Below are 57,671 nucleotides of genomic sequence, written 5' to 3' on the forward strand. Positions count from 1 at the left end.
TTACCGGTTAATTTACCATCAATGATTTCTAATTGGTTTGATTGAGCAAAATCGAGATCTAAAGTATCTTGAAGGTAATCGGAAAAATAGGTAAAACCACCGGATGCAATTGCCGTTTTCCAGCCCAGTGATTTAAGCGTATTAACCAATTCTTCTAGGTCCGGCATAAAAGGCAGTCCTGAACGAACTTGCTCTAATATGCTCGCATCTGCACCTTTTAAAGCGCCAACTCTTTGACGTAAACTCTGTTCAAAATCGAGCTCACCTTGCATCGCTTTTTCAGTAATATTAGCAACCATTTCACCGACGCCTGCTAATTTTGCGATTTCATCAATACACTCAATTTGTATGGCCGTTGAGTCCATATCCATAACAATAAGGCCAGGTCTTGATAAATCAGGAACCTCTGATAAGCTCGCATAATCTAACTTGATTGACTGCAAAAACTGCTCATGTGCTGCAGTTAACTCACCGGCCATTAAAGCCACTTCATAATACCCGACTTTCCATACATCTAAAATCTGGCTATTCTTGTTTACAGATAAATCCATTTGATCAAAATATTGAGGATCTAAGTATTCAGAAAAAACAATCCAACTACCTTTTGATCTTACCAATGGGCTTACCGCTATCACTTCTGGCAAACGTTTTTGTAATGAAGTATGCTTTTTTATGGGTAAAGCTTGTAAAACATCCATGATTCTAATTCCTTATTAACCTAACAAGACGTTAACCTATTGCAATTTAAAAACGCAAGTCTCAATATGTATAAAATGCTAATTTCTTCAATTTTTCCTCTTAATTGGACACACGTATATGATAGATGACTCTCTATTCTCAATTCGAAATGCACTTCGTGTGATCACACTTATAGTAATTGGCGGGTTATTTTTCTTCACCATAAAAAATAGCGCAATGATCAGTAAGGGAAATGAGCAAATCCAAGCTAGGCAGCTAGAAACATTAACCAAGGTATTAAGCTCACAAGCTGCATTATCAGCTAGTACGATGATCGCAGAGCAAGATCAAGAGCGCTTACTGCTACTCACCAATCAACTCGCACAAGATCGACTGGTATTTGATGCAACAATTTATGATGCAGAAGGCATTCGACTTGCATCGAGTGACGGGGCTATGTCGGCAAGAGAAGTGCTAGGGCTAGATACACCTTTATCAACCGCAAGTATTGGTCGCCAGCAATTAGTGGAACCGGTATTTAGTAACCATGCCATTATTGGCTTTGTGCGACTTACCTTTGAAACAGGTAAGGTCACAGCCATATCCGATCACCATTACCGAAAAAGTGATCGCAATATGTATATCATGCTCTTAATGAGCTTTCTGACAGGTATTATGCTCATATTAGTTGCTTACAATAAGCCAAGAAGACCTCAAGAAAATTTACTTCTTAGAAGTCACACATAGATAAAAGGCCTCGATATGACTATCGAGGCCTCATTTTTAGCTTAACAACTATCTGTAAAATACTAGCTGAGATTAGTATTATAGAAAATTCGTTCCATAATCCATCGCGGATACACCAAAGTAGTGCGCTAAACTTTGTCCAATGTCGGCGAAAGTATCGCGACGACCTAGAGAGCCTGCTGGCACGTTATGACCATAAACAATCACTGGGATATGTTCACGAGTATGGTCACTACCAGGCCAAGTTGGGTCACAACCATGATCTGCAGTAAGAATTAGCACATCGTCTTCTTCCATCATATCAATGATTTCATTAATACGACTATCAAAATACTCTAGTGCGGCTGCATAACCTGCAACATCACGACGGTGTCCATAGGCCGAATCAAAGTCAACAAAGTTAGTAAATACAATCGTGTTATCACCAGCGGCTTTGATCGCTTCTTTCGTTGCATCAAACAGCGCAGGAATCCCGGTTGCTTTTGTTTTCTGAGTAATACCACAACCGGCATAAATATCAGAAATTTTACCAATAGAGTGAACGTCACCACCCTTCTCGTCGACTAGCTTTTGCAGTACGGTTGCTGCAGGTGGCTCAACCGATAAATCACGACGATTACCTGTTCGTTCAAACTGACCTTTACCAGAACCAATAAACGGACGAGCAATAACACGACCGATATTATAACTTTCCAATTCTTCACGAGCGATTTGGCACAGATCCAGTAAATTTTGTAGACCAAACGTTTCTTCATGACAAGCAATTTGGAAAACAGAATCAGCAGAGGTATAGAAAATTGGCAAGCCCGTTTTCATATGCTCCTCGCCTAATTCATCCAGAACCTGTGTTCCTGATGCATGGCAGTTACCTAAGTAGCCTGATAAACCAGCACGCTTTAAAATGCTATCTGTCAGCGCTTTAGGGAAGCTATTTTCCTTCTCTGTAAAGTAGCCCCAATCAAATAAAACGGGAACACCTGCAATTTCCCAGTGACCTGATGGTGTATCTTTGCCAGATGACAGTTCAGCGGCATGCCCATAAGCACCGATAACTTCAACGTGTGTATCCATACCTGGAGCAAAGTGACCTGTCGACTCTTTATGAGCCATCGCCAAACCGAGCTTAGAAAGGTTTGGCAATGTTAGTGGCCCTTTACGGTCGGCGTTGTCAGCTAATCCCTTTTCACAATGTTCAGCAATATGACCCATAGTATCTGAGCCAACATCACCAAACTTAACTGCATCCGCAGACTCGCCAATACCAAATGAATCTAAAACTAAAATAAATGCTCTTTTCATCGTATTCACCAACTAATTGCTATGACGGTGCTTATTTGTGCACGCTTTATCTACACGTCTTCAGAACGGATCTGGCGATAAACATCTGGCGTTGCCTGATACTCTCCACCCACTGTAATCGCGCTTTGTAATGCTTTGGCTGCTTCTTGCCACTGCTCTTCATTGCGAGCGTGGATCACCGCTAGCGGCTTATCTGCACTTGCGATCTCACCTAAGCGAATGAAGTTATCGAAACCAACGGCATAGTCAATGCTATCTGCAGCAACACGACGACCACCACCCATACCAACAACAGCCATGCCAATAGCACGTGTATCCATCGCTGATACTACGCCACTTTGTTGTGCAAATACTGGCTTAATAATATCTGCTTTTTCTAGGTAGCTATCGTAGTTTTCAACAAAGTCCGCAGGGCCACCAAGACCAGCAACCATCTTGCCAAAACACTCGGCTGCTTTACCGTTATCTAGCACTGTCATTAGCTTCTCACGCGCTTCAACAGAGTCTTTAGCTAGATTGGCCAGCACTAACATTTCTGCACATGAAGCCAGTGTTATTTCCAGCAAGCGAGGATTACGGTATTGACCCGTTAGAAAGTCAACCGCCTCTCTAACTTCTAATGCATTACCTGCTGATGAAGCCAACACTTGGTTCATATCCGTAAGAATCGCTGTCGTCTTTGTACCTGCGCCATTAGCAACAGCCACAATCGATTTAGCTAGCTCTTCTGAAGTTTCATAGGTAGGCATAAATGCACCAGAACCAACCTTAACATCCATCACAAGAGAGCCAAGACCTGCTGCTAGTTTTTTAGAAAGAATTGAAGCTGTGATCAGTGAAATATTATCCACTGTTGCTGTGATATCACGTGTGGCATAAACACGCTTATCAGCCGGAGCAAGATCACCTGTTTGACCAATAATAGCCACACCAGCATCCTTGGTTACTTGACCAAAGACATCGTTCGTTGGAGTAATGTTATAACCTGGAATCGACTCTAACTTATCCAGTGTTCCGCCAGTATGGCCTAAACCACGACCAGAAATCATTGGAACAAAACCGCCACATGCTGCGACCATAGGACCAAGCATTAAAGACGTTACATCCCCAACACCACCGGTTGAATGCTTATCAACAATTGGACCACCAAAGTTCATGTGTTCCCAATCAATAACCATGCCTGAATCACGCATTGCACAAGTTAATGCAATACGTTCAGGCATCGTCATTTCATTAAAAAAGATAGCCATTGCAAATGCGGCAATTTGACCTTCTGAAACGGTCTCATCGGCTACACCTTGAATAAAGAAGTTAATTTCTTCTGTGCTAAGTACTTCATTGTCGCGTTTTTTACGGATAATTTCTTGAGGTAGATACATTAGATCCTCCCAAACTCATTTGAGCATAATGATAAAGTAAAGAGGTAATGTGGAGTGGCAATACACCACTCCATTAAACAGACTAATTGTAATTAGTACGCTGCAGGATCTGCAGTTTGATCTGTTACTTCTAATGTATTAAGTAGGTTTGTTAGTAAGCTGGAAGCACCAAAACGGTAGTGCATGTTATCAGCCCACTCAGCGCCTAGTAGCTCATCAGCCATTGCTAGGTAAAGCGCTGCATCTTCTGCTGTACGTACGCCACCAGCTGGTTTGAAACCAACCGTTTTTGCTACACCCATATCACGGATAACTTCAAGCATCATACGTGCAAACTCAGGCGTTGCGTTAACAGGAACTTTACCTGTTGAAGTTTTGATAAAGTCAGCACCAGCTTCGATACAAATTTGAGAGGCTTTTTTGATCAACCCTTCTTCTTTTAATTCGCCAGTTTCGATGATCACTTTAAGTGTAATATCACCACAAGCTGCCTTACACTGCTTGACAAGCTCAAAGCCAACTTCTTCGTTACCAGACATTAGCGCTCGGTATGGGAATACAACATCAACTTCATCTGCACCGTAAGCAACTGCTGCTTTAGTTTCCGCAACAGCGATAGCAACATCGTCATTACCGTGTGGGAAGTTAGTTACAGTAGCAATACGTACTTCTGGCGTACCTTGCTCACATAGTGTCTTTTTCGCAATAGGGATAAAGCGAGGGTAGATACAGATCGCTGCTGTATTACCTACTGCTGTCTTAGCATCGTGACAAAGTGCGATAACCTTTTCGTTAGTATCATCGTCATTTAATGTCGTTAAATCCATAAGTTTAAGTGCACGTAAAGCTGCTGCTTTTAAATCGCTCATTTCTATCTCCGATCAATATATTCAATAGTTAGCTACTTTGCCTTTCACCATCTAAGTAAGTGAAATAAGCACAGTAACAACAAATGAACGGACTTGGTTCCTTGAAGACTTAACTCCCCTAGAAAAAGAGTTAATTGCTATCCTTGTCACCGCACAGTTAGTCTGTTTGGTTTTATGCACCACTGTAAATTGCTGGGTGTCTAACTTGTATAGAAATAACTTAACTCCTTTAAGTCATTTTAACTACATCTATACATTATAGGTCTTTCTTCATAAACGGTAGTGCTGATACAAAACGCAAACGGTTTACATCTAAAAAAACAAAAAAACCCCGCAGCAATTTCTTGCTACGGGGTTCTATTCAGTGACGTCTATATAATCTAACTCAGCTTTCGATTAGAAAGATAAGAAGAAGCCAGCGATAGTCGCTGCCATCAAGTTAGATAAAGTACCAGCGATAACCGCTTTAACACCCATGCGAGCGATGTCAGAACGACGGTTAGGAGCAAGACCACCTAAACCACCAAGTAGAATCGCAACAGAAGAAAGGTTAGCGAAACCACAAAGTGCGAATGCAATGATTGCTTGAGTTTTCTCAGTCATTACTTGACCAGTTGCCGCTACAACTTGAGCGTTCTCACCAACGTAAGGAACAAAGTTTAGGTAAGCAACGAATTCGTTAACAACCGTCTTTTGACCTAGGAAAGTACCCGCAATTGTTGCCTCTTCCCAAGGAACACCAATGATGAATGCAAGTGGCGCAAATACCCAACCAAGAATCAATTCTAATGTTAAGTTTTCCATACCAACCCAACCACCGATACCGCTTAGGATACCGTTGATTAGAGCAATCAAACCGATGAATGCTAGTAGCATTGCACCTACGTTTAGAGCAAGTTGTAGGCCAACTGAAGCGCCACCAGCTGCAGCGTCAATTACGTTCGCTGGTTTTTCATCTTCAGCGATATCGTTATCATTGAAGTCTTGAAGAGGCTCATCAGTTTCTGGTTTGATGATTTTAGCAAAAAGTAGACCACCAGGAGCTGCCATGAAAGAAGCCGCTACTAGGTACTCTAGTGGTACACCCATTGATGCATAACCTGCTAGTACACCACCAGCAACAGATGCTAGACCACCACACATTACAGCAAACAGCTCAGATTGAGTCATTTTTGGTACAAACGGACGAACCACTAGTGGTGCTTCAGTTTGACCAACGAAAATGTTCGCTGCTGCTGACATTGATTCCGCACGAGAAGTACCTAGTGCTTTTTGAAGACCGCCACCAAGAATCTTGATAACCCACTGCATTACACCAATGTAGTAAAGTACAGAGATAAGTGCAGAGAAGAAGATTAGTGTAGGTAGAACTTGGAAAGCAAAAATGAAACCAATACCGTCAACTGAGAAGTTAACTAAGCTTCCGAATAGGAAACCTGTTCCATCTTTACCGTAATCGATAACATTACCAACACCAGCAGAGAAGCCAGCAAGTAAATCGCGACCCCAAGGGATGTAAAGTACAAACGCACCTAGTGCGAATTGGATAGCAAAAGCGCCACCCACAGTTCTTAAATTAATTGCTTTGCGGTTGTCTGATAGTAGGACAGCGATAGCGATTAACGCTACCATGCCGACTAGGCTCATAAACATGCTCATGGTTTATGACTTCCTTATTAAGTTATTTATTGGCGAGTAACAAAGTGTGGTGCTGATAAAGCGTGGCAATTATACGCATGCCCCCATCAATAAAGTAATGGGGCTCTCACACTTTATGACCTCATCCGACAGACATTGAGTCATAAATGCGATCCAGATCACACAAGCAAACGAGTGCATTCATCATTTATACATTTAGATTGGAGTGATTTCACATATTTTTAATGCTTGGTGACTATTTTTCCACAAGGCTAAAGAAACCGTTTGCGCTGACTCCATACGCAACAACACGAGTTCTTTAAGCACTAATGGGAGATATTTAGGGTGATTGTTTAACCCTTGATAACCACAAATTGGCATATCAGGAGCATCCGTTTCAAGTACTAAAGCCGATAGCGGTAGTTGCGCTATTGCCTTTCTTGTTTTTGCTGCTCTAGGGTAAGTAATGCTTCCTCCCACTCCGATGAAAAAGCCCATTTTCACCCACTCCATTGCTTGCTCAAAACTGCCAGTAAAGCCATGCAAAATCCCCCCACATGAAAATTTATGCCGCTTAATTATCTGTATAAGTCGGTTGTGTGACTTACGGCAATGCAGAATTAAAGGTAGCTTATAGTCAATGGCGAGTAAAATTTGCGTACTTAATATCTCTTCTTGAACACTTTGGCTAACCTCAGAAGAAAAATCTAAGCCACACTCCCCAATGGCAACACATCGTGGATCTCTCTTCACTAATTGGCGCTGCAATGACGATATTTGTTGGTGATAATTCGAATCAATAAAGCGTGGATGGATGCCCAATGCATAATAAATGCCTACATACCTGCTCGATAAATCCATCACTCGCTGCCAATTTGAGCTATCAACACTCGGCAAAACGATTTTCTGTACCCCTGCTAGCTGAGAACTTTGATATTCACGTTCAAAATCAGGTGCAAAAACATCAAAATCAAAATGGCAATGTGTATCAAACAACACAGCAATAATCCTTATACTTTCAATAGCTTCAGAAACGTAAAAAGCGTCTACTGTATAAACAATAGACGCTTTATGTCCTGCTGCCAATCATCCTCTGCTAAAATTAGTCAAACGATGAAAAACTCCAGCTTTTATCACATTAATTAGTGCTCGCGTGTCGCACGGAATTCAACTTCAGGGAATCTTTCTGAGGCTAAGTTCAAGTTCACCATTGTTGGAGCTATGTACGATAAGTTATCACCACCATCGAGTGCTAGGTTAGCTTGGCTCTTACGCTTAAACTCTTCAAGCTTCTTCGCATCCCCACACTCAACCCAACGAGCGGTTGCGACATTAACGCCTTCATAAATCGCTTCTACGTTGTATTCTGCTTTTAAACGCGCAACAACAACATCAAACTGAAGAACACCAACCGCACCAACGATCAAGTCGTTATTTTGCAGAGGACGAAAAACTTGTACAGCACCTTCTTCTGATAACTGAACAAGACCTTTTAGCAACTGCTTTTGCTTTAGCGGATCACGTAAGCGAATACGGCGGAATAATTCAGGAGCAAAGTTAGGGATACCAGCAAATTTCAAGTTCTCACCTTGTGTAAAGGTGTCACCAATTTGAATCGTACCATGGTTATGCAAACCGATAATATCACCAGCATACGCTTTCTCAGCACGCGTACGGTCACCCGCCATAAACGTAACAGCATCAGAGATACTAACGTTTTTGCCAGTGCGCACATGGTTCATTTTCATGCCTTGTGTGTAAGTACCAGAAACGATACGCATAAAGGCAATACGGTCACGGTGCTTTGGATCCATGTTTGCTTGGATTTTAAATACAAAACCAGAAAACTTCTCTTCCGTTGCTTCAACTTCACGCTCATTAGCTTTACGTGTTTGAGGTGCTGGAGCCCACTTAGTCAGACCATCAAGCATATGATCAACACCAAAGTTACCCAGTGCCGTACCAAAGTATACTGGCGTTAATTCACCGGCTAGGAATAGCTCTAGATCAAACTCAGGGCAAGCACCCATAACTAACTCAAGTTCATCACGCACGCTCGCTGCCAGGTCTTCACCAACAGCAACGTCTAATTCTGGGTTATCAAGACCTTTAATGATGCGAACATCTTGGATCTCATGACCATGACCAGATTCATATAAAATCGTCTCATCACGGTGAATATGATAAACACCCTTAAATTCTTTACCACAACCAATAGGCCATGAAATTGGCGCACAAGCCATGCCGAGTTCACTTTCTACTTCATCCAATACTTCCATTGGATCACGAACATCACGGTCAAGTTTGTTCATAAAGGTAACGATAGGCGTATCACGTAAACGGGTAACTTCCATCAATTTGCGCGTACGGTCTTCGACACCTTTTGCCGCATCAATAACCATTAGACATGAGTCAACAGCCGTTAACGTACGGTAAGTATCTTCTGAGAAGTCTTCGTGCCCAGGAGTATCTAGTAGGTTAACCAAGCAATCATTATAAGGAAACTGCATTACCGAAGTGGTTACCGAGATACCACGTTCTTTTTCCATTTCCATCCAGTCTGATTTTGCATGCTGGTTAGAACCACGGCCTTTTACTGTGCCCGCTTTTTGAATTGCGTTGCCGAATAAAAGAACTTTTTCAGTAATCGTTGTTTTACCCGCATCAGGGTGCGAGATAATAGCGAAAGTTCTACGTTTAGATACTTCACCAATAAAAGGGGTATTTGACATTAATCTGGTCTTCTTTAGGTGTGACTTCGATGAAACGAATCAAGTTGGGCATATTTTCGCTTATATTTACCTCAGGAGCAAATTTACCTGCTTTGAGAAATAAGATTAATCAGAAGAAAATATAGCTCATAATAATCGCATCTTCTTGCCCACGCTCTGTTGGGTAATAATTTCTGCGGCGATCAACCTCATTAAATCCTTGAGATTCATATAGATTGAATGCTGGTAAATTACTCTCTCGTACCTCTAGCCAAGCACTATCGGCATCCGCTTGTTGGCAAGTTTCTAAAAAGAACTCTGTTAATGCTAAACCAAGCCCTTGCCTGTGCTTTGCTGGATCGATCGCAATATTAAGCAGTGTCACCTCACCAATGATGTTCTGCGCATAAAAGTAGCCGACTAACTGCTCATTTTGAAACATGCCGTAATGGCAAGCGCCACGACTCGCTAAGTCATTAATCATATTTTGCGACCAAGGGTGACTATGAGCACTCTGCTCAATTCTCCACACCTCTGGTAAGTGTTCCGCTTCTAATTTTTTAAACGTATTAATCATAAGCACAAATCTGCTGCCACAAGGCGCGGCGTTGTTGGTTATTACCCTCAATGTCAGATAATAACGGTGTATTAAGGCATTGGTGAGAAGTCTCTATCGAATTTTCACAACCAGCAAACCATAGCCATTTAACTTCACTCAATTGACAATTTGCTAGCTGCTCTGGCGTAATGTATAAAGCCTGTTCGAGCGTCAGTTTCATACTTTTCAATACTCGCTCAAACATGAGAGCAAGTTCTCCTTCTGGAGACACTGGCGAAATAAATAGAAGTTGGCAACTTGCTGGTAACTCTATCGGCTTCGTTACATAGCCCGATAAACGCTCAGGATGAATTAGATCCCAACGCGCGATTCCCATTTCTTGTAGGTATTGCTCTGTCGTAGAAGGCATGCTGTTGAACCCATCGAAACTAAAAAAAGAGGCCGAATAAAGCCTCTCATTTATCTCTATTATTGATATGTTGTTGACTAAACTAAATCTGAAAACTCAGAGCGATAGTTGATCAAGCCTTGATGCTCATCGAGTGAATAATTATCAACACCAAGAATTAAAAATGCTTCGCTTGGCACTTCCCATTCGCAACGTAAGTTATACTCACTCGCGGGTTTAAAGCCAAATCGAGTATAGAAGTCAGGATCACCTAATACAACACAAGCTGGATAGCTAAAGTCTTGCAACATGATCAATGCTTCTTGGATCAATTTAGACGCAACACCTTGCTGGCGATATTCTTTTTTGACAGAGAGTGGAGCAAGTCCTTGCCAGTTAATGTCCTGTCCCTCTACGGTAACAGGGCTAAACATCACATGACCAATAACTTCACCATCATCAGAGCAAGCAACAAGAGATAACGTTAATTGAGAGTTCTCTCTTAACTTCATTACCAAGTTTGCCTCTGCTTCTGTATCAAAAGCGGCTTTTACTAAGCGGTCAATCGCAAGAATATCAACGGGTGCTTCAGTTCGAATAAGCATTAATTACCTCATTTTGTGTCTGAGAGGATTGTACTCCTTTCTGCACAAAATCAGCTAGTTGATTTATCAATATTTGCAACGGCTTTGGCAAAAGTTCGAGATCAACGCTATCCATTAAGTTTTTCACTTCTAAACCAAGCTCAGTATCCCCTTCGATTTTTAAGCGACGTTGAAAAAACAGCGTATCAGGATCTTCTTTACGACCAACGATCAAAACTAAGTCATTTAAAGCACCACTGAAGCTCACATCTTCTTTCACCGGTTGCTCTGCGACAATTAAGCTTTCATTGCTATAACTTATATACCAGCTTAAATCGATATCAGTTACGGACACTTTTAGCCACTTATCTTCTAAGAACTCAAAGTCACCATCGTCTAATGCTTCTTTAAATACCGTCTCCAAGCCATCAAGCAATACCCTTCTTTGTACCGTTTGTGGTAGCAAGTGAAGTGGTGTTTTTAATAGAGAAGCTGCATTATTAACCAGTTGGTGCCGAACTTTGTTTATCACGCGAGATATCCATTATTTAATACTTTGTAGATTACCAGTATAATGCCCGCCTCTTTCTTGAGCAATACGTCTCTTTCTCTGTTGTTTAGAAAGTAGTGCCCAAAAAGTACGATTAAAAACACATTATCTATGCAACAAAGTGTAAGGCTGCATAGTATCAAACTACAATGACATAAGATGATCTTCATCTATGACAAAAGCCCTTTCTTACTCTTCTACTTAGGTATTAATTGTGAATAGCTTATTCTCCACCAGTAGCTTTAAACAACTGCGCTATCAGCACTTCCTTGAAGTAGAAGTTTATCGACCATATTCACGATTCATGTTTTTTGCGATTTTTATTTTCGCTTGTTTTGCTATCCCTGACTGGGTAACGCTCGAGTCTGATGCTATCCCCATCATTACCGCACGATTGATTTACTCTTTGATTGCCTCATGCATACTTTATCGTGCGACGGTTGTCCGATGGCGTTACTTGCAGTTATCGGAGATATTGTTATTTATTGCTTCTGGATGGATAATTCATTGGGCTGGATATACAGCTTTAATGCAAAACAATAATCACTATCAGGATGGTATACTTTTACTGTTAATATATATTGGCACCTTATCTCGACTATCATTTATTTCATCTTGCATTGCATCCTTCTTTGTTTTTATCCCTTACATGCTATTTTTACACCCTCAGTTGCTCCTAATTGATCCTGCTGATGAAATGAATAAACGCTTTATATTAATCGGCACGACTTTTCTTTGTTTAATCGCTAGTTATCGACGCGAGTTAGAGACTAAGTACCGTTTTGAACAAAAACAGATTCTGCGTAAGCAAACTATCCGCCTTGCTGCAACATCAAAGAAATTAAAAGTAATGAGTGAAACGGATGCATTAACTCAGGCATATAACCGGCACTTTTTAACGACCTGGCTTGATATATATATCACTTTACCAACTCAAAAATATAATACCGTTGCCATGTTAGATATTGACCATTTTAAGCAAATTAATGATCGCTATGGTCATGATGTCGGTGATAAAGTGATCACAGCCATTGCAGCTAAGATTAAACAACACATCCCTAAAAACAGTCTATTTATTCGCTATGGTGGCGAGGAATTCCTACTTTTTTTACAGTTTAATGATAGGTCCGAGGCCTATCAGGTCATTGAAAAATTACGTAATGATATATCTCAATTTGAAATAGCATCTAACCTCAACACCACTATTTCCACTGGTATTTATTACACACAAAACACGACTGTTTTAACACTTGATGCGATAAGTTTTGCCGACAAAGCCCTCTATAAAGCAAAAGATGCTGGGAGAAATTGCACTCACTTTTCTCTTCTATAGATATAAAAGACACTGTAATTAGGGGATAGGTCAAAAAAAGTAGAGTTTGAGATAATACTCTTTTGTATAAAAATGATAAGCTCGTTATAGTGTCTAACATTTACTATTTCATATTTAACAAAATGAAATAAATTATTAATTATAGTATTGGTCGTAAATTGATGCATTATTCACAATTACAACATTGGTTTTCACAGCTAACATCAAATAGTCCGTTTTTATTTGCTATTTTAGACCAACACTACAATTACCACATTGCTAATGATGCTTACTCCGAGCTTTCAGGATTAAGCCAAGCAGAACTGGTTGGCATGAATGATAGCCAAGTATTAGGTGAGCAATTTTTTTCTCAGTTACAGCCTTACTATTTAAGAGCGCTTAATGGCGAGAGCATTGAATCTGAAGTGACTTTGAATGCTACAGATTTAGAAACTAGCCTACATTTTAGCCTATCACCTTTAACTAATAACGATTCTATTGAATACATTGTTTTTCATGCTATCGATATTTCAGAAAAGCAAATCTTAGCTCGCTCACTAGAAGACGCTGAGAATAATTTTACATCACTAACAAATATGTTACCTGATGGGGTAGTTATTATTGAAGATGATTATATATTGTCAGCCAATAATAGCGCTACTCATCTGCTCGGATTCAATTCTCCTGATGAATTATTAGGCGAAGAGTTAAATAGATTATTTATTGATGAAAAAACAAAGTCAGTTTTCAACCTACCCCTTCAATCGTTAATTAATCAATCACCTCTGATATGCCTTACTGGTGCACGATGTGGGATAGAGCGAAGAGTACAATTACTTTGTGAGAAACATGCTACGCAAAATAATACTTTTATTGTGGTTATTAAAAGTGCTGAAATATCGGCAGATATATTAGATAAAAACCCACCAGTAGAAAGTGATCCTCATCGAAACCCTTTGACCAAACTCTATAACCGCTGTGGCTTTACTGCTCGCTTAGAGCATTTAATCAAAGAAAAAACACCGCTCGTTATGCTCTACCTTGATATTGATAATTTTAAAAATATCAATGACTCTCTTGGTCATCATATTGGTGACAAAGTGATCCAAGAAGTTGCCTATAGACTGACAAGATTACTACCGAAAGAGGCTGTTCTCGGTCATTTAGGAGGGGATTCATTTGCAATAATTTTGCCAAACCCTGAACACAATCGAATGGCTGAAGTGCTTTCTGAAAGAATTATCGCCATTATACATCAGCCGTTTAATTTACTGCACTTCAGTAAAAGATTGTCCTGTTCAATCGGTAGTGTAGCCTCACCTGCCGATGGTTCTGATCCTCGTATTTTATTGCAAAATGCCGATACTGCAATGTATGAGGCAAAGGAGCGTGGTCGTAATCGCCTTATAAAATTTAACGACCAAATGAACAAAGAAGCTCGCATGCGTCTTTGGTTAGAAATAGAGTTACAAAAAGCCCTTCAAAACAATGGCTTGGAGGTTTGGTATCAACCTAAAGTCAATGCTAAAGACTTTAGCATTAATGGCGCGGAGGCATTAGTGCGTTGGAAGCACCCAATTGAAGGTTATATTAGCCCTGCATCTTTTATTCCTGTGGCAGAAAAAGCTGGATTAATTGAGCATTTAGGTCGTGTTGTTATGCGCGATGTATTTTCAACGGTTAAGCGCTGGAAGGTGCAAGGTATTTTACCAGGCCGAGTGGCTATCAACCTTTCTCCAGAACAATTTGGCAACCCTCAATTAATTAACTACATTGAGAAGCTTCTACGCTCAACGGAACTCGATGCAAGTTGCATTACCTTTGAGCTGACAGAAAGCGCAGTAATGAGTGATAATAACCATACTTTGCAGATGCTTAATGCCATAAAAAAACTGGGCTTTGCGCTTTCTATTGATGATTTTGGCACCGGCTACTCTTCGCTATCCTATCTTGCGCGCTTTCCGCTTGATGAGTTAAAGATTGATAGAGCATTTATTAAAGATATCGATACATTACCTAAGCAAATTACCGTGATTGAAAATATTATTAATCTTGGTAAATCACTTAATTTAACCGTTGTTGCTGAAGGTATAGAGACACACGAGCAAGCGACATTATTATCAAACCTCAATTGTAATTCTATTCAAGGCTTCCACTTTCATCGCCCGCAACCTAAAGGTGATGTAGAGATCTTATTTGCCCAAAACTTACGTCATAAAAATTAACTGGTTATAGGTATTATCCTTATGGGGTAATTCATAACTTATTCACCTAAACATGGTTTATATCAATTTTGCTATACATGATCCTTCATAAAATGACTGGATATTATTGATAACTATTGGTATTGAGCATATGGAACTTCTATGCCCTGCAGGTAATTTACCTGCTCTTAAAACCGCTATTGACTGCGGTGCTGATGCGGTATACATCGGCTTTAAAGATGATACGAATGCTCGCCACTTTGCTGGGCTCAACTTTACGGGTAAAAAATTGGATCGTGCCGTGCAATATGCTCACGATCATAATAAAAAGATTCATGTTGCCCTCAATACCTTTGCCCACCCCGATGGCTTTGAACGCTGGACTAATGCTGTAGATAAAGCTGCCGATATTGGTGTGGATGCGCTCATTGTGGCTGATATTGCTGTACTTGAGTATGCTGCAAGCAAATACCCAGATCTCGAACTACACTTATCTGTTCAAGCCTCAGCGACTAACATTGCTGCTATTGATTTTTATAAAAAGAACTTCAATGTAAAACGTGTTGTCTTACCTCGTGTACTTTCTATTCATCAGGTAAAGCAGCTTTCCCGTAACATTACTTCGGATGTTGATCTTGAAGTCTTTGCCTTTGGTAGCTTATGCATCATGGCGGAAGGTCGCTGCTACCTATCATCATATATGACGGGTGAGTCACCAAATACTGTTGGCGCTTGCTCTCCTGCCAAATATGTTCGTTGGCAGGAAACAGAAACAGGTCTGGAGTCACGCTTAAATGACATCCTGATCGATCGTTATGGCATGGGCGAAAATGCCGGTTATCCGACACTATGTAAGGGCCGTTTTGATGTTGAAGTTGATGGTGATAAAAAACGCTACCATGCACTAGAAGAGCCAACTAGCCTCAATACATTGTCCATGCTACCTGAACTTTTTGCGGCAAACGTTGCCTCAGTAAAAATTGAAGGTCGCCAGCGTAGCCCAGCTTATGTAGAGCAAGTAACAAGAACCTGGCGCGCAGCTATCGATCGTTACCAAGCTAACCCTGAAGGCTATCATGTTGATCCTAAATGGGATAACACCCTTGCAAATGTATCAGAAGGCACACAAACAACACTCGGTGCCTACCACCGTAAATGGCAATAAAAGGGATTAAAAATGGATAAATCAATGAAATATGCATTAGGTCCTTTGCTTTACTTTTGGCCGCAACAAGATGTTGAAGATTTTTATCAACAAGCAAAATCTAGCTCTGCCGATATCATCTATTTAGGTGAATCTGTTTGCTCAAAGCGTAGAGAAATTAAGCCAAAACAATGGCTTGATATTGCCAAAGATTTGTCATCTACCGGTAAGCAAGTTGTATTGTCTACCATGGCATTACTTGAAGCACCAAGTGAAGTCAATGTGATGAAAAAGTACATCGATAATGGTGACTTTGCCATTGAAGCAAATGATGTTTCAGCAATTCAATTGGCGGCAGAGAGTAAGGTTCCTTTCATCGTAGGTCCTGCAGTTAATACCTATAATGCACACACTCTTAACCTATTCTTAAAGCAAGGCATGACTCGCTGGTGTATGCCTGTCGAGTTATCAAGAGAGTGGCTAAGCCAAGTTTTAGCTCAGTGTGATGATCTGGCAATTCGTGATAAGTTTGATGTGGAAGTCTTTAGCCATGGCTACCTTCCTCTTGCCTATTCCGCTCGCTGCTTTACAGCAAGAGCAGAAAATAAAGCTAAAGATGACTGCCAGACATGCTGCATTAAGTACCCAACCGGCTTACAAGTTGATAGCCAAGAGGGGCAATCTGTTTTCAATCTTAATGGCATTCAAACTCAATCGGGTTATTGCTACAACCTGATTAATGATCAAGTAAATATGAAAGGTCTAGTTGACGTTGTACGTTTAAGCCCACTTGGTCTAGATACTTTCGATCAATTAGATAAATTTAAAGCCAATCAAAATGGTCAAGCTCCTGCAATTATTACCGATCGCCAATGCAATGGCTACTGGCATCAATTAGCTGGTCTAGACATTAAAAATCTATAATACACATCGTGGAAGGTTGTGATCAGAACTCACTGATCACAACTCACTTTATTGACTGGTATTCACATCAGGATCTGCAGATAAGGCTTTTACATCCCGCCACATCATCACTATAACCACGATTGTTAGTGCGATATTAGACAATGGATAAGCAAGCCAGATCCCTTCGATTCCCCACGATTGTGGCAATAAATATAAAAACGGAATTTGGATGAGTACATTACCTAGCGTTACAAACAGAGCTTTTGAACTCATTGCAATAGACTGATAATACGCAGCGCAAACCACAAGAAAGCCATCCAAAAATAACGCAAAAAGATGTAAACGAAGACCTAATGCCGCCTGATGAATTAAGCTTGCATCATCAGAATTAAAAATGCTCACGATCGCTCTCGGATCGATGTTCAAACCAATAACAAAAATAATCCCCCCGACAACTGCGCTTATCATGGCGACTTTCAGTAAGCGGTTCACGTTACTAATATTCTTTGCGCCATAATTATAGCTAGCAAGCGGCTGCATACCGTTAGCTATCCCTTCAATAATGAGGTAATAAATAATGACAATATAACCAACGATAGCGTATGCCCCAACCCAACCTATATCACCATAATAAGCAAATAGACCGTTATGCACGGCTATCATAATCGAGCCATAAGCGTACATAAAAAGACTAGATAAGCCGATAGTGATAATTCTAGATGCAAACCTAAAGTGAAATTTTAAATCGCTAATTTTTAGTCGTAACGTTGCTTTCGATGTAAAGAAGTACAAAACACCACATAATGTCACCACCATTTGCGCAATACCGGTGGCTATCGCTGCTCCCTTTAACTCCCAACCTAAATACGCAATGAAGAGGTAATCTAAAATTATATTCACTAACGCGCCGATAACCATCAAAACAGTCGCGAAATTAGGGCTATTATCATTACGTAATAAAAATGGGAAAGCAATTGAGCCTAATGAGAATACGCTCGCTACTATTAAGATCTCTAAATACTGCATACCGAGATCATAAACGCGCCCTTCCGCTCCCTGCCACAACAAAAAATCATCAGAGCAAAGCCATAAAATACCCGCGACGATTGGAGATAAAATGCCTAGCATCGTTATTCCCGTCGCTAGGATCTGTTTTGCGCCTTTTTTATCTTGTCGCCCAAGTCGAATCGATGTCATCGCACCAGCACCGACACCAACCATCATGCCAATGCCGAGTATGACGCCTAGCACAGGCCAAGCGACATTAATCGCTGCCAACCCTTGCGCACCGACGTAACGACCAATGAAAATACCATCAACGACTTGGTATAAGCCATTCACTAACATGGCAGCAACGGTAGGTATGGTATAACGCCAAAACTGTCGATAAATTGATTTATGCATCGCTATCACTTCATAGAATTAGTGCTAATTTAGTTAACCAAGCTAATTAAATTATAAAAATAAATGGGCTAAACTGAAGCAGTGGCTTTCGCTAATAATGCCTCTAACTGCTTTGTTTCTTCCGCGTTTAGTTTTTTCTTCAACACATCTGCCATTAACATATAAACTTCACTTTCTTGCTTTAATGCCTCTTGCGCCATTGCTGTTAATTCAATGCGCTTTGAACGAGCATCTTCCATACAAGGTCTGCGTAATACTAACCCTTTCTTTTCTAAACGCTTTGTCATATTAGTCGCGGAGGGTTTTGTCACTTGCAGCTCTGATGCAAGATCGGTTAAGCGAATTGAAGGTTGTGCGTTCTGCACCACTTTTAAATAGTCATATTCATTAAAGCTTAATAGCGAAAAAGGGTCATCTTTACAGTGTGTTCGCCAAATTTTAGCGGCAAATCGCTCTATCTTTTCTAGCGTGAAACCTAAGCTCATCTATTTACCTCAAAATATAGTTAGCAAGGATAACTATATTAATCTGTTATCACAAAAAAGCAATGATTTATAATGGCTATATAATTGATTCTTCTGTATTAAATATCACAGTCATTAATGGGCATAAATGCCCATGACTAAAAGAGTATCTCTATATATTGTCTAATTAAGTTGCTGCTCTTTGCGCATCTCTTGCAGATCATCGTATATACGCCCTAACTCAATAAAGGCATAGCGATGTTCGACATACTCATAAACATTAAAAGAGATCGCAAGTTTATACAGTGAAATCGCGTTAGCAAAATCACCTTCCATTTGGTAGCGCTTGCCTAGATAATAGTACGTTTCGGTTAGTCGCTGGGCTAATATAGTATTATCTCTTGTGCCTTGTAAAATAGCTTTAAAAGCCTGCTGCTCACTAATATCTTCGAGCATGATCGCAACTAAAACCCAGCCCCAATCATCACTTCTATTTTCATATTTCGTTAGCAGGTCATTTTCAGCGGCAATAGGGTCGATTTCCGATTGAATAATATACAACCAGAGCGCATTAAATGGATCATCAGAGTAGCGATTATAATGTGCCTGCATCTCTTCAAATGCGAGCTGGTTTCTTTCACCAAAATGCAAAGCAATCGCTCGATTACGCTCGGCATAATAATTGGTAGGATCTAACTCTAAAGTGGAATCAAAAGCTTCATAGGCAGCATCAAACTCCGCTTCTTGAGTATATAACACCCCTAGCATATTAAAAATATCAGGCTGAGCTGGGTCTAATGCTAATGACTGATTAAAATCTAAACGAGCAAGATTTCTTAAACCAACACTATCGTAATAACTCCCTCGCTCATAAAACATTTGTGCTCGAACATCTTCGGCTAGATCTGGGCGCTGTAAAAACTGGCTTAAACGTGCAATTTGGACCTCTTGTTGAACGCTAGGCTGCAAAGGGACTGACATTGGTGGATAAACCCACTGGTTCTCAATATTTGATTGTGAGGCACAGCCTGTGAGCAATACCATCAAAAATAGACTTACGGTTTGAAACCATTTCACAAATAATCACTCCTGTTAACACGCATAATAGATCTATCAAATCAGTTCTTTAGTATAGGCACAAAAAAAGGGGAACGATAAACGTTCCCCCTTTATAACATGATTTCGATCGTGTGGGCTATGATAAACCCACAAATCATAATCTAGCTAATTAAGCTTCAGGTGCTGCTGCATCTTCAGCTGGTGTTTCTACCGCTTCTTTCATGCTCAGACGAACACGGCCTTGGCGGTCAATCTCTAGTACTTTAACTTTAACTTCTTGGCCTTCAGTTAGGTAGTCAGATACTTTTTCAATACGCTTGTCTGCGATTTGAGAAATGTGAACTAGACCATCTTTACCAGGTAAGATGTTAACGAATGCACCAAAGTCAGCTAGACGAGCAACTTTACCCGTGTAGATAGTACCCACTTCGACTTCAGCAGTTAGTGCTTTAATGCGGTTGATTGCATCGTCAGCTTGCTCGCCAGAAGTTGCAGCAATTTTAACTGTACCATCATCTTCAATTTCGATAGTTGTACCCGTTTCTTCACAAAGAGAACGAATAACTGCACCACCTTTACCGATAACATCACGGATCTTATCAGTGTTGATTTTCATTGTGTGGATGCGTGGAGCGAATTGAGAGATATCTTCACGAGCACCAGAGATAGCTTCATCCATTACAGTAAGGATGTGCTTACGTGCACCTTGCGCTTGGTTAAGTGCAATTTGCATGATCTCTTTAGTAATACCTTCGATCTTGATGTCCATTTGAAGTGCAGTGATACCAGCGTTAGTACCTGCTACTTTAAAGTCCATGTCGCCTAGGTGATCTTCATCGCCAAGGATGTCAGAAAGAACAACGAAATCGTCGCCTTCTTTAACAAGACCCATTGCGATACCTGCAACAGACGCTTTAATTGGAACACCAGCATCCATAAGTGCTAGAGAAGTACCACATACAGAAGCCATTGAAGAAGAACCGTTAGATTCTGTGATTTCTGATACTACACGTACTGTGTATGGGAACTCTTCAATAGAAGGCATTACTGCTTGAATACCACGTTTTGCTAGCTTACCGTGACCGATTTCACGACGCTTAGGAGAACCTACAAAACCAGTTTCACCTACACAGTATGGAGGGAAGTTGTAGTGTAGTAAGAAATGATCTTTCTTCTCACCCATTAGGCTATCGATGATTTGAGCATCACGTTGTGTACCAAGCGTTGCAGTAACAAGTGCTTGCGTTTCACCACGAGTAAATAGAGAAGAACCGTGTGTACGAGGAAGAACACCAGTGCGTACATCAAGTGCACGAACCATATCTTTTTCACGACCATCGATACGTGGGTTACCAGCGATAATGCGGCTACGTACTACGTTTTTCTCTAGAGAACCTAGCATTGAACGGATTTCACGTTCATCTAATGTTTCATCAGCAGCAACTAATTGAGCAATAACTTCATTTTTGATTACGCCAACTTGGTCGTAACGAGCCATTTTCTCAGTGATTTGGTATGCATCAGAAAGACGAGTTTCTGCAAGAGCTGCAACTTGTGCTTTTAGCTCAGTGTTAACTTCAGGTGCAGTCCAGTTCCAAGATGGTGTAGCTACTTCAGCAGCAAATTCATTGATTGCTTTAATTACAACTTGTTGTTGATCGTGACCGTAAACAACAGCAGCAAGCATCTCTTCTTCAGATAGGTTATCTGCTTCAGATTCAACCATTAATACTGCGCCTTCAGTACCAGATACAACAAGATCTAGTTTAGAGCTTTCAAGTTCAGTATTTGAAGGGTTAAGTACTAGCTCACCATCGATATGACCAACACGAGCCGCACCGATTGGACCATTAAATGGAACACCAGCAATAGATAGTGCTGCAGACGTAGCGATCATAGTGATCATGTCTGGGTTTACTTCAGGGTTGATCGATACAACCGTTGCAATTACTTGTACTTCGTTTTTAAAAGCACTTGGGAAAAGCGGACGGATTGGACGGTCAATAAGACGAGCTGTTAGTGTTTCAGCTTCTGAAGGACGACCTTCACGCTTGAAGAAACCACCAGGGATTTTACCAGCAGCGTAAGTACGCTCTTGGTAGTTAACTGTTAGTGGGAAAAAGTCTTGACCTTCTACCGCTTCTTTTTTAGCAACAACAGATACGAATACTGATGTATCGTCCATTGTAGCCATTACAGCAGCAGTTGCTTGGCGAGCAATTACGCCCGTCTCTAGAGTTACGGTATGGTTACCGTATTGAAATGATTTTACGACTGGATTAGCGAACATTTTTATTCCTTTATCTAACTCAGAAAGAGTCAGTAAATAGTAATGAACAATCCAACTCAATACTCATCGCGACTAGTAAAAGAAGACGGATAAATCCACTTTTAATAGCCGCGACCTTTTGGTCGACTTCGGTGACAGTATTAAGATGAATTAGATAAATATGCTGATAAGACTCTCAATAGAAAGCTCAACGATGGGTATTATAAACTATTTTTTGCTGGAGAGGTATTTTCGGCCTTAAAAAGGCAAACTTTAGGCACAAAAAAAGGAGCGATAAACGCTCCCTTTCTTTCAAACTGTCTGTGAAGACATCGCTATTAGCGACGTAGACCTAGACGCTTGATTAGATCTTGGTAACGAGTCAGGTTTTTGCCTTTCAGGTAATCAAGAAGCTTACGACGGCTAGAAACCATGCGTAATAGACCGCGACGGCTGTGGTGGTCGTGGATGTGAGTCTTGAAGTGACCTTGAAGGTGGTTGATAGAAGCAGTAAGTAGTGCTACTTGTACTTCAGGTGAACCTGTATCGCCTTCAGATTGTGCGTATTCAGCAACGATTGCTGCTTTAGTTTCTGCATTCAGAGACATAAATCTCTCCTAAATAAGAGTAAGTTTAAATATGTAGCGCCAATCTCTGATTCAGCCGCTACGCGAAGCGCGAATTATAGATAAAGAACAAAAACGAAGCAACAGTTATTTTCATTACTCATAACGGTTCACTGTAATTGGTTCTAATTTATACTGATTAACTCGCGCTAACCTCAATAAAGACATCAATACCTCTCATTAACGATGCTGATAATGAGAAATAGGGATTACTCTTGAGGTTCTTCGTCTCTGAAGACAACTAAACGCTTAGGTGCAACTCGACCGTCATTATCAATTTCGGCAACCCCTAAGAATAGACGTTCTTCACCACCAGTCATACGTACGATACCTTCACTTGGCGCGCCCGCTATCTGAACTTGCATACCGTGTTGAACAAGATCCATCAGGTGTGCGTTCATATTCACTTCTGGCAAGTGTTCTACAGCCGTATCCATAGGTAGTAGCAATGGATCGAGTAACTCTTTAGGTGCAACACCTTGCTGCTGAGCCTGCTCTAACAGCTCGTTTAATTGCTCAAGTGTTACCATCTTTTCATACGGGTATTTTGCAACCCCAGTACGACGTAGATAAGTGACATGAGCACCACAGCCTAGCATCTCGCCTAAATCATCTGTAATAGTACGGATGTAAGTGCCTTTAGAGCAATGTACTTCCATCTCAACTTCATCACCTTCAAAACGAAGCAATTCAATTGAGTAAACGGTGATTTTGCGTGACTCTCGTGGTACTTCAATGCCTTCACGAGCATATTCATATAAAGGACGACCTTGATATTTCAATGCTGAAAACATTGATGGGATCTGATCGGTTTCACCTTTAAAGGTCGCGATGCATTTTTCAAGTTGCTCACGCGTAACGTTCACATCTCTTGTTTCTACAATATCGCCATCAGAATCAGATGTATCGGTACGTTCACCAAGCTTGGCTACTACGACATAGCGCTTATCTGAGTCTAATAAAAACTGTGAAAACTTAGTTGCTTCACCTAAACAAATAGGAAGCATACCTGTCGCAAGAGGATCTAAAGCACCTGTGTGCCCTGCTTTTTCAGCAAAATAGATACGCTTCACTTTCTGCAAAGCATCATTCGATGAAATGCCCGTTGGTTTATCTAATAGAATAACCCCATTAATAGGGCGTCCTTTACGACGGCGTGCCATTACTCTTCACCTTTTTGTTCAGTTGTATCTTCTTCACGACCAGATTCTTGCTGCTTACGCTTATCTTCGCTACGAACTTCACTTACTAAGTTCGACATGCGCATACCTTCAACTAAAGTATTGTCATAAGTAAAGCGAACTTCTGGTGTTAAACGGTGGCGGATACGCTTACCAAGAGCCATACGTACTGGTACTTCATGCTCTTTTAAAGCCGCTAGGCAAGACTCTGGCGTTTGCTCACCAATACATAGGAAAGTAACAAAAACCTTTGCGTAAGCAAGATCGCGTGAAACTTCTACATCAGAAATGGTAACCATACCAATGCGAGAATCACGAACTTCGCGCTGAAGGATCAGAGCAAGTTCTTTTTGTAATTGTTGCGACACACGCTGTGTGCGGCTAAATTCTTTTGACATTTCTTTTCTCACTATAGAAAGAATGGGGGGCTCAAAAGCCCCCCATGGTGTATTCAACAACCTCTATTGCTTAGTGCTAAGCAAATAGTTTGTCAATTAGTCAAGAGTACGTTTGATTTCAACGATTTCGAATACTTCGATTTGGTCACCAACGCGAACATCATTGTAGTTCTTAACGCCGATACCACATTCGTAGCCATTCTTAACTTCTTGTACATCATCTTTAAAGCGACGTAGTGATTCTAGCTCACCTTCGTAGATAACAACATTTTCACGTAGTACGCGAATTGGGTTGCTACGCTTGATAGTACCCTCAGTAACCATACAACCAGCGATAGCGCCAAGTTTAGGTGACTTAAATACGTCACGAACTTGTGCAAGACCAATGATTTCTTGACGGAACTCAGGAGCTAGCATGCCACCCATAGCTTGTTTAACTTCGTCAATCAGTTGGTAAATGATTGAGTAGTAACGAAGGTCTAGGTTTTCATTTTCAACAGTACGACGAGCTGATGCATCAGCACGAACGTTAAAGCCAAGAACGATAGCGTTTGAAGCTGCCGCTAGTGTTGCGTCTGTTTCAGTGATACCACCAACACCAGAACCAACAATGTTCACTTTAACTTCTTCTGTAGAAAGTTTACGTAGAGAATCTGCAATCGCTTCAACAGAACCTTGTACGTCGGCTTTAAGAACTACGTTTAGTTCTGCAACTTCACCAGCTTCCATGTTTGCGAACATGTTTTCTAGTTTAGCTTTTTGCTGACGAGCAAGTTTAACATCACGGAATTTACCTTGACGGTAGTTCGCAACTTCACGTGCTTTACGCTCATCACGTACAACAGTCGCTTCGTCACCAGATGCTGGTACACCAGATAGACCTAAGATCTCTACTGGGATAGATGGACCTGCTGAAAGTACATCTTTACCGTTCTCATCGCGCATTGCACGAACACGGCCATACTCTTGACCACAAAGAACGATATCGCCTTTGTTTAGAGTACCCGCTTGAACCAGTACAGTTGCAACTGGACCACGACCTTTATCAAGACGAGATTCAACAACAACACCTGATGCCATGCCTTCTTTTACCGCTGAAAGTTCTAAAACTTCAGATTGTAAAAGAATCGTTTCTAGTAGGCCTTCAATGTTTGTACCCTGCTTAGCAGAAATATGTACGAACATGTTCTCGCCGCCCCATTCCTCAGGAATAACGTCGTATTGAGCAAGCTCATTTTTAACGTTATCTGGGTTAGCGCCTTCTTTATCAATCTTGTTCACAGCAACAATTAGAGGTACACCTGCCGCTTTTGCGTGCTGGATAGCTTCAATTGTTTGTGGCATTACGCCATCGTCTGCAGCAACAACAAGTACAACGATATCTGTCGCTTGAGCACCACGAGCTCGCATTGCAGTAAATGCCGCGTGTCCTGGAGTATCAAGGAAAGTGATCATGCCGTTTTCAGTTTCAACGTGGTATGCACCAATGTGCTGAGTAATACCACCCGCTTCACCTGAAGCAACGTGTGCTTTACGGATGTAATCTAGTGTTGATGTTTTACCATGGTCAACGTGACCCATGATAGTTACAACAGGAGCACGTGGTTCTAGTGCTGCATTGTTGTCACGATCTGACAGTACTGCTTCTTCAAGTTCATTCTCTTTACGAAGAATTACTTTATGACCCATTTCTTCAGCAACAAGTGCTGCAGTTTCTTGGTCAATAACTTGGTTGATAGTCGCCATAGCGCCCATCTTCATCATTACTTTAATGACTTCAGTACCTTTCACTGACATTTTGCTTGCCAGTTCAGAGATAACAATCGTTTCGCCAATAACAACATCTTGTTTTGCAACTGATGCTGTTTTATCAAAACCGTGCTGCATTGAAGTTGGCTTAGCAACGTTGTTATCACGACGGTTACGACCACCACGTTGGTTACGACCACCGCGGTTGTTACCATTACGACCGTTGTTGTTACCATCAGTAGAAGCTGCTTTCTTTTTGCGACGACGTGGTGCTTTCTCTTCTTTTTGATCAGCTGCATCTTCAGCTTCACGAGCATAAGTCGATGTCGTTACATGGTAGTCAGCATTTTCTAGTGCTTTCTTCTTTTTCTCTTCTTCTGACCAGCGTTCGCCATTTTCTTCAGCTAACTTACGAGCTTCTTCAACTAGCTTTTGAGCTTCTTGCTCTGCTTTACGCTGTGCTTCTGCTTCCTGACGACGTTTTAGTTCATCAGCTTCTTTTTTTGCTTGTGCGTTTACATCTGAATTTTTTGCGTTCATGTCTTTTTTAGCCTTTTCAGCTTGTACGCGTTTTGCCTTCTCATCAGCTTCACGTTTTGCATCCGCTTCTCGTTTCGCTTGTTCTTCGGCTTCGCGTTGTGCTTTCTCTGCAGCTTCACGTTTCGCTAGCTCTTCAGCTTCGCGTTGTGCTTTCTCGTCGGCTTCACGTTTAGCTGCATCCTCAGCCTCACGTTTCGCTTCATCTTCAATAGCGCTGCGCTTCACGTAAGTACGTTTCTTACGTACTTCTACTTGAACATCTTTACTCTTACCACCACCAGCTGCAACGCTTAGCGTGCTGCGAGTTTTACGTTGTAGAGTCAAACGAGTCGGTTCAGTTTCACCAGAGGTGTCACCGTGTTCTTTCTTCAAATGAGTTAACAATTTCTGTTTTTCATCATCCGATACTTGATCCGAACCCGCCTTCTTCATTCCTGCATCAGCAAGTTGTTCTAATAAGCGGTCAACTGGCGTACCAATCTCTTCACTCAGTGCTTTCACTGTCAGTTCTGTCATGCCGCTCCCTCCCTGCTGAGCTTAATTACTCTTCGCTGAACCAACAGATGTTACGTGCAGCCATGATTAGCTCGCCAGCACGTTCTTCTGTTAATCCTTCAATTCCATCTAATTCATCAACACCTTGATCTGCAAGATCTTCCAGTGTAGCAACGCCTTTCGCTGCCAGTTTAAATGCCATTTCACGCTCTAGTCCTTCAAGAGCAAGTAGATCTTCTGCTGGTTCGATACCATCAAAAGTTTCTTCTTGTGCTAGGGCTAGTGTTGTTAGTGCATTTTTAGCACGGCCACGAAGTTCTTCGATAAGATCTTCATCAAGACCATCAACTTCTAGTAGCTCGTGTGCTGGAACGTAAGCAACTTCTTCTAAAGTAGAGAAGCCTTCTTCAACTAGAAGCTCTGCAAAATCTTGCTCGATATCTAGGTGTTTAACGAAGTTTTCAATTGAAGCTGCGGCTTCTTCTTGGTGCTTCTTCTGTAGGTCCGCAACTGTCATTACATTTAGTTCCCAACCCGTTAGTTGAGATGCTAGACGTACGTTCTGACCACTACGGCCGATTGCTTGAGCTAGGTTATCAGCTTCAACAGCAATATCCATAGAGTGAGAGTCTTCATCAACAATGATTGAAGCTACATCTGCAGGAGCCATCGCATTGATAACGAATTGCGCTGGGTTATCGTCCCAAAGAACGATATCAATACGCTCACCGCCAAGTTCGCTTGATACAGCTTGAACTCGAGCGCCACGCATACCAACACACGCACCAACTGGATCAATACGCTTATCGTTTGTCTTAACTGCAATTTTAGCACGAGAACCAGGATCACGAGCTGCGCCTTTTAACTCAATCAGCTCTTCACCGATTTCTGGCACTTCAACACGGAATAGTTCTGCTAGCATTTCAGGCTTTGAACGCGTGATAAATAACTGGAAGCCACGAGCTTCTGGTTTCACTGCGTATAGTAGACCACGAACACGGTCACCTGGACGGAAGTTTTCACGAGGAAGTTGATCATCACGTAAAACAACCGCTTCAGCATTGTTACCAAGATCAAGAATAATCGTATCACGGTTTACTTTTTTAACAACACCAGTAACTAGGTCACCTTCGTTATCAATGAACTGTTCAACGATCATTGCACGCTCAGCTTCACGTACTTTTTGTACGATAACTTGCTTAGCTGTTTGAGTCGTAATACGGTCAAAAGTTACCGACTCGATTTCATCTTCAATGAAACCACCGATTTCAATTGTTTCGTCATCGTACTGTGCTGCTTCAATTGAGATCTCTTTTGTTGGGAACTCAACTTCTTGTACAGCTTCCCAGCGACGGAAAGTTTCGAAATTACCGGTTTTACGATCGATTTCAACACGAACTTCAATTTCAAGTTCGTGCTTCTTTTTTGTCGCTGTTGCTAGCGCGATTTCAAGCGCTTCAAAAATACGCTCACGAGGGACTGCTTTTTCATTAGAAACAGCCTCTACTACCGCTAAAATTTCTTTGTTCATTAATCTAGCCTCTTAAGACTTAAAATTTAGGGATAAGGTTCGCTTTAGAAATGTTTGTTAGTGCAAATTCTTCATCTTGCCCTTCAACATTTACCACAACTGTTTCACCAGCAATCGATTGGATAACACCTTTCCATTTGCGGCGGTTAGCTACGGCCATTTTCAGAACAATGCTGACCTCGTGACCAATAAATTGTTGGTAATGTTCTGCCTTAAATAGTGGTCGCTCTAGACCTGGTGAAGACACTTCTAGGTTGTAAACCAATGTAATTGGATCTTCAACATCTAGTACTGCACCTACTTGGCGGCTTACTTCAGCACAATCTTCTACAAAAATGCCATTTTCATGATCAATGTAAATACGTAATGTTGAATGCTCACCAGCACGAATAAACTCTAATCCAACTAACTCATAACCTGCGGCAGCTACTGGAGCACCAAGCATTTCAGTAAGTTGTCTCTCTAAACCAGTCATATTAACCACTCCAGAAACAAAAAAAGGGCTCAAAGCCCAATTTAAATCCCAAGCAAATTACTATCTGTATATTTCGAACCTAACGTTTTGAAATATACAGATAACAAAAAACCCCGAAAGTCGGGGTTTTTTATTGCTGGACCCTGATAGTAAAAACATTCGATAATTAATAATTAAACTAAAAATTCAAACATTTAAACCTGCAATGAAGTAACTTCATTGCACAAACTTGTATCCATCAACTTCTTAATGATAGCAACATTAAGGAATTGGTTGCGGGAGCTGGATTTGAACCAACGACCTTCGGGTTATGAGCCCGACGAGCTACCAAACTGCTCCATCCCGCGTCCGACTTGTGAACATTATCGCTCAAGCAAGTGTGATTTACAAGTTTGTAAATAATGGTGCCGAGAGAGGGACTCGAACCCTCACACCATAGGCACTAGCACCTCATGCTAGCGTGTCTACCAATTTCACCATCTCGGCATCAAAATACTTTTCCGAAGAAAAGATTTATTGAGGAATTTCGTCGCTAGATTTAGCTGGAATTTCACTCACACCATCAGTTTGTTGGATAACTTGACCTTGAGAAGGGTCAATCCATTGTGACTCAGTTTTATGTGTAGACATATTACCAAGAACTAAACTAATGATAAAAAATACTGTTGCAAAAATTGCAGTCATTCGGGTTAGGAAATTCCCTGAGCCACCAGCACCAAACACAGTGTTTGAAGCACCAGCACCGAAAGAAGCTCCCATATCTGCGCCTTTACCTTGTTGAATTAACACTAGGCCAATTACACCAAGCGCCGCTAACAGGTAAATCACAAGTAGAATCTCAAACATTTTTCCACCTATGTTCTAGTTGTTGAGCCAGCGTGGTTTTTGCAGTACACATAAACAAGGCTAGCGTCCTCCTTTGTGGAGGCGGAGCAATACTAGCGAATGCCCGCTCTTCTGACAAGAGAAATATGCAAAAAACACAACACTAAGGACCCAAACGGTCAAAAAAAAACCAAAGCAACATAAAAAGTAGGTAAGGCGGTGAAATTAAATATAAAAATCACCGCACTAGCACCACTCTTTTAGCAACTTGCTTTGACTGCATCAGCAATTTTCATTGCTGAGCTATGAACAAGTTCAGCATCTTCGCCTTCGACCATAACACGCAGTAAAGGCTCTGTGCCTGACTTACGTAATAACACGCGCCCTTTGTCACTCAAAGCACCTTCCACTTCCAGAACCGCTTGCTTTACCGCTTCCGCTTCTAGTGGGTTAGAGTCACCACTAAAGCGAACATTTTCCAAGACTTGTGGATATAAAGTCATACCTTGAGACAGTTCATTCAGGCTCATGTCACTACCAACAATAGAAGCAAGTACCTGCAGCGCAGCAACAATTGCATCACCTGTCGTTACGTTATCAAGCAAGATGACATGACCTGAGTTTTCTGCACCAATTTTCCAATTTTTCTCTAGCAATGCTTCCATTACATAGCGGTCACCAACAGCAGCACGAACAAATGGAATACCTAAATTTTTAAGCCCATTTTCCATGCCAAGGTTGGTCATTAATGTACCAACAACACCGCCTTTCAGCTCACCACGACGTAAAGCATCACGCGCTATAATGTAAGCAATCTGGTCGCCATCAACCTTGTTACCTTTCTCATCAACCATGATGATACGATCGCCATCACCATCGAAAGCTAAACCGAGATCGGCTTTTTCAGCGATAACTCGTGCTTGTAGAGCGCGCACATCTGTCGCACCAACTTCATGGTTAATATTAATACCATTTGGCTCAGCGCCCATGGTAATTAACTCCGCACCAAGCTCTTGAAATACATTAGGTGCGATATGGTATGTTGCACCATGAGCACAATCGATAACGATTTTAAGCTTTGATAAATTGTATTTTGATGGGAAGGTACTCTTACAAAATTCAATATAACGACCCGCTGCATCATTCATACGTGAAGCCTTACCAAGCTCAGATGATTCTACACATTCGATATCTTTATCAAGTTCAGCTTCAATCGCTAACTCAATGTCATCTGATAACTTAGTACCCTCTGACGAGAAGAACTTTATACCGTTATCATAATAAGGGTTGTGCGAAGCAGAAATAACAATACCCGCTTCTGCTCGGAAAGTTTGCGTAAGATATGCAACTGCAGGTGTCGGCATAGGTCCAGTAAAAATGGCTTTTAAACCAGCAGCTGATAAACCTGCTTCTAATGCAGACTCCAGCATATAACCTGAAATACGTGTATCTTTACCGATAATTACTTTTTTTGTACCCTGCTTTGCTAGAACGCGACCTGCTGCCCAACCAAGCTTTAAAACGAAGTCAGGAGTAATTGGGTATTGACCAACTTTCCCACGCACACCATCAGTACCAAAATAACGTCTTTGAGACATAGTTTTCTTTCCTATTTTATTTCTTATATTTCTTCAGTAATTGTGCTGCATTGCCTGGATAACACTCATGGCTTGCAGAGTCTCTGCGACATCATGCACACGAATGATATGAGCGCCTTTTAAAGCCGCAATAGCTGCACAGGTAACACTTCCAACCATACATTCAGCTGGTTGCTGATCCAATAACTTAAATATCATTGACTTACGAGACATACCAACCAACAAAGGCAGCTCTAGTGTATGAAATGCCTCAAGATGCCCTAAAAGGTGGTAATTATGTTCTATTGTTTTGCCAAAGCCAAACCCTGGATCTAAAACTAATTGACTTTTATCGATACCAGCAGATTCACAAGCCGCCATTCTCTCAACTAAGAAGTCACGAACATCGGCTAATACGTCTTGATAGTTTGGCTTCTCTTGCATCGTACATGGCTTACCTTGCATATGCATTAAACAAACAGGAACTTTTGCTCGAGCAGCAACATCAAGCGCACCTGGCTCTTGCAGTGCACGAACATCATTAATCATATCAGCCCCTGCTTGAATCGCCTGCTCCATAACGACGGCTTTACTGGTGTCGATTGAGATCCAGACGTCAAACTGAGCGCGGATAGCTTGGATGATTGGAATAACCCTTGCTAGCTCTTCTTCTAACGAAACCTCAGGAGCGCCGGGGCGTGTGGACTCACCACCAATATCAATAATACTAACGCCAGCCTCTATCATTGCTTGGGCTTGAGAAAGCGCGGCATCAACTGAATTAAATTTACCACCATCTGAAAACGAATCAGGGGTAACATTGAGTACACCCATGATGTGAGGGCGGTCTAACGTTAATTGCTTATCCTTGGCTGTTAAAATCATACCTGTAACCTTGAGACAAATTTCTTAATTTCTATACGTAAAAAAACAAAAAACCCCGAGTTTCCCCAGGGTTTTTTATTGGCTTTAAGAATTACTCTTTATCAGAGTTTTCTTTTGGCTCTTCATCTGTTTTAGCTTCAACATCACTTGCCGCTGCAGGTTCTGCTTTCGCTTTTGATGCAGTATCCAGTTGCTCAGCCCAACCAGCTGGCTCACGGATATCATCTTTACGATCCATCAAGTCATTAATTTGACCTGCATCGATAGTTTCATATTTCACCAATGCATCTTTCATAGAATGCATGATATCCATATTCTCTTCTAGGATCTTTCTTGCTCTATCGTAGTTACGATCAATGATAGTACGAACTTCTTCATCGATTAACTTCGCTGTATCTGCTGAGATATGCTTAGTTTGTGTAACGCTGCGACCTAGGAAAACTTCACCTTCATCTTCAGCGTATAGAAGCGGCCCTAATTTCTCAGAGAAGCCCCACTGCGTAACCATTTTACGAGCAATATCGGTTGCACGTTCAATATCATTTGAAGCGCCCGTCGATACAAGATCTTTTCCGTAGATGATCTCTTCAGCAAGACGACCACCGTATAGGCTAGAGATCATAGACTCTAAGTGCTGACGGTTCATACTTACACGATCTTGCTCTGGTAAGTACATTGTCACACCTAAAGCTCGACCACGAGGAATAATCGATACCTTGTAAACTGGATCATGCTCAGGAACCAAACGCCCAACAATGGCATGTCCTGCTTCATGGTATGCCGTTGACTCTTTTGTTTCTTCTGAAAGAACCATAGAGCGACGTTCTGCACCCATCATGATTTTGTCTTTAGCCAGTTCAAACTCAACCATAGATACATTACGTTTGTCACCACGAGCAGCAAACAGTGCAGCTTCGTTAACTAAGTTAGCTAAGTCAGCACCAGAGAAGCCTGGTGTACCACGAGCAATCAGTGACGGTTCTACATCACCTGCAATTGGAACTTTACGCATGTGTACTTTCAGAATTTGCTCACGACCGCGAACATCTGGTAGACCAACAACAACTTGACGGTCAAAACGACCTGGACGAAGTAGTGCTGGATCAAGTACATCAGGACGGTTGGTTGCAGCAATAACGATAACCGCTTCATTACCTTCAAAACCATCCATTTCAACAAGCATTTGGTTTAGTGTTTGCTCACGCTCATCGTGACCACCACCAACACCAGCGCCACGTTGACGACCTACTGCATCAATCTCATCGATAAAGATGATACAAGGCGCTGCTTTCTTTGCTTGCTCAAACATGTCACGCACACGAGATGCACCAACACCAACGAACATTTCTACAAAGTCAGAACCAGAAATCGTAAAGAACGGAACTTTAGCTTCACCAGCTATCGCTTTAGCAAGTAGCGTTTTACCCGTACCAGGAGGACCAACCATCAAAACACCCGTTGGGATTTTACCACCGAGCTTCTGGAATCGGCTTGGATCACGTAAGTAATCAACTAGCTCCTTCACATCTTCTTTTGCTTCGTCACAACCAGCAACATCAGCAAACGTTGTTTTGATTTGTTCTTCACTCATCATACGAGCTTTACTCTTACCAAACGACATAGCACCTTTGCCACCGCCGCCTTGCATTTGACGCATGAAGAATATCCATACACCAATAAGTAAGATCATCGGGAACCATGAGATAAAGATTGAGCCTAGTAGGCTTTGTTCTTCTGGCGCAGTTCCTTTTACTTGCACGTTTTGGTTAATAAGGTCATCAAGCAGTTTACTGTCGTAAACCGGCATATAGGTAACAAATTTACCACCACCGCCACGACGGACAAATGTGATTTCATTGTTATTAAATTGCGCTTCTTGAATCTGGCCTTGGCCAACTTCCTGTACGAATGTGGTGTAATCGACTGCTTTGCCGTTGCTATCACCAGGGCCAAAGCTCTGGAAAACAGACATAAGTACGACAGCAATAACGAGCCACAGAATTAAATTTTTTGCCATGTCACTCAAGGTGTAAGCCTCGCGATAACTAATTGTAATTAAAGGTAGGGTACTACAGTTTGTCGGCTGTAGCTACTAGTGTAAACTTAATGTTTGTAGCCTGTCGCTACAATATAAACTTCTCGAGAGCGAGCTCTTGATGAGTCTGGTTTTCTAATCTTAACAACTTTGAATAGATCACGTACATCTTTCACGTATTGATCAAACCCTTCGCCTTGGAAGACTTTCACTACAAAGCTACCATCCTTAGCTAGAACTTGTCGACACATATCCAATGCTAGTTCAACAAGATACATTGCTCTAGGTTGATCGACAGATAAATTTCCTGCCATGTTTGGAGCCATGTCCGACATCACCACATCAACCATGTCTGGTTGGATACGATTCAGCAATGCATCAAGAACACTTTCTTCTCTGAAATCGCCTTGTAGGAAGGCAACGCCAGCAATAGAGTCCATTGGTAAAATATCACAAGCGATAACTTGACCGTTATCACCAACAATTTCCGTTGCGTATTGTGACCAACCACCAGGAGCAGCGCCTAAATCGACAACTGTCATGCCTGGTTTTAATAATTTATCTTTGTTCTGAATCTCTTCAATTTTGAAAATAGCACGTGAACGATAGCCTCTTTTTTTGGCTTCATTTACATATTTATCATCAAGATGCTCTTTCAGCCAACGGCCTGAACTCGCGGAGTGTTTCGGTTTACTCATAGGATTCCTAACTCAATGGATAACATCAATACTGAATAAATTATAGTCTTCAGGAATAGATGGCGCTAAAATAGGTTTTTTCAACCCTTATAATAAAGAAAATTGGCCGCGTAATGAACCTAAGTACAAAACAAAAGCAGCATCTAAAGGGCCTAGCTCACAGTTTAAAACCTGTTGTGCTAATGGGCGCAAATGGACTTACTGAAGCTGTTCTAGCGGAAATCATCATTGCTCTTGATCATCATGAACTGATTAAAATTAAGATCGCTTCTGAAGACCGCGAAACTAAACAATTGATTATCGAAGCAATTGTTCGTGAAACTGGTGCTGAAAAAGTACAAACTATTGGTAAAACTTTAGTACTTTTCCGTCAGTCTGAACAGCGTAAAATCGAAATTCCACGTAAGTAATTATCGATTTATTGACTCAATGTTATAGCCCGATAAAAACGTATCTAGTTACATTTTATCTGGTTAACTTTGAATAGAAAAGGCCGCATTTTTGCGGCCTTTTTTGTTGAAGATGCTTATCTTCTCATATCAAAACTAGAACTTAAATGTAGTCTACTTTATCAATTTCAAACTCTTTATCACCGCCTGGAGTGCTGATAATAACTTCATCACCTTCCATTTTACCCACTAAACCACGAGCAATTGGCGAGCTAACAGAGATTCGACCTTCTTTAATATTAGCTTCATCTTCTGCAACGATTTGGTATTTCACTTCTTCATCAGTATCAATATCAATAAGTGTTACTGTGGTACCAAAAATCACTTTGCCTGTATTTTCCATCTGGCTAACATCAATAATATGCGCTACAGATAGTTTGTATTCGATATCACGAATTTGTGCTTCACAGATACCCTGCTCTTCACGTGCAGCATGGTACTCAGCATTTTCTTTTAAGTCGCCTAATTCGCGAGCTTCACCAATTGCAGCTGAGATAATTGGGCGTAGCTTTAATAAGCGATCTAATTCTTCACGTAGCAAACCTTCGCCACGTACTGTCATTGGAACTTTTTCCATTTTAAACCTCGATGCCAATATTTTCTTTTGGCAATAATAATCCCCAACCTAAGTTAGGATGTGAATAAGTAATTTCGTATAGCTCTAGTCTAAACAAACTTATCCGCTAAATCACCATAATTCATATTTATAGGATCGATATATAAATCACCACCGGAACAATCAGTGATCGCGATCACTGATTTAGCTTTTCAACTTGATGGCATTTTAATCTCTTTAATAAAAACTTATAAAACACACCGTTATTTATAAAAATATCAATTCGTAAAATATCTTTATCTATCATGATTTTGATATTTTAAAACGGTCAATAAAACAGTGTTCGAAAATCGTTTTATATGATTTTACTAACGAGTAAGGAACTTTCTCAGTGACAATATTTTCACTGTAAAACGTGACCTTGAGCTCTTTATTACTGGTCTCCTGTAAAGCAAGTGATAAATATTATACCGATCTCAAACTTACGTTTAAGAGTATCCATCATGAGAAAATCTCATGTTTAAAAATTTATGGACAATAAATTAGGACTGATCAAAATGAAAAAAACAGTAATTGCTCTAACTGTAGCAGCGGCGGCTTTAACAACAGGTGCGAATGCAGCTGAAGTTTACAATAAAGATGGCAACACACTAAGCATCGGTGGTCGTGCTGAATTCCGTGGCGACTTTGGTGGTACTGAAAGTGGTGATAAAATTGACGGCACAATGGATAACAAAAGCCGCTTTCGTCTAAACGTGGGTGGTACAACACAAATCACTGACAATCTATCAGGTATTGGTTTCTACGAAGCAGAGCAAACTGTAAAATCATCGGGTGATAATGATGCTGAATCAAGCTTCAATCAACGTTACCTATTTGCTGGTTTACAAGGTGATTTCGGTGCTGTAACTTTTGGTCGTCAAGACACTGCAGCTGTACAAGTCTCTCAAATGTCGGACACGACGACTTACACAGGTGCACAAAAAGGCTTTATCGCAGCAAGTAATGAACAAATCAACAATACGATTGCTTACTCTGGTGAGTTCCTTAACGCTTTAACCGTTAAAGCGAGCTACATTGCTGGTAGTGAAAAAGATACTGATGGCTATGGTATTTCTGCTATCTACCGTCTACCTATGGGTCTAGGCTTTGGTCTTGGTTACTCTGCAGGTGAAAACGATGATAACGCAACGATTGTTGGTGTTAATTACGATGTTGACGCATTCTTCCTAGGTGCGACTTACACCGGTGGTGACATCGATAAAAATAATGACTTTAAAGGTGTAGAATTATCAGGTAAGTACTATGTAAACAATGAGTTTACAGTAATGGCCGCTTATCAGAAAAATAAAGCTGAAGAATCTGCATCACCAACTGAACGCACTGAGTTTGTAGAAATTGCAGCAGACTACGCTTTCAACAGCACTCTTAATTCTTACGTTGCTTACCGCCTAGACAATGAAAGCGGTCATGATAACTCACTACGTTTAGGTCTAATGTACGCATTCTAATCCTAATTTAAAGTAGTGATAAAAAAGAGTATCAAGTTGATGCTCTTTTTTTTTATCTCGAAATTTAATTTCACAATGTTTATTGAGAGTTGCTATGCTAAGTTTTTAACTGGTCACTTGCTAACACTATGTCTATGAAGTTTTTTTCTTTATTGTTGTCATTATCTCTCATCATGATGCCTTCTTTGTTGCTATCAAATAGCGTACAAGCTAATGACACTCTACCCTCAAACATCAAGCAGCACCTTCCTACTGGCAGCCGTAACAGTATCTTACTGCAACCTGTTAATGCTTCAGATCTTCAAGTAACTGAAAGTAATAGACAACTTTTTCCGCCAGCAAGCACATTAAAACTGGTCACGGCACTGGCTGCAAAGCTTGCTCTTGAGGATAGTTTTCACTATTCAACCCAGTTAAAAAAACAGGGCTCAGATATCATTATCCACTTTAGTGGCGATCCTACGTTAAGTCGTAATGACCTAAAAAAACTGCTCTCCCAATTAGCCAAAACGAACAATAACACCATCAAAGGGGATTTATGGCTCGATAATCGTGCTTTTAGTGGCTACGAACGCGCACCAGGCTGGCCTTGGGATATATTAGGTGTTTGCTATAGTGCGCCATCAAGTGCGATTACATTGGAGCACAACTGCGTTCAAGGCTCCTTATACAGTAACAACAATGGCACGACTCGTGTCCACGTCCCTAAACACCAACCGATAGAAGTGACCAGTAAAGTAACAGCGGTAAGCAGGAAGCAGCAGCAAGATAAAATGTGTGATTTAGACTTATCAGCGGGAGCAGATAATCATTACCATCTTTCTGGTTGCATGATAAAACGAGAAAAACCTCTACCGTTAAAGTTTGCTGTCCAAGATACTGCGCAATATACATCACAAGTCATTACTGCTCTTTTGCAAGAGTTGAATATTCGCTTAACCGGTAGTATTAAGGTTGGTGCACCCAACAATAAAGCCAAAATAAATACACTTGCCCAGCATCACTCTGACTCATTACACACTCTTTTGATCAAAATGCTCCAACAATCTGACAATCTCATTGCTGATAACCTCACAAAAACACTGGGAGCACATTACTTCAATCAACCGGGAAGCTTTACCAATGGTAGTGCAGCGATCAAAGCGATTTTATTAGAGCAGGCTCAGATTGATTTATCGCAAGCACAAATCGTTGATGGCTCTGGGTTATCACGTAGTAATCGTATGAGTAGCCACCAGATGGCACAAGTTCTACGTTATATATGGCAGCACGATAAGCAATTAAATCTAGTGAGTGCGATGCCCACTGCTGGTATCAATGGCACTTTACGTTATCGACCAAGTATGCGAAAGGCGCCAATAAAAGGGCAAATTATGGCTAAGAGTGGATCATTATATGGCAGCTATAATATGGCAGGATTTGGGCTAGATGAGAAAGGACAACCTTCGACGCTATTTGTGCAATTTGTTAGTGACTACTTCCCGTCCAATAGCACAAGCAATACATCCAATATTGCCCCTATCACTTCGTTTGAAATCGATTTTTATCAAGCGATTATCAAGCAGAGTAAGTAAGATTTGTTAGTCATTAGCAATGTGCCTGCATTGTTGCATTCACATTGCTAATATCCTCATTACTATCCGTTTTATTGCTCTATCTAGCTTAAGCCTAAGAAGTGATTAACCACGGTAAAGTAGATCCACATACCCGATATATCGACAATAGAGGCGAGCACAGGGCTAACGAGTACAGCAGGGTCAAATCGACAAGCTCGCGCTAAAATAGGCAAAACACCACCTAACGTCGTCGATATCATCACCTGTATGAACAGTGCCGTCGCAATTGAAAAAGCAATAATGTTGATATCGAAGCCACCTGTCGAGGTGTTATCACTAAAAAAGAGAATACGCCCAACCATCACTAATGCGATAGATAAAGCCAAGCCAACCGCAATGCGGGCCTCTTTCCATAGTACCAATAACCACTGACGCTTTTTAAGCTCTCCAGTCGCTAACGCCCGTATTACCAATGTGGCAGCTTGCGTACCAGTATTACCACCAGCAGCGGCAATGACGGGCATATAGATCGCCAATAAAACCAACTGACTCAATGTATCTTCATATTGAGCAATAATCAGCCCCGAAACGATACCTAATAGTGCTAGTAATACAATCCAGCCAACACGCTGCTTAAAGTGTTCAAATACGCTGGTTGATAAGTAGCTCAACCCTGTTTCCGCTTCTGATCGAATAAAGCCTAACTGGTGAGCAAAATGGCGCGCTCTTTTGTCAAACCCTTGCAATTCTAACTGTGAAAGCAAAGTGTGCACGTAACCGACCCGGCAATAATTCAAAACCCCAACAGCCTCTTCAATAGGCATGACGGTGAGTAAATGTATTTGATGTTCAAGTTCGTATTGTAAAAAAGCATTGGTGGCTGCCACAATTTCTGCATCAGAAAATGTTGTCGCACCGTGTGTTATTGTTGCAGTGTTCATTACCGTCATGGCGAATCTCCCGATTGGCAAAGGTAACGACCATCATAAAACCACCACTCTATTCTTAATGAATACAGCGATTATTTTATCTAAATAAGAAATGTGAGGAGATAATAAGGGGAAGTGTAAAAATAAAACATCCCTACCAACTAAAGGTAGGAAATTATGCCAATACCAATAGTCGACTATATCGCTCTATTTACCTGATTTACCCAGCAACTGGGAGGATGGTCGGTATTGTTCATAAAAAAGCTCCAAAAAACTGCCAAAATGTGCAGCGCACGTATAGTAGCAAACTCTCAATTTAATTGCGTCAATTTTTCCATAAAAAAAAGGCATCTTTCGACACCTTTTTATTCATCATAAGAATGCACTATTGTTATTTAATAGTGATACGAGCAAATTTACGCTTACCAACTTGATAAACAGCAGTACCTGCCGCTGGAATCAACTTGCTATCTTCAATCTTCTCGCCTTCAATTTTTGCTGCGCCTTGTTTGATCATACGCATAGCATCAGATGTTGAGTTAACTAGACCCGCTTCTTTTAGTAAGTTTGCAATCGCAATACCCGCTTCAAATTCAAACTCAGGCATTTCTTCTGGCATCGCACCTTTTTGGAAACGATTAATAAACTCTTGCTCTGCTGCATCAGCGTCTGCTTGAGTGTGGAAGCGTGCAATGATCTCTTTAGCTAATAAGATCTTAACATCACGAGGGTTTTTACCCGCTTCAATATCAGCTTTGAACTGAGCAATTTCAGCTAAAGGACGGAAAGAAAGCAACTCGTAGTAGCTCCACATCAATACATCAGAGATAGACATGATTTTACCAAACATTTCGCTTGGAGCTTCACTTACACCAATGTAGTTATGTGCTGATTTTGACATTTTCTTTTCGCCATCAAGGCCAACAAGAAGAGGCATCATCAATACACACTGTGGTTTTTGACCGTGTGCTTTTTGCAGTTCACGACCCATAAGTAGGTTAAACTTCTGGTCAGTACCACCAAGCTCTACGTCTGTTTCCATTGCAACTGAATCATAGCCTTGCAGTAAAGGGTACATGAATTCATGAATCGCAATTGGCTGATTACCCGCATAACGCTTTTTAAAGTCATCACGCTCAAGCATACGAGCAACAGTTTGGTTTGAAGCCAGACGGATCATACCAGCAGCGCCTAATTGATCTAACCACTCTGAGTTAAATTGAATTTTCGTTTTTGCTGGATCTAAAATTTTGAAAACCTGCTGCTTGTACGTTTCTGCATTCGCTAGCACGTCTTCTTTTGTTAGAGGTGGACGCGTCGTGTTTTTGCCTGACGGATCACCAACCATACCGGTAAAATCACCGATTAGGAATGTTACTTCATGACCAAGATCTTGGAATTGACGTAACTTATTAAGAATAACAGTATGACCAAGGTGGATATCAGGAGCGGTTGGATCGGCACCTAATTTAATACGTAAAGGTCGATTTTCTTTTAATTTAGCAATAAGTTCATCTTCTGGAATTAATTCTTCCACGCCACGTTTGATCTCAGCTAGTGCTGCTTCAATGCTCGCCATTCTTGTTCACTCCCACAGATTTGGCAAAAATATAATAATTTCCCATCTTACTTGAATAGCGATGTGTTTTGAAACCAGTTAGACTGTTCCGCACTTTATTTTCATCATTTTTATAGAACGAATCTGCACATGCTGTCTATTTTTACCCGTCTTCCCAGGATTCATCGCATTCTCATCGCTTTTTTTAGTGCGGTTATTTTCGTTGCTGTGTTTTTATTGCCCAATGAACATGGTACGCAACGTGATGAAAAACACTTTATTGTTGGTCAGCACTACCCAATATCGATCGACGCAGAAAGACTCATACCACAAAACCAAAGCTCTGAGCTATCCAGTGTAGTAATGAAATGGGAAAAGCACACCGTTCGCCCTGGGGAAAGTAGCGCAATACTCTTTAACCGCATTGGCTTATCTGCTCGAACTTTACATGATTTGCTCAACACCAACGATGACATAAAAAAACAACTATCCAACTTGCGCCCGAAAGATGAGTTTACTTTTGGCTTTGATGAGCAGAATAACTTTGTTCAACTTCAACGAAATTTAAGCACCAACGAAACCTTCATAATTACTCGTACTGATGATGGCTTCCACTCTGAAATTGAAACAAAAGAGATTGAATACCAATACAACTACGCTGAAGAAAGCATCACGTCTAACTTTTGGAATGCAGGTATATCAGCAGGGCTAACTGCTAATCAAATTATGGAACTCGCGGGTATTTTTGGCTGGGATATTGATTTTGCTTTAGATATTCGTAAAAACGACAGCTTTAAAATTTTATATCAAGAACAGGTCGTTGAAGGTGAAGTGGTTGGTCGAGGTAAAATTATTGCTGCTATATTCAAAAATCAAAATGATGAATTTACAGCTATTTTAGATAAGAACTCTAACAGCTATTATGATCAAAATGGTCGAGCAATGAAGAAAGCCTTCCTGCGCTCTCCGATTGATTTTCGCCGTGTAACCTCAAACTTCAACCCCAACCGACGCCATCCTGTGACAGGTCGTGTTACGGCACACCGAGGCACCGATTATGCCGCGCCTGTTGGAACGCCTATTTGGGCGGCGGGTGATGGTATTGTTGATAAATCAGGATACAACCAATTTAATGGTAACTATGTCTTTATTCGCCATAGTAATACGTATATTACTAAATACTTACACATGCAGCGCAGAATGGTTAAAACTGGAGAGCGGGTCAAGCAGGGGCAAACAATCGGAACATTAGGTGGGACCGGACGGGTTACAGGCCCTCACTTACACTATGAATTCTTAGTCAATGGCCAGCATAAAAACCCACGTACTGTGACATTACCGCAGTCAAAGTCGTTAACTGGTCAAGCAAAAGCAACTTTTATTGCTAATTCGGAAAATTACTTAAATCAATTAGAGCGCTATGGAAAGTTACTGACTGCTAATCCCTCTAAATAGTAATCAAAGTAAGCACATATAAATAGCATAAAAAATCGCCTCGAAGACAGCTCTTAATGAGTTTGTCTTGGGCGATTTTTTTCAACCGATTAGAGATAATAGCCTAATGGTCTCGCTTGCTATTGAGCCTTAAGCTAGCCCAATAACTTTATACGCTAAATGAAGCACCGCAGCCGCAAGTCGTTGTTGCATTTGGGTTATCTACAAAAAAGCGTGCGCCTTCAAGACCTTCAGTATAATCCACAACACCACCGATTAAGTATTGTAGACTCATTGGATCAACCACCAATGTTACGCCACTGTTCTCAATGGTCATATCGCCATCATTAACACTTTCATCAAAAGTAAAACCGTATTGGAAACCACTACAACCGCCACCAGTAATGTATACGCGTAACTTTAATGCTGGGTTTTCTTCTTCAGCAATCAATGTCTTAACACGGGTTGCTGCTGCGTCTGAAAAAGATAAAGGGATATTGACTTCGCTCACGATGGGCCTCTCTCGTGTAAAATTACAACGATATAGCTATTTAGGCTATGTCGATCATGCTTTCGATTATATTACTCATGATTATCTAATACCTGAGTGATACGTTCAAGTATTCACCTACACTATTACCTATTTAGGGTAAGGATCTGGCTGAATTTAGCTGACTTGTTTCCCATTTAAGAGCGATTACTGTGAAACACTGCTGTTTTTTTCGCAAAGCATTTCTAGTTTGCAGCCTTGAGGGTACAATGTTTTTCACTTGGTCCGGAACAATCATAAGAGGACATATTCATGACCAAATCATCTGAATTGTATCAAAAAGCACAACAAACTATTCCTGGTGGTGTTAACTCACCAGTTCGCGCATTTAACGGTGTTGGTGGATCGCCAATATTTGTTGAAAGAGCTGATGGTCCATTAATTTTTGATGCAGATGGTAAAGCGTACATTGATTACGTTGGTTCTTGGGGGCCTATGATCCTTGGTCACAACCATGCTGCGATTCGTGATGCGGTTATTCAAGCCGCTCAACGTGGTCTTAGCTTTGGCGCGCCAACTGAGATGGAAATTAAGATGGCTGAACTTGTTTCTGAGATGGTGCCATCAATGGAGCAGTTACGCATGGTTAGCTCTGGTACAGAAGCGACAATGAGTGCTATTCGCCTTGCTCGTGGCTTTACTGGTCGTGATAAAATTCTTAAATTTGAAGGCTGTTACCATGGTCACGCTGATAGCTTGCTAGTCAAAGCAGGTTCGGGCGCGCTTACTCTTGGTCAGCCAAGCTCTCCTGGTGTTCCGGCTGATTTTGCAAAATACACACTAACCGCTACATTTAACAATCTTGACTCTGTTCGTGAGCTTTTTGCTGCTAACAAAGGTGAGATTGCTTGTATTATCGTCGAGCCTGTTGCAGGTAACATGAACTGTATTCCTCCTGTTGCTGGATTCCATGAAGGATTACGTGAAATCTGTGATCAAGAAGGCGCACTGCTTATTTTTGATGAAGTCATGACCGGATTTCGCGTCGCGGAAAGCTGCGCGCAAGGTTACTACAATATTAAACCTGACCTAACTTGCCTAGGTAAAGTGATCGGTGGTGGTATGCCCGTTGGTGCCTTTGGTGGTCGCAAGGAAGTAATGCAATATATCGCTCCAACAGGTCCTGTTTACCAAGCGGGCACGCTCTCTGGTAACCCTGTTGCAATGGCAGCTGGCTTTGCATGTCTCACGGTTCTTAAAGAAGAAGGTAATGAAGAGCGCCTTGCGGCTAAGACCAAACAAATTGCTGATGGCTTTAAGCAACTTGCACAAGAGCACGGTATTCCACTATTGGTTCACCAAGTTGGCGGTATGTTTGGTTTCTTCTTTACGGATCAAGAAAGCGTAACATGCTATGAAGATGTTGCTAAATGTGATGTAGAACGCTTTAAGCGCTTCTTCCACCTTATGCTCGATCATGGTGTTTACTTAGCACCATCGGCTTATGAAGCAAGCTTTACTTCTTTAGCGCATGGCTCAAGAGAAATTGAAGCAACATTAGAAGCGGCTGATCGCTGTTTTGCTATTATCGCTTCTGAAGCCTAATAGACCCACAAACACCGCGACAATCTAAATAGAAAACGAAGGGTGGATGAGATTCTCATTCGCTCTTTTTATTGCACGTCATCCCTCTTTTCATTCGCCTAAATTAAAATTTATTCTGTATTTTACGTTGTTCTCACCTTTACTGTGGCTCATAGTCTAAAATATTGATTAGTAATCAACTGTTTTGTCGTTAATATGCCATCATAACGCTATATCAAGGAGCACGACTGTGCCAGATAAAATCAAAATGTCATCCAGTCACTGGGTACTCATCATTGCCTTACTTGCTGCCATTTATGCGTGTTACCTACTACTTGGACCTTATATCAACTCTATTTTAATGGCCTTTATTATTTCGCTATTAATGTTTCCTCTACACTCATGGCTCGAGAGCAAACTAACGAATAAAGCCAATATTGTCGCGCTGCTTTCCTGCATCATTTTAACTTTTATTATTGTTATCCCCTTACTGTTTGTCTTTGCTGCCATCGTTCAACAAGGCTCTCTCTTTTCGCAGAATATGTATCAATGGGTTATTAATGGTGGCATACAGCAGGTTTTTTCTCATCCATTAACGGTAAAGGGTCTTGCCTTCATCAACACCTACCTCCCTTTTGATGCCATTGAGCCTCAAGCTATTGCCCAAAAAGCAGCCCAATTTGCCAGTTCATTTGGCAGTAATCTTGTCGCACTAAGCGCAAAAATATTAGGTGATGCGACGACCTTTTTAATGGACTTCTTTTTAATGCTCTTTGTCTTATTCTTTTTACTCAGAGATCACGACAAAATAATGACAACTTTGCGTCACATCATTCCGTTTTCTCGCAGCCAAGAAGATCGACTCTTTGCTGAAATAGAGCAGGTTTCAAAATCAGCAGTAATGGGATCATTTTTAACCGCTATCGCACAAGGTTTTGCTGGTGGTATTGGTATGTGGATCGCTGGTTTTCCAGGACTATTTTGGGGCACGATGATGGGGTTTGCTTCTTTTATTCCCGTTATTGGCACTGCGTTAATTTGGATTCCAGCCACAATCTATCTTGTGATCATCGGTGAGCATGGCTTGGCTATCTTCCTCGCTATTTGGTCAATTGTTATTGTTGGGTCTATTGATAACATCTTACGCCCTCTACTTATGCAAGGTAGCGCGGGAATGAATACGTTGATGATATTCTTTTCCCTACTTGGTGGATTACAACTTTTTGGTCTTATCGGGCTGATCTACGGCCCACTTTTGTTTGCGGTCACTATTGTGCTATTTAATATTTATGAAGAAGAGTTCCAAGACTTTATTAAGCAACAAGATAACTCGTAAAGTGGTAAGTTCTTCTCTTAATATTGCGGAAATATCTTCAAGCTCACGGCGGATTATGCGAAAATCCGCCCTCAATTTTATGGTCATTCAGAGTTCACTATGTCTGCATACACAGCACCAAGCCAAATAGCTCAACGTCAACTAGCTTACTTCGAAGGCAAGCACGTTCTTGTCGCAGGAGAAGCCGAAGATTTATTTCCTGTTGAACTAGCGAGTCACTGCGAATCCGTTACTGTGTTTACTTCAAATTATGGCTACTTTCGCCAACTTGAAGCACAACCTCGTATTACCCGTTATTTTGGTGCAGAGTTTGACGCTGAAACAAAAGCCGATATGGTGCTACTGTACTGGCCAAAAGCTAAAGCTGAAGCTGAATTTCTCTTAGCGATGTTAATGGCCAAGCTTGGTGAAAATACTGAAATTGTAGTGATTGGCGAAAATCGTTCTGGCGTAAAAAGCATTGAAAAAATGTTTAAAGACTACGGCATTGTGAAAAAATACGACTCTGCCCGTCGTTGCTCATTTTACTGGGGCCAATGCACAACCACACCAAAAGCATTCAACCTTCAGGAGTGGTTTAAAACTTATACGGTGAATATCAATAATCAAGACCTGATCATTAAAAGCTTACCTGGTGTATTTAGCCATGGTGAGTTTGATATTGGTAGTCAACTATTACTCGATAGCTTACCGAAACTTTCAGGCAAGGTATTAGACTTTGGTTGCGGTGCTGGCGTATTAAGTGCCGTAATGGCCAGTAACAACCCTGATGCAGAACTTGAACTATGTGATATTAGTGCCTTTGCCGTTGCTTCAAGCCAAGCAACATTAGCGGCCAATGGATTAAAAGGACGAGTTTTTGCTTCAGATGTCTACTCTGATACTGGCAAACACTACCAATTTATCATCAGCAACCCTCCTTTTCACTCAGGGTTAGAGACTAGCTACTCAGCAACTGAAACACTACTCGCTCAAGCACCACAAAGATTGGTGAGAAGTGGCACATTAATGATCGTGGCAAACTCATTTCTAAAATACCAACCAATTATTGAACAAGCTTTTGGTCAGTGCACAACGGTAAATAAAACATCTAAATTTGCTATTTATCAAGCAAATAAGTAGTAATATAGAAAAGAGAGCGCCGTTTATCGCTCTCTTTTCCCCTTTGCATATCAACCGAAAACCTAGCCCATCGATCTTCTCCACACTTCACAGCAACATAATCAATAAATTCAATATTAATCATATTTGCGCCTTACTCCACGCTTTGAATGAAACTTACTTGTCAAAGTGAAAAAAGTCGTTAATTTCAAACTTACACAATTGACAATTCTATTTGACTCTCACTAATTACGTCAAAAAAAACTGTAAAAATGCATGCTATGGATAGTAATTTAGATTATGTTTAGACTTTATAAGCGACAAAAATTTAAACGTTTGCAAAATACCTTGATGATCGCTTTCACAGTGCTCAGCTTGCTTCCTTTAACTTTAATTTCCATCTTTTTTCTACATGCGCACAGTGAAGATCTTGAGAAGCAAATCACATCGCATTTAGTTTCTGTGCGTGACAATAAACAGCAGCAAGTGACTGATTATATAGAAGCAAAAGAGTTGGAAACCTTAGGCTTTGTGCACTCTGAATTGGCCTATGCCAGCGGAGGAAGATTTTATGGTCTTATCAATGCGTTCCAACGGCTAGGCAACAATATTGAAGAGTCTCGTCAATATGCACAGCAGCGCTACTTTATCGGCTCTGGCAATAAAATAAAAACACGACCAACTTCTTCTTCAGAGACCTTTGTTGGCAGTGAGCGTTATCGGTTACTGCATAAACGCTACCACCCAACCTACGTCGAATTGTTAAAACGCTCCAGTTTTGATGATATCTTGCTGGTCGATATCGATGGTAATGTCACCTACTCGGTCAATAAAGATAAACATTACGCGAGCAACTTACTGCATGGGCCATTTAAAGACTCAAATCTGGGAAAAAGCTTTCAAAGTTTGATCAACAAAGTTTCTGAAGATAAAGAAAACAACCCCGTTTATACCCCAATTACAATTTCTGACTTTAGCCTAGAGCAAGGTAAAATGGTCGCTTGGTTTGGTGCTCCTATCATTCAACAAGGCTACTTACACAGTTATGCAATGTTACGCCTACCAAATGATGAAATAACTCAGATAACTTTAGATCATAGAAAACAATCATCAATGCATACCTTACTGGTCGGCAGTGACGGTCAATCAAGATCATCGGCTCATAACCAAGATATTATTAAAAAAAGTATGGCTATCATTGATAAAGCGTTATCTGAAAGAGCTGGTGTCGCTATCTATGAAAATACCTTTGATGAAAAAGTCATTGCTGCCTACTCCCCACTTAAGATAAAAAATACACTATGGGCAATCGTTGTTGAAATGCCTGAGAGTAAGGCCTATGAGCGTATAAAACAGCTACAACGCATATTTATCGTGGTCATGATTGTTGCCATTTTACTGATCGTCATTTGCTCCCACTACCTCTCCAATTTTATTACTTCCCCACTATTAAAGTTAACCTGGGCGGCAGAAAAGGTTTCAGCGGGTGATCTCGATAAGACCATGATCAATACCGAACGTAAGGATGAAATTGGTCGCCTTGCGGTAAGTTTTGAGCGTATGCAACGTTCGATTAGAGACAAGATAACGCTAATCAAAAGCCAGAATAAAACCTTGGAAGAAAACTTAAAAATCATTCAAAAACAGAATGATGAATTACAGTTAACCAACAAACTCAAAGATGAATTTTTAGCGACCACATCGCACGAGTTGCGCACTCCATTACATGGCATGATCGGCATAGCAGAAGCCTTAATTGCCGGGGAAAATGGCCCCCTACCCGACAACCAAAAGTACCAACTTAATATCATTATTAATAGTGGTCATCGTTTAACAACACTGGTTGATGATCTGCTCGATTATCATAAGATCCGCTATGGAAACTTAGATATTCAGCCGATAGCAACCAATCTCTCGATTGCAACAAGCTTGGTATTGGAGTTATCAAATCACTTAGTCGGTGATAAACCCGTTCGGATCATCAATCAAATACCCGACACTCTTCATTGGGTTTCCGCTGATCCTCAACGTCTTGAACAAGTGCTATATAACCTAATTGGCAACGCCATCAAATACACCTCTGAAGGTAAAATTGTTTTATCGGCTGATATTATGGATGACTACATCCGTATTCAAGTGGTTGATACTGGTGAAGGGATACCATCTGAATCACTTGAGTATATTTTCGAGCCCCTTATCCAAGCCGGTCAGCATAGCCATCATTATCGTCAAGGCGCAGGACTTGGGTTAACCATTAGTCGACAACTGATTGAGTTAATGGGCGGTGCACTCTATGTCAGCAGTCAACCTATGGTCGGCACAACATTTAGCTTTACTCTGCCACTCGCAACAGAGCAAGAAATCAGCCTCGCTGCCGATTTAAGCGCCCAACTACATTTTCAAGCACCAGAAAATCTTGATAATCAGCATCCAATGGCGACCGTATTACCTGAAAACCCACAGGGACCTCTACTGGTGATTGCTGATGACGAGCCGGTCAATCTACAGATCCTTGATAGTTTTTTACGCATGGAAGGCTACCGAGTACGTATTGCTTGTGATGGTGAAGAGACTCTCGATCTCATCAAACAAGAAAAACCTGAACTGCTACTTTTAGATATTATGATGCCAGGTATGAATGGCTATCAAGTGTGTGAAAAACTGCGTAAAAGCTATGATCTCGCAGAGCTACCAATCATCATGCTAACTGCGTTAAACCAAACCGATGACCGCATTCGAGGCTTTGAAGCAGGCGCTAATGATTACTTGTCTAAACCGTTTAATAAACAAGAATTAGCAGCACGTATCACCGCCCACCTCTCTGCAAGTAAGGCAGAACAAAGACGAATTGAAAACCACCAATTACAGCAAGAACTTAAACAGCGCGCACTGGTCGAAGCCAATTTATTAGAGACACAAGGTCGCCTGCTTGAACAACTCGAATCAGCACCAGAGGCGATTGTTTGTATTCGTAACGATAACAAGATTCGCTTTGCCAATGATGCCGCATGCAAGCTATTCAAACGCAGCCAAGAGCAACTAAAGCGCTCGTATGCCGATGAAATCGTAGCACCTAAATTCCTAAACCTAATGCAATTGCATTACTGTGGTGATATTGATATCTATGTTGAAGACATTCGTCAGCATCTCTCTTGTGATATTTTAAAGCTTCCTGAAGGTTCTGAGCTTCACGCTATGTATATTTTTGATGTTGGCGGAGGTGTTAATGCCAATCGAGTCAATAAGCTAGAGACGGCGATTGATGCGTTAAGTTGCTATGCCTTTGAGGGTGATAAAGAGAAGTTGCAACTACTTAAAGAGTTAGGTGGTGAGTTTACTCGTATTGCTGATAAAGCGACTGGGGAGGGACAGAATAAGCAAGACATCATGCGTGAACTCTTAGTGGAGTGTATGTCGACTAGCATAGCTTATTGGGAATCAGTCACTGGAAAATCTAAATTTGCCTTTGCTGAAGAGAGCGGTTTATGGCGTGTCTATTTAGACCGTAGCACATTGCAAACTCGTACTTTAGATAAATACTTACGCATAGAAACGCTACCTAAAACACCGCGCTGGAGAACCGTTTTAAGTTCATTAGACTACATATCACAGCACTGTCATGATACAAGCCCTGAGCGTATACACCTTGAGTCTCTAAAGGATAAGCTACAAAAGCTACTGACTTTATAATGCCACAACTTGCCACTCAGTCTGCACTCTTATATAGCCCATAGACTTTCAACCAGAAAGCAGTTTTGATATGGGCTTTTACCTTCATCTTTCATCGCCACGCTGGTTTGAGCCCATTGAGCACCAGCAACCAACCTTATACTTAGTAGTTATTTTTACATGGAAAATAAAGGCTAATTTCAAGTTCAAATACGGATAACTGTGACACTATATATAAGCTAACACTCGACACAAGTCACATAAATGAAAGTGATATGTTCAATTTGCGAACTAAATCACGACATAACGGCAGATTTGATTTTTAGATAAAAAATAGTTACCAAATAACATAAAGTCAAAACGAAAACGGTTAAATAAAAACAAAAAAACAACTCAAAAACAACAACTTAAGAAAAAATAAACACTAAAAAAGAAACCGATAACCGACAACCGATAGTGCTGATATTTTATCCAAACCACACAATAATTAACGGAATTGACATGACTTTATATCGTTTTAACGTTTTTAACGGGCATCGTAATTGATTATTTATGGCAGACAGTGTTTTCTAGATACGTCTAAAGCATACAGGCCACTCATTACGAGGTACGTTTTAGCAACTTTACATTTATTCATTCTTTATCCAATGAAAACAATAAAGCAACAGTAAGGAACAGCTATGCTTGTCAATATAAAAAAAACAGCACTCGCAGCAGCAATTATTGCTACTGCTACAACTGGGTTTGCTTCAATAGCAACCGCTGCTGAGCGCAGTGAACTCACGATTCACCCAAAAGAATATACGACATTTGTTCGTAACTTTAACCCGTACCTAGGCGCAACTAACCTACATACAACAACTGACTTTATTTATGAGCCGCTTGTTGTGTTTAATGAAATGCACGGTAACACACCTGTATTTCGCCTAGCAGAAAGTTACAAAATGTCTGATGACCTAATGAGTGTTACTTTTGATATTCGTGAAGGTGTCACTTGGTCTGATGGTCAGAAATTCACTGCCGATGATGTTGTCTTCTCTTTCAACTTAGTAAAAGCAAAACCAGAGCTAGACCAAAGCGGTATTAACTCTTGGGTGACTAGTGTAGAAAAAGTGGGTAATAATCAAGTTCGCTTTACACTAACAGAAGCAAACTCAAACGTTCCTTACGAAATATCTAAAGTGCCTGTGGTTCCACAACACATCTGGAAAGATATCAAAGAGCCAACAACATTCACCAATGAAAACCCTGTCGGATCAGGTCCTTTTACTGATATTGACACTTTTACTGCTCAACTTTACATCCAATGTCGCAACCCTAACTACTGGGATGCCGCTAACCTAGATGTTGACTGTTTACGCGTTCCACAAATTGCGAATAACGATCAGTTCTTAGGCAAAATTGTAAACTCTGAAATTGACTGGAGTTCATCATTTGTCCCAGATATTGACCGCACTTACGCTGCAGCAAGTCCTAAACACCACTACTGGTATCCGCCTTCAGGTACTCAAGCATTCATGGTTAACTTCAATAACCCGGATGCTGCAAAACATGAAGCGCTAAACAATGTCGAATTCCGTCGCGCATTCTCAATGGCACTTGACCGTCAAACTATCATTGATATCGCTTTCTATGGTGGTGGTACAGTCAATGATTTTGCTTCTGGTTTAGGTTATGCATTTGAAGCTTGGTCAGATGAAAAAACGCACCAAGACTTTAAAGGCTACAACTCTTACAACGCGCAAGGTGCTAAAGATTTACTCGCAAAAGCTGGCTTTAAAGACACCAATAAAGATGGCTTTGTTGAAACGCCATCGGGCAAATCATTTGAGCTACTAATCCAGTCTCCAAATGGTTGGACTGATTTTAACAATACTGTACAGCTTGCTGTTGAGCAGCTACTCGATGTAGGTATTAAAGCACGTGCTCGTACACCAGATTTCTCCGTGTATAACCAAGCAATGTTAGAAGGGACATACGATGTAGCCTACACCAACTACTTCCATGGTGCAGACCCATACACGTACTGGAACAGTGCTTACAACTCATCACTTCAACACGGTGATGGTATGCCTCGCTTTGCAATGCACTACTACAAAAATGACAACCTAGATGGTCTGTTAAACAGCTTCTACAAAACAGCAAATAAAAATGAGCAGCTAGAAATTGCTCATGGTATCCAGAAAATCATTGCTTCTGAGCAAGTAACGATTCCAGTGATGTCTGGTGCTTACATGTTCCAATACAACACAACTCGCTTTACGGGTTGGTGGAATGAAGAGAACCCACAAGGTCGTCCAAACATTTGGGCTGGTATCCCAGAGCGTCTACTTCATGTACTGGACCTAAAACCAGTTATTTAAGTTCACGTTCATCTCTAATGTGGCGAGCCTCTTGCTCGCCACTTATCAACAGCTCCCACACTCTCAACTGATAGCATGACGCTAGCCGTCAGGGGGTTGCTCGCTTCAAATAAAGTGTTTGATGCCTGCAACCATATAACCAGGAAAGGGAAAAACTTGGGTGAGTAAGGTGTAAGTTATGGGTTATTTTTTAAGACGTTTATCTTTTTATTTTGTCGCTTTATTGGTGGCTGCAACGTTAAATTTTATTATTCCTCGAGCGATGCCTGGTGACCCAGTTACCATGATGTTCGCGAACGCTTCTGTTCAAGTCACACCTGAGCGTATAGAAGCAATGAAACAGTTACTCGGCTTTGTCGATGGTCCTATTTGGGTGCAGTACTTAGCTTATATGAAAAATATTCTCAGCTGGGAATTAGGCACTTCAATCCAATTTTATCCGTTGGCCGTTAATTCTCTGCTAAGCAGCGCTTTTGGTTGGTCACTATTTTTAGCTGGAACAGCGGTTATCTTATCGTTCTCTCTAGGATCGGTTTTAGGTATCTTTGCCGCTTGGAAACGAGGCAGTAAATATGATTCATTCGTGACTCCAGGCATGCTCGTTATCCAAGCGGTGCCGCAAGTTGTTATCGCTATGATTGCCATGTTTACTTTTGCGATTGGCTTAAAGTGGTTCCCGACGGGTTACGCTTACACCGCAGGGACCATCCCTGACTGGACAAGTTGGGCATTTATTAAAGATGTGGCTTACCACGCCGTACTTCCCCTTTTCTGTGCTTCCATTGTTCAGGTCGGCGGTTTCTTAGTCAACATGCGTAACAACATGATCAATTTATTGGCTGAAGACTACATCACTATGGCGAAAGGCAAAGGCCTTAGCGAGAACCGTGTGGTATTTAACTACGCTGCTCGTAACGCAATGCTACCGAGTGTTACTGCACTCTCAATGTCATTAGGTATGGCAATTGGTGGTCAATTAATCATTGAAATCATCTTTAACTATCCAGGTTTAGGCAGCGTGCTATTTAATGCAATTACTGCTCGCGACTATCAAGTACTTCAAGGTCAACTGCTGATCATGACCTTATTCATGCTGTTCTTTAACTTACTTGCAGACATGCTTTACGTTGTACTCGACCCACGCCTACGTAAGGGAGCAAAATAATTATGAAAGGCATAATCAAACTAATTTGGGGCAACCCAATGGCACTTCTCGGTGTCTCGATTCTCAGTGTATTTTTATTTCTCGCTTTAGCTGCGCCACTGGTTACTAAGCACGCACCCGATAAACGTACGGGTAATCCACATGAATACCCGGGCTTTGTAGTCAAGTCAGCACAAAGCAACCCAGACGGTTGGATTGCACAAAACTTAGCGGATGATCGTCGTACATTAATCATGTCAAAAAAAGCGGATCACATGCTAGGTACCTCTCGTATGGGTCGAGATATTTGGTCTCAAGTAGTGTATGGCGCACGAGTATCACTGGCGGTTGGTTTTGGTGCAGGTCTTACAGTTTGTTTCCTAGCCACTATTATCGGTGTCTCTGCGGGTTATTTTGGCGGTCGTGTTGATGATGTATTAACGGCGGCTATGAATATCATGCTGGTCATACCCCAGTATCCGCTACTCTTTGTTGTTGCAGCATTTATTGGTGAGGCAGGACCATTAACCATTGCCATGATCATTGGCTGTACTTCCTGGGCATGGGGCGCACGTGTTGTTCGTTCACAAACGCTAGCACTGCGTGAAAAAGAGTTTGTCAAAGCGGCTGAAGTACTTGGTGAATCCTCTTTCCGTATTATCTTTGTCGAGATTCTACCTAACCTAATTTCGATTGTTGGCGCAAGTTTCATCGGTTCGGTTATGTATGCAGTGATGATGGAAGCAACGATTTCCTTCTTAGGGCTTGGTGATCCAAACACCATCAGTTGGGGGATCATGCTTTACAACGTACAAACGTCATCTTCAATGCTGATCGGCGCGTGGTGGGAGCTGCTTGCACCTTGTATTGCTTTAGTTTTCCTTGTTACTGGTCTTGCACTACTTAACTTTGCGGTAGATGAAATTGCCAACCCACAACTTCGTTCTCATAAAGGTATGAAGCGTTGGAAAAAAATGGCAAAGGAAGACAAAAATGAACGTAAACCTGTCCTAGAACCTCAACCTGCACTTTGGAACGGAGATAAATAATCATGGCTGAACCACTCATTTCAATCCGTAACTTATGTGTCGATTACATTACCGATGCTGGCGATGTTAGAGCGTGTAATAACGTCAGCTTTGACATTGCTCCAGGTGAAGTTTTTGGGCTTGCTGGCGAATCTGGTTGTGGTAAATCAACCGTCGCTTTCTCGCTGATGCGCTTGCACAAGCCACCCGCTTTCATTACTGGTGGACAGGTCATATTTAATGGCGAAAACATTCTTAACTACAGCGATCAACGCATGCAAGCGTTCCGCTGGAGTGAGATGTCGATGGTTTTCCAAAGTGCGATGAACGCGTTAAACCCAGTTTTACCAATGGAAGAGCAGTTTTGTGATGTCATCATGCATCACACCTCAATGACTCGTGAGCAAGCGAAAAAACGCGCTGAAGGATTACTGGAAATTGTTGATATTCACCCAAGTCGTTTATCAGACTACCCTCACCAATTTTCAGGGGGTATGCGTCAACGTCTAGTGATTGCCATTGCTTTAGCGCTAAATCCAAAAATGATCATTATGGATGAACCAACAACGGCACTTGATGTAGTAGTACAACGTGAGATATTGCAGAAAATTTATGCGTTAAAAGAAGAGTTTGGTTTCTCTATCTTATTCATTACTCACGATATATCACTGATGGTCGAATTCTCTGACCGCATCGGGATCATGTACTCAGGTGAGTTGATTGAAGTTGCCCCATCGAAGCAAATACTGGAAAGCCCATACCACCCTTACACGAAAGGGCTGGGAAGTTCTTTCCCACCACTAACAGGACCGAAAACAAAGTTAACTGGGATCCCTGGCAACCCGTTAAACCTGTTAGATATACCACAAGGATGTCGCTTCCAGGCGCGTTGTAATCGAGTACACGAAGCTTGTACAAAACAGGCAACGAATTTGCGCCAAGTAGAGCCTAACCGTTTTTCTAATTGCCATCTCTATGGTGACACGATTGCTCATGTCAATGCATAGAGCAGCGTTAAAAACACTGGCATTAGTAATAACAGTTTTTGGAGAGAGTTATGAGTAACAATTATGGTCAACTGCTGGTCGAAGGTAAGAATGTCGTCAAAGATTTCCCGATCAGTAGCACAACACTAAAGCAGCCTTTAATGCGCGCACTCAATGATGTGTCATTCAAAATGTATAAAAGTCGCGGTCTAGCCGTGGTTGGCGAGTCGGGTTCGGGTAAATCGACTACCGCAAAAATGATTGCCAAAATGTATGCACCATCCAACGGCATCATTAAATATAAAGGTCGTGATATACAAGAGATCAAAAAGAAAAATGAGTTAATGCACTACCGTGAAGGCGTCCAGATGGTATGGCAAGACCCGTTTGGATCACTTAATCCAACGCATACGATCTTCCATCATATCGCGCGCCCACTGCTTATCCATAAAAAGCTCAATTCAGGCAATAAAAAAGAGCTTGAAGATCGTGTTTATGATCTCTTAGAACAAGTTGGACTTATTCCAGCTAAAGAGACAGCGGCAAAATATCCCCACCAGCTATCTGGAGGTCAGCGTCAACGTGTCAACTTAGCACGTAACATCGCGGTTGGTGCAGAGGTTGTTCTTGCTGATGAGCCAACCTCCATGCTTGATGTATCTATCCGTGCAGGTGTACTTAACCTGATGGAAGAGATGAAGTTTGAGAAACAAATGTCGCTACTTTACATCACGCACGATATCGCAACCGCTCGTTATATCGCTGAAGATATCTCGGTCATGTATGTCGGACACATGG

General features: G+C 41.2%; 48 protein-coding genes and 2 tRNA genes (2 of these 50 cut by a window edge). 18 read left to right on the forward strand and 32 right to left on the reverse strand.

Annotated features, from left to right (window positions below):
* Window positions 1-698, reverse strand: the 5' portion of a protein-coding gene (serB, locus tag BCU68_RS13190; protein WP_102565210.1) for a phosphoserine phosphatase. It extends 283 nt beyond the left edge of the window; only the first 698 of its 981 coding nucleotides appear in the window; the start codon lies at window positions 696-698; the stop codon falls past the left edge of the window.
* A 121-nt stretch (window positions 699-819) separates the two neighbouring features.
* On the opposite strand from serB, the gene BCU68_RS13195 reads away from it, so the two are divergent.
* Complete coding sequence (locus tag BCU68_RS13195) at window positions 820-1,425, forward strand: YtjB family periplasmic protein (RefSeq protein ID WP_102565327.1); 606 nt, start codon at window positions 820-822, stop codon at window positions 1,423-1,425.
* Window positions 1,426-1,503: 78 nt separating this feature from the next.
* Here BCU68_RS13195 and BCU68_RS13200 read toward each other — a convergent pair whose 3' ends face one another.
* The 10 genes from BCU68_RS13200 to BCU68_RS13245 form a co-directional block, all read right to left on the reverse strand.
* On the reverse strand, window positions 1,504-2,724 hold the full coding sequence (locus tag BCU68_RS13200; RefSeq protein WP_102565211.1) for a phosphopentomutase: 1,221 nt from the start codon (window positions 2,722-2,724) through the stop codon (window positions 1,504-1,506).
* A 50-nt stretch (window positions 2,725-2,774) separates the two neighbouring features.
* Complete coding sequence (gene deoA / locus BCU68_RS13205; protein ID WP_102565212.1) at window positions 2,775-4,103, reverse strand: thymidine phosphorylase; 1,329 nt, start codon at window positions 4,101-4,103, stop codon at window positions 2,775-2,777.
* 92 nt (window positions 4,104-4,195) lie between these two features.
* Complete coding sequence (deoC, locus tag BCU68_RS13210) at window positions 4,196-4,972, reverse strand: deoxyribose-phosphate aldolase (RefSeq protein ID WP_102565213.1); 777 nt, start codon at window positions 4,970-4,972, stop codon at window positions 4,196-4,198.
* Window positions 4,973-5,368: 396 nt separating this feature from the next.
* Window positions 5,369-6,631, reverse strand: a complete 1,263-nt coding sequence (locus BCU68_RS13215; RefSeq protein ID WP_102565214.1) for a NupC/NupG family nucleoside CNT transporter — start codon at window positions 6,629-6,631, stop codon at window positions 5,369-5,371.
* Window positions 6,632-6,826: 195 nt separating this feature from the next.
* Window positions 6,827-7,609 (reverse strand): TatD family hydrolase, encoded by a 783-nt coding sequence (locus BCU68_RS13220; RefSeq protein ID WP_102565215.1) that lies wholly within the window; start codon window positions 7,607-7,609, stop codon window positions 6,827-6,829.
* 143 nt (window positions 7,610-7,752) lie between these two features.
* The gene (prfC, locus tag BCU68_RS13225; protein WP_102565216.1) at window positions 7,753-9,342 is read right to left on the reverse strand and encodes a peptide chain release factor 3; all 1,590 of its coding nucleotides are present in this window, start codon (window positions 9,340-9,342) and stop codon (window positions 7,753-7,755) included.
* A 109-nt stretch (window positions 9,343-9,451) separates the two neighbouring features.
* Window positions 9,452-9,898, reverse strand: a complete 447-nt coding sequence (gene rimI, locus BCU68_RS13230) for a ribosomal protein S18-alanine N-acetyltransferase (protein WP_102565217.1) — start codon at window positions 9,896-9,898, stop codon at window positions 9,452-9,454.
* Window positions 9,891-10,289 (reverse strand): DNA polymerase III subunit psi, encoded by a 399-nt coding sequence (locus tag BCU68_RS13235; RefSeq protein WP_102565218.1) that lies wholly within the window; start codon window positions 10,287-10,289, stop codon window positions 9,891-9,893. Before BCU68_RS13235 ends, rimI begins: the two co-directional genes overlap by 8 nt.
* A gap of 77 nt (window positions 10,290-10,366) precedes the next feature.
* Window positions 10,367-10,873, reverse strand: a complete 507-nt coding sequence (locus BCU68_RS13240) for an N-acetyltransferase (RefSeq protein ID WP_102565219.1) — start codon at window positions 10,871-10,873, stop codon at window positions 10,367-10,369.
* Entirely contained in the window at window positions 10,857-11,384 is a 528-nt protein-coding gene (locus BCU68_RS13245) for an SCP2 domain-containing protein (RefSeq protein ID WP_102565220.1), read from the reverse strand. The genes BCU68_RS13240 and BCU68_RS13245 overlap by 17 nt, the downstream gene beginning before the upstream one ends.
* A gap of 232 nt (window positions 11,385-11,616) precedes the next feature.
* Here BCU68_RS13245 and BCU68_RS13250 point away from each other — a divergent pair, with 232 nt between their 5' ends.
* From BCU68_RS13250 to BCU68_RS13265, 4 genes are all read left to right on the forward strand, one after another.
* The gene (locus tag BCU68_RS13250) at window positions 11,617-12,735 is read left to right on the forward strand and encodes a GGDEF domain-containing protein (protein WP_102565221.1); all 1,119 of its coding nucleotides are present in this window, start codon (window positions 11,617-11,619) and stop codon (window positions 12,733-12,735) included.
* 161 nt (window positions 12,736-12,896) lie between these two features.
* On the forward strand, window positions 12,897-14,939 hold the full coding sequence (locus tag BCU68_RS13255) for an EAL domain-containing protein (RefSeq protein WP_102565222.1): 2,043 nt from the start codon (window positions 12,897-12,899) through the stop codon (window positions 14,937-14,939).
* A 130-nt stretch (window positions 14,940-15,069) separates the two neighbouring features.
* Window positions 15,070-16,083, forward strand: coding sequence for a peptidase U32 family protein (locus BCU68_RS13260; RefSeq protein ID WP_102565223.1), 1,014 nt, complete (start codon window positions 15,070-15,072; stop codon window positions 16,081-16,083).
* 24 nt (window positions 16,084-16,107) lie between these two features.
* Window positions 16,108-16,986 carry a U32 family peptidase gene (locus BCU68_RS13265; protein ID WP_198591738.1) on the forward strand — a complete coding sequence of 293 codons (879 nt, stop codon included), beginning with the start codon at window positions 16,108-16,110 and terminating at the stop codon, window positions 16,984-16,986.
* Window positions 16,987-17,034: 48 nt separating this feature from the next.
* Here BCU68_RS13265 and BCU68_RS13270 read toward each other — a convergent pair whose 3' ends face one another.
* From BCU68_RS13270 to rlmE, 17 genes are all read right to left on the reverse strand, one after another.
* The gene (locus tag BCU68_RS13270; RefSeq protein ID WP_102565225.1) at window positions 17,035-18,372 is read right to left on the reverse strand and encodes an MATE family efflux transporter; all 1,338 of its coding nucleotides are present in this window, start codon (window positions 18,370-18,372) and stop codon (window positions 17,035-17,037) included.
* 68 nt (window positions 18,373-18,440) lie between these two features.
* Complete coding sequence (locus BCU68_RS13275) at window positions 18,441-18,857, reverse strand: MarR family transcriptional regulator (protein ID WP_102565226.1); 417 nt, start codon at window positions 18,855-18,857, stop codon at window positions 18,441-18,443.
* A 162-nt stretch (window positions 18,858-19,019) separates the two neighbouring features.
* Window positions 19,020-19,913, reverse strand: coding sequence for a lipoprotein NlpI (gene nlpI, locus BCU68_RS13280; protein ID WP_102565227.1), 894 nt, complete (start codon window positions 19,911-19,913; stop codon window positions 19,020-19,022).
* Between the two features lie 151 nt (window positions 19,914-20,064).
* Window positions 20,065-22,185 carry a polyribonucleotide nucleotidyltransferase gene (gene pnp / locus BCU68_RS13285; RefSeq protein WP_102565228.1) on the reverse strand — a complete coding sequence of 707 codons (2,121 nt, stop codon included), beginning with the start codon at window positions 22,183-22,185 and terminating at the stop codon, window positions 20,065-20,067.
* 317 nt (window positions 22,186-22,502) lie between these two features.
* Window positions 22,503-22,772, reverse strand: a complete 270-nt coding sequence (rpsO, locus tag BCU68_RS13290) for a 30S ribosomal protein S15 (protein WP_102565229.1) — start codon at window positions 22,770-22,772, stop codon at window positions 22,503-22,505.
* Between the two features lie 227 nt (window positions 22,773-22,999).
* Window positions 23,000-23,953, reverse strand: coding sequence for a tRNA pseudouridine(55) synthase TruB (gene truB / locus BCU68_RS13295; protein ID WP_102565230.1), 954 nt, complete (start codon window positions 23,951-23,953; stop codon window positions 23,000-23,002).
* The gene (gene rbfA / locus BCU68_RS13300) at window positions 23,953-24,369 is read right to left on the reverse strand and encodes a 30S ribosome-binding factor RbfA (protein WP_102565231.1); all 417 of its coding nucleotides are present in this window, start codon (window positions 24,367-24,369) and stop codon (window positions 23,953-23,955) included. Before rbfA ends, truB begins: the two co-directional genes overlap by 1 nt.
* A 96-nt stretch (window positions 24,370-24,465) precedes the next feature.
* On the reverse strand, window positions 24,466-27,174 hold the full coding sequence (gene infB / locus BCU68_RS13305; RefSeq protein ID WP_102565232.1) for a translation initiation factor IF-2: 2,709 nt from the start codon (window positions 27,172-27,174) through the stop codon (window positions 24,466-24,468).
* Window positions 27,175-27,199: 25 nt separating this feature from the next.
* Window positions 27,200-28,684, reverse strand: a complete 1,485-nt coding sequence (nusA, locus tag BCU68_RS13310; protein ID WP_102565233.1) for a transcription termination factor NusA — start codon at window positions 28,682-28,684, stop codon at window positions 27,200-27,202.
* A 19-nt stretch (window positions 28,685-28,703) separates the two neighbouring features.
* Window positions 28,704-29,159, reverse strand: a complete 456-nt coding sequence (gene rimP / locus BCU68_RS13315; RefSeq protein ID WP_102565234.1) for a ribosome maturation factor RimP — start codon at window positions 29,157-29,159, stop codon at window positions 28,704-28,706.
* A 270-nt stretch (window positions 29,160-29,429) separates the two neighbouring features.
* A tRNA-Met gene (locus BCU68_RS13320) sits at window positions 29,430-29,506 on the reverse strand.
* Window positions 29,507-29,561: 55 nt separating this feature from the next.
* Window positions 29,562-29,645, reverse strand: a tRNA-Leu gene (locus BCU68_RS13325).
* A 27-nt stretch (window positions 29,646-29,672) separates the two neighbouring features.
* A complete protein-coding gene (gene secG, locus BCU68_RS13330; protein WP_102565235.1) occupies window positions 29,673-30,005 on the reverse strand; it encodes a preprotein translocase subunit SecG in 333 nt (110 codons plus the stop codon).
* A 239-nt stretch (window positions 30,006-30,244) separates the two neighbouring features.
* Complete coding sequence (gene glmM / locus BCU68_RS13335) at window positions 30,245-31,582, reverse strand: phosphoglucosamine mutase (protein ID WP_102565236.1); 1,338 nt, start codon at window positions 31,580-31,582, stop codon at window positions 30,245-30,247.
* Between the two features lie 33 nt (window positions 31,583-31,615).
* Window positions 31,616-32,446: a dihydropteroate synthase gene (gene folP / locus BCU68_RS13340; protein WP_102565237.1), complete on the reverse strand. Its 831-nt coding sequence runs from the start codon at window positions 32,444-32,446 to the stop codon at window positions 31,616-31,618.
* Between the two features lie 91 nt (window positions 32,447-32,537).
* The gene (gene ftsH / locus BCU68_RS13345) at window positions 32,538-34,472 is read right to left on the reverse strand and encodes an ATP-dependent zinc metalloprotease FtsH (protein ID WP_102565238.1); all 1,935 of its coding nucleotides are present in this window, start codon (window positions 34,470-34,472) and stop codon (window positions 32,538-32,540) included.
* Window positions 34,473-34,549: 77 nt separating this feature from the next.
* A complete protein-coding gene (gene rlmE, locus BCU68_RS13350; RefSeq protein WP_102565239.1) occupies window positions 34,550-35,179 on the reverse strand; it encodes a 23S rRNA (uridine(2552)-2'-O)-methyltransferase RlmE in 630 nt (209 codons plus the stop codon).
* 113 nt (window positions 35,180-35,292) lie between these two features.
* On the opposite strand from rlmE, the gene yhbY reads away from it, so the two are divergent.
* Window positions 35,293-35,589 carry a ribosome assembly RNA-binding protein YhbY gene (gene yhbY, locus BCU68_RS13355; RefSeq protein WP_102565240.1) on the forward strand — a complete coding sequence of 99 codons (297 nt, stop codon included), beginning with the start codon at window positions 35,293-35,295 and terminating at the stop codon, window positions 35,587-35,589.
* A gap of 142 nt (window positions 35,590-35,731) precedes the next feature.
* Here the strand turns inward: yhbY and greA are convergent, their stop codons facing one another.
* Window positions 35,732-36,205: a transcription elongation factor GreA gene (gene greA, locus BCU68_RS13360; protein ID WP_102565241.1), complete on the reverse strand. Its 474-nt coding sequence runs from the start codon at window positions 36,203-36,205 to the stop codon at window positions 35,732-35,734.
* A 536-nt stretch (window positions 36,206-36,741) separates the two neighbouring features.
* Between greA and BCU68_RS13365 the strand changes: the two genes are divergently transcribed.
* Together BCU68_RS13365 and dacB are read left to right on the forward strand one after the other, a co-directional pair.
* The gene (locus BCU68_RS13365) at window positions 36,742-37,695 is read left to right on the forward strand and encodes a porin (RefSeq protein ID WP_102565242.1); all 954 of its coding nucleotides are present in this window, start codon (window positions 36,742-36,744) and stop codon (window positions 37,693-37,695) included.
* Window positions 37,696-37,847: 152 nt separating this feature from the next.
* Entirely contained in the window at window positions 37,848-39,269 is a 1,422-nt protein-coding gene (gene dacB, locus BCU68_RS13370; protein ID WP_198591739.1) for a serine-type D-Ala-D-Ala carboxypeptidase, read from the forward strand.
* An 83-nt stretch (window positions 39,270-39,352) separates the two neighbouring features.
* On the opposite strand, the gene BCU68_RS13375 is transcribed toward dacB, so the two are convergent.
* Both BCU68_RS13375 and tyrS read right to left on the reverse strand, forming a co-directional pair.
* Window positions 39,353-40,201: a magnesium transporter gene (locus tag BCU68_RS13375; protein WP_102565244.1), complete on the reverse strand. Its 849-nt coding sequence runs from the start codon at window positions 40,199-40,201 to the stop codon at window positions 39,353-39,355.
* Window positions 40,202-40,571: 370 nt separating this feature from the next.
* A complete protein-coding gene (gene tyrS / locus BCU68_RS13380; protein ID WP_102565245.1) occupies window positions 40,572-41,759 on the reverse strand; it encodes a tyrosine--tRNA ligase in 1,188 nt (395 codons plus the stop codon).
* Between the two features lie 129 nt (window positions 41,760-41,888).
* On the opposite strand from tyrS, the gene BCU68_RS13385 reads away from it, so the two are divergent.
* Complete coding sequence (locus BCU68_RS13385; RefSeq protein WP_102565246.1) at window positions 41,889-43,193, forward strand: peptidoglycan DD-metalloendopeptidase family protein; 1,305 nt, start codon at window positions 41,889-41,891, stop codon at window positions 43,191-43,193.
* A gap of 148 nt (window positions 43,194-43,341) precedes the next feature.
* Here BCU68_RS13385 and erpA read toward each other — a convergent pair whose 3' ends face one another.
* Window positions 43,342-43,683, reverse strand: coding sequence for an iron-sulfur cluster insertion protein ErpA (erpA, locus tag BCU68_RS13390; protein WP_102565247.1), 342 nt, complete (start codon window positions 43,681-43,683; stop codon window positions 43,342-43,344).
* Between the two features lie 291 nt (window positions 43,684-43,974).
* On the opposite strand from erpA, the gene hemL reads away from it, so the two are divergent.
* The 9 genes from hemL to BCU68_RS13435 all read left to right on the forward strand — a co-directional run.
* Window positions 43,975-45,267: a glutamate-1-semialdehyde 2,1-aminomutase gene (gene hemL / locus BCU68_RS13395; RefSeq protein ID WP_102565248.1), complete on the forward strand. Its 1,293-nt coding sequence runs from the start codon at window positions 43,975-43,977 to the stop codon at window positions 45,265-45,267.
* Window positions 45,268-45,496: 229 nt separating this feature from the next.
* Entirely contained in the window at window positions 45,497-46,582 is a 1,086-nt protein-coding gene (locus BCU68_RS13400) for an AI-2E family transporter (RefSeq protein ID WP_102565249.1), read from the forward strand.
* A gap of 99 nt (window positions 46,583-46,681) precedes the next feature.
* The gene (gene rsmC, locus BCU68_RS13405; protein WP_102565250.1) at window positions 46,682-47,704 is read left to right on the forward strand and encodes a 16S rRNA (guanine(1207)-N(2))-methyltransferase RsmC; all 1,023 of its coding nucleotides are present in this window, start codon (window positions 46,682-46,684) and stop codon (window positions 47,702-47,704) included.
* A 279-nt stretch (window positions 47,705-47,983) separates the two neighbouring features.
* Window positions 47,984-51,373, forward strand: coding sequence for a response regulator (locus BCU68_RS13410; protein ID WP_102565251.1), 3,390 nt, complete (start codon window positions 47,984-47,986; stop codon window positions 51,371-51,373).
* Window positions 51,374-52,032: 659 nt separating this feature from the next.
* Entirely contained in the window at window positions 52,033-53,715 is a 1,683-nt protein-coding gene (locus BCU68_RS13415; protein WP_102565252.1) for an ABC transporter substrate-binding protein, read from the forward strand.
* A gap of 178 nt (window positions 53,716-53,893) precedes the next feature.
* Entirely contained in the window at window positions 53,894-54,880 is a 987-nt protein-coding gene (locus BCU68_RS13420) for an ABC transporter permease (protein WP_102565253.1), read from the forward strand.
* Between the two features lie 2 nt (window positions 54,881-54,882).
* On the forward strand, window positions 54,883-55,908 hold the full coding sequence (locus BCU68_RS13425) for an ABC transporter permease (RefSeq protein WP_102565254.1): 1,026 nt from the start codon (window positions 54,883-54,885) through the stop codon (window positions 55,906-55,908).
* Between the two features lie 2 nt (window positions 55,909-55,910).
* On the forward strand, window positions 55,911-56,894 hold the full coding sequence (locus BCU68_RS13430; protein WP_102565255.1) for an ABC transporter ATP-binding protein: 984 nt from the start codon (window positions 55,911-55,913) through the stop codon (window positions 56,892-56,894).
* Window positions 56,895-56,944: 50 nt separating this feature from the next.
* Window positions 56,945-57,671: the 5' portion of an ABC transporter ATP-binding protein gene (locus BCU68_RS13435; protein ID WP_102565256.1), read on the forward strand. It continues 269 nt past the right edge of the window; 727 of the gene's 996 nt are visible here — the first part of the coding sequence; the start codon lies at window positions 56,945-56,947; its stop codon lies beyond the right edge, outside the window.

It is taken from the genome of Vibrio sp. 10N.286.49.B3 (genome assembly GCF_002873395.1).
GTDB lineage: Bacteria > Pseudomonadota > Gammaproteobacteria > Enterobacterales > Vibrionaceae > Vibrio.

Excerpts from the sequence above, each read along its gene's own strand:
- BCU68_RS13200 (WP_102565211.1), bottom strand. The coding sequence starts at position 2,724 with ATGAAAAGAGCATTTATTTTAGTTTTAGATTCATTTGGTATTGGCGAG.
- deoA (WP_102565212.1), bottom strand. The coding sequence starts at position 4,103 with ATGTATCTACCTCAAGAAATTATCCGTAAAAAACGCGACAATGAAGTA.
- deoC (WP_102565213.1), bottom strand. The coding sequence starts at position 4,972 with ATGAGCGATTTAAAAGCAGCAGCTTTACGTGCACTTAAACTTATGGAT.
- BCU68_RS13215 (WP_102565214.1), bottom strand. The coding sequence starts at position 6,631 with ATGAGCATGTTTATGAGCCTAGTCGGCATGGTAGCGTTAATCGCTATC.
- prfC (WP_102565216.1), bottom strand. The coding sequence starts at position 9,342 with ATGTCAAATACCCCTTTTATTGGTGAAGTATCTAAACGTAGAACTTTC.
- rimI (WP_102565217.1), bottom strand. The coding sequence starts at position 9,898 with ATGATTAATACGTTTAAAAAATTAGAAGCGGAACACTTACCAGAGGTG.
- BCU68_RS13235 (WP_102565218.1), bottom strand. The coding sequence starts at position 10,289 with ATGCCTTCTACGACAGAGCAATACCTACAAGAAATGGGAATCGCGCGT.
- BCU68_RS13240 (WP_102565219.1), bottom strand. The coding sequence starts at position 10,873 with ATGCTTATTCGAACTGAAGCACCCGTTGATATTCTTGCGATTGACCGC.
- BCU68_RS13255 (WP_102565222.1), top strand. The coding sequence starts at position 12,897 with ATGCATTATTCACAATTACAACATTGGTTTTCACAGCTAACATCAAAT.
- BCU68_RS13260 (WP_102565223.1), top strand. The coding sequence starts at position 15,070 with ATGGAACTTCTATGCCCTGCAGGTAATTTACCTGCTCTTAAAACCGCT.
- BCU68_RS13265 (WP_198591738.1), top strand. The coding sequence starts at position 16,108 with ATGAAATATGCATTAGGTCCTTTGCTTTACTTTTGGCCGCAACAAGAT.
- BCU68_RS13270 (WP_102565225.1), bottom strand. The coding sequence starts at position 18,372 with ATGCATAAATCAATTTATCGACAGTTTTGGCGTTATACCATACCTACC.
- BCU68_RS13275 (WP_102565226.1), bottom strand. The coding sequence starts at position 18,857 with ATGAGCTTAGGTTTCACGCTAGAAAAGATAGAGCGATTTGCCGCTAAA.
- pnp (WP_102565228.1), bottom strand. The coding sequence starts at position 22,185 with ATGTTCGCTAATCCAGTCGTAAAATCATTTCAATACGGTAACCATACC.
- rpsO (WP_102565229.1), bottom strand. The coding sequence starts at position 22,772 with ATGTCTCTGAATGCAGAAACTAAAGCAGCAATCGTTGCTGAATACGCA.
- truB (WP_102565230.1), bottom strand. The coding sequence starts at position 23,953 with ATGGCACGCCGTCGTAAAGGACGCCCTATTAATGGGGTTATTCTATTA.
- rbfA (WP_102565231.1), bottom strand. The coding sequence starts at position 24,369 with ATGTCAAAAGAATTTAGCCGCACACAGCGTGTGTCGCAACAATTACAA.
- infB (WP_102565232.1), bottom strand. The coding sequence starts at position 27,174 with ATGACAGAACTGACAGTGAAAGCACTGAGTGAAGAGATTGGTACGCCA.
- nusA (WP_102565233.1), bottom strand. The coding sequence starts at position 28,684 with ATGAACAAAGAAATTTTAGCGGTAGTAGAGGCTGTTTCTAATGAAAAA.
- rimP (WP_102565234.1), bottom strand. The coding sequence starts at position 29,159 with ATGACTGGTTTAGAGAGACAACTTACTGAAATGCTTGGTGCTCCAGTA.
- secG (WP_102565235.1), bottom strand. The coding sequence starts at position 30,005 with ATGTTTGAGATTCTACTTGTGATTTACCTGTTAGCGGCGCTTGGTGTA.
- glmM (WP_102565236.1), bottom strand. The coding sequence starts at position 31,582 with ATGTCTCAAAGACGTTATTTTGGTACTGATGGTGTGCGTGGGAAAGTT.
- folP (WP_102565237.1), bottom strand. The coding sequence starts at position 32,446 with ATGATTTTAACAGCCAAGGATAAGCAATTAACGTTAGACCGCCCTCAC.
- rlmE (WP_102565239.1), bottom strand. The coding sequence starts at position 35,179 with ATGAGTAAACCGAAACACTCCGCGAGTTCAGGCCGTTGGCTGAAAGAG.
- yhbY (WP_102565240.1), top strand. The coding sequence starts at position 35,293 with ATGAACCTAAGTACAAAACAAAAGCAGCATCTAAAGGGCCTAGCTCAC.
- greA (WP_102565241.1), bottom strand. The coding sequence starts at position 36,205 with ATGGAAAAAGTTCCAATGACAGTACGTGGCGAAGGTTTGCTACGTGAA.
- BCU68_RS13365 (WP_102565242.1), top strand. The coding sequence starts at position 36,742 with ATGAAAAAAACAGTAATTGCTCTAACTGTAGCAGCGGCGGCTTTAACA.
- BCU68_RS13375 (WP_102565244.1), bottom strand. The coding sequence starts at position 40,201 with ATGACGGTAATGAACACTGCAACAATAACACACGGTGCGACAACATTT.
- tyrS (WP_102565245.1), bottom strand. The coding sequence starts at position 41,759 with ATGGCGAGCATTGAAGCAGCACTAGCTGAGATCAAACGTGGCGTGGAA.
- BCU68_RS13385 (WP_102565246.1), top strand. The coding sequence starts at position 41,889 with ATGCTGTCTATTTTTACCCGTCTTCCCAGGATTCATCGCATTCTCATC.
- hemL (WP_102565248.1), top strand. The coding sequence starts at position 43,975 with ATGACCAAATCATCTGAATTGTATCAAAAAGCACAACAAACTATTCCT.
- rsmC (WP_102565250.1), top strand. The coding sequence starts at position 46,682 with ATGTCTGCATACACAGCACCAAGCCAAATAGCTCAACGTCAACTAGCT.
- BCU68_RS13410 (WP_102565251.1), top strand. The coding sequence starts at position 47,984 with ATGTTTAGACTTTATAAGCGACAAAAATTTAAACGTTTGCAAAATACC.
- BCU68_RS13415 (WP_102565252.1), top strand. The coding sequence starts at position 52,033 with ATGCTTGTCAATATAAAAAAAACAGCACTCGCAGCAGCAATTATTGCT.
- BCU68_RS13420 (WP_102565253.1), top strand. The coding sequence starts at position 53,894 with ATGGGTTATTTTTTAAGACGTTTATCTTTTTATTTTGTCGCTTTATTG.
- BCU68_RS13425 (WP_102565254.1), top strand. The coding sequence starts at position 54,883 with ATGAAAGGCATAATCAAACTAATTTGGGGCAACCCAATGGCACTTCTC.
- BCU68_RS13430 (WP_102565255.1), top strand. The coding sequence starts at position 55,911 with ATGGCTGAACCACTCATTTCAATCCGTAACTTATGTGTCGATTACATT.